This window comes from Fictibacillus barbaricus (assembly GCF_031457135.1).
In the GTDB taxonomy this organism is placed as follows: domain Bacteria; phylum Bacillota; class Bacilli; order Bacillales; family Fictibacillaceae; genus Fictibacillus; species Fictibacillus barbaricus_A.
The window spans coordinates 288,358-346,028 of the sequence record NZ_JAVDWA010000002.1 but is presented as its reverse complement, the minus strand read 5'-3'; the positions used below and the strand labels follow the sequence as shown (position 1 = coordinate 346,028).

54 protein-coding genes, 3 pseudogenes and 5 riboswitches (2 of these 62 only partly in view) are annotated in these 57,671 nt (G+C 37.1%); of the genes and pseudogenes, 34 read left to right on the top strand and 23 right to left on the bottom strand.

The genetic code is table 11. From position 1 onward, the window contains the following. From parC to J2X07_RS07055, 3 genes are all read left to right on the top strand, one after another. A protein-coding gene (gene parC / locus J2X07_RS07065) for a DNA topoisomerase IV subunit A (protein ID WP_310257760.1) crosses the window boundary here: on the top strand, positions 1-1,552 show its 3' portion. 893 nt of this gene lie to the left of the window's left edge; the window shows 1,552 of its 2,445 coding nt (coding positions 894-2,445); its start codon lies beyond the left edge, outside the window; its stop codon occupies positions 1,550-1,552. Between the two features lie 70 nt (positions 1,553-1,622). Next, positions 1,623-2,129, top strand: coding sequence for a metal-dependent hydrolase (locus tag J2X07_RS07060; protein ID WP_310257759.1), 507 nt, complete (start codon positions 1,623-1,625; stop codon positions 2,127-2,129). A gap of 85 nt (positions 2,130-2,214) precedes the next feature. Then, complete coding sequence (locus J2X07_RS07055) at positions 2,215-2,730, top strand: type 1 glutamine amidotransferase domain-containing protein (RefSeq protein WP_310257758.1); 516 nt, start codon at positions 2,215-2,217, stop codon at positions 2,728-2,730. Positions 2,731-2,924: 194 nt separating this feature from the next. Here J2X07_RS07055 and J2X07_RS07050 read toward each other — a convergent pair whose 3' ends face one another. After that, positions 2,925-4,763 carry a prenyltransferase/squalene oxidase repeat-containing protein gene (locus tag J2X07_RS07050; RefSeq protein ID WP_310257757.1) on the bottom strand — a complete coding sequence of 613 codons (1,839 nt, stop codon included), beginning with the start codon at positions 4,761-4,763 and terminating at the stop codon, positions 2,925-2,927. A gap of 155 nt (positions 4,764-4,918) precedes the next feature. Here J2X07_RS07050 and msrA point away from each other — a divergent pair, with 155 nt between their 5' ends. Next, the gene (gene msrA / locus J2X07_RS07045; protein ID WP_396193738.1) at positions 4,919-5,443 is read left to right on the top strand and encodes a peptide-methionine (S)-S-oxide reductase MsrA; all 525 of its coding nucleotides are present in this window, start codon (positions 4,919-4,921) and stop codon (positions 5,441-5,443) included. 138 nt (positions 5,444-5,581) lie between these two features. Here msrA and J2X07_RS07040 read toward each other — a convergent pair whose 3' ends face one another. Next, a complete protein-coding gene (locus J2X07_RS07040) occupies positions 5,582-5,758 on the bottom strand; it encodes a hypothetical protein (protein WP_310257755.1) in 177 nt (58 codons plus the stop codon). Between the two features lie 1,029 nt (positions 5,759-6,787). Here J2X07_RS07040 and J2X07_RS07035 point away from each other — a divergent pair. The 7 genes from J2X07_RS07035 to J2X07_RS07005 all read left to right on the top strand — a co-directional run bounded on the left by J2X07_RS07035 (position 6,788) and on the right by J2X07_RS07005 (position 12,933). Further along, positions 6,788-7,138 (top strand): VOC family protein, encoded by a 351-nt coding sequence (locus J2X07_RS07035; protein WP_310257754.1) that lies wholly within the window; start codon positions 6,788-6,790, stop codon positions 7,136-7,138. Between the two features lie 181 nt (positions 7,139-7,319). Further along, entirely contained in the window at positions 7,320-7,913 is a 594-nt protein-coding gene (locus J2X07_RS07030) for a YdeI/OmpD-associated family protein (protein WP_310257753.1), read from the top strand. A 28-nt stretch (positions 7,914-7,941) separates the two neighbouring features. Further along, positions 7,942-8,343, top strand: coding sequence for a VOC family protein (locus J2X07_RS07025; RefSeq protein ID WP_310257752.1), 402 nt, complete (start codon positions 7,942-7,944; stop codon positions 8,341-8,343). Between the two features lie 261 nt (positions 8,344-8,604). Beyond that, positions 8,605-10,650, top strand: coding sequence for a molybdopterin-containing oxidoreductase family protein (locus tag J2X07_RS07020; RefSeq protein WP_310257751.1), 2,046 nt, complete (start codon positions 8,605-8,607; stop codon positions 10,648-10,650). A gap of 87 nt (positions 10,651-10,737) precedes the next feature. Further along, a complete protein-coding gene (locus J2X07_RS07015; protein ID WP_310257750.1) occupies positions 10,738-11,109 on the top strand; it encodes an iron chaperone in 372 nt (123 codons plus the stop codon). Between the two features lie 220 nt (positions 11,110-11,329). After that, positions 11,330-11,995: an HAD family hydrolase gene (locus J2X07_RS07010; protein ID WP_310257749.1), complete on the top strand. Its 666-nt coding sequence runs from the start codon at positions 11,330-11,332 to the stop codon at positions 11,993-11,995. A gap of 122 nt (positions 11,996-12,117) precedes the next feature. Then, positions 12,118-12,933: a lipid II flippase Amj family protein gene (locus tag J2X07_RS07005; RefSeq protein WP_310257748.1), complete on the top strand. Its 816-nt coding sequence runs from the start codon at positions 12,118-12,120 to the stop codon at positions 12,931-12,933. A gap of 61 nt (positions 12,934-12,994) precedes the next feature. Here J2X07_RS07005 and J2X07_RS07000 read toward each other — a convergent pair whose 3' ends face one another. Next, positions 12,995-13,303, bottom strand: a complete 309-nt coding sequence (locus tag J2X07_RS07000; RefSeq protein WP_310257747.1) for a transposase — start codon at positions 13,301-13,303, stop codon at positions 12,995-12,997. A gap of 190 nt (positions 13,304-13,493) precedes the next feature. Between J2X07_RS07000 and J2X07_RS06995 the strand changes: the two genes are divergently transcribed. From J2X07_RS06995 to J2X07_RS06970, 6 genes and pseudogenes are all read left to right on the top strand, one after another. Beyond that, the gene (locus J2X07_RS06995; protein ID WP_310257746.1) at positions 13,494-14,339 is read left to right on the top strand and encodes an STAS domain-containing protein; all 846 of its coding nucleotides are present in this window, start codon (positions 13,494-13,496) and stop codon (positions 14,337-14,339) included. Positions 14,340-14,815: 476 nt separating this feature from the next. After that, positions 14,816-15,364 carry a GNAT family N-acetyltransferase gene (locus tag J2X07_RS06990; RefSeq protein ID WP_310257745.1) on the top strand — a complete coding sequence of 183 codons (549 nt, stop codon included), beginning with the start codon at positions 14,816-14,818 and terminating at the stop codon, positions 15,362-15,364. 63 nt (positions 15,365-15,427) lie between these two features. Beyond that, entirely contained in the window at positions 15,428-15,889 is a 462-nt protein-coding gene (locus J2X07_RS06985; RefSeq protein ID WP_310257744.1) for a DUF5662 family protein, read from the top strand. Positions 15,890-16,238: 349 nt separating this feature from the next. After that, positions 16,239-16,721: an NUDIX hydrolase gene (locus tag J2X07_RS06980; RefSeq protein ID WP_310257743.1), complete on the top strand. Its 483-nt coding sequence runs from the start codon at positions 16,239-16,241 to the stop codon at positions 16,719-16,721. A gap of 173 nt (positions 16,722-16,894) precedes the next feature. Further along, positions 16,895-17,941 carry an ArsR/SmtB family transcription factor gene (locus tag J2X07_RS06975; RefSeq protein ID WP_310257742.1) on the top strand — a complete coding sequence of 349 codons (1,047 nt, stop codon included), beginning with the start codon at positions 16,895-16,897 and terminating at the stop codon, positions 17,939-17,941. 23 nt (positions 17,942-17,964) lie between these two features. Continuing rightward, a pseudogene (locus tag J2X07_RS06970) lies at positions 17,965-19,191 on the top strand (MFS transporter). Positions 19,192-19,603: 412 nt separating this feature from the next. Here the strand turns inward: J2X07_RS06970 and J2X07_RS06965 are convergent. After that, positions 19,604-20,542, bottom strand: coding sequence for a sigma-70 family RNA polymerase sigma factor (locus tag J2X07_RS06965; RefSeq protein ID WP_310257741.1), 939 nt, complete (start codon positions 20,540-20,542; stop codon positions 19,604-19,606). A gap of 181 nt (positions 20,543-20,723) precedes the next feature. Here J2X07_RS06965 and J2X07_RS06960 point away from each other — a divergent pair, with 181 nt between their 5' ends. Both J2X07_RS06960 and J2X07_RS06955 read left to right on the top strand, forming a co-directional pair. Continuing rightward, positions 20,724-21,548, top strand: coding sequence for an MBL fold metallo-hydrolase (locus J2X07_RS06960; protein ID WP_310257740.1), 825 nt, complete (start codon positions 20,724-20,726; stop codon positions 21,546-21,548). Between the two features lie 21 nt (positions 21,549-21,569). Next, a complete protein-coding gene (locus J2X07_RS06955) occupies positions 21,570-22,175 on the top strand; it encodes a hypothetical protein (RefSeq protein ID WP_310257739.1) in 606 nt (201 codons plus the stop codon). 74 nt (positions 22,176-22,249) lie between these two features. Here the strand turns inward: J2X07_RS06955 and J2X07_RS06950 are convergent, their stop codons facing one another. Continuing rightward, positions 22,250-23,608: a PLP-dependent aminotransferase family protein gene (locus J2X07_RS06950; RefSeq protein WP_310257738.1), complete on the bottom strand. Its 1,359-nt coding sequence runs from the start codon at positions 23,606-23,608 to the stop codon at positions 22,250-22,252. A gap of 142 nt (positions 23,609-23,750) precedes the next feature. On the opposite strand from J2X07_RS06950, the gene blaOXA reads away from it, so the two are divergent. Both blaOXA and J2X07_RS06940 read left to right on the top strand, forming a co-directional pair. Beyond that, positions 23,751-24,539, top strand: coding sequence for a class D beta-lactamase (gene blaOXA, locus J2X07_RS06945; RefSeq protein WP_396193728.1), 789 nt, complete (start codon positions 23,751-23,753; stop codon positions 24,537-24,539). A gap of 494 nt (positions 24,540-25,033) precedes the next feature. Continuing rightward, positions 25,034-25,678 carry a pentapeptide repeat-containing protein gene (locus J2X07_RS06940; RefSeq protein ID WP_310257737.1) on the top strand — a complete coding sequence of 215 codons (645 nt, stop codon included), beginning with the start codon at positions 25,034-25,036 and terminating at the stop codon, positions 25,676-25,678. 100 nt (positions 25,679-25,778) lie between these two features. Here the strand turns inward: J2X07_RS06940 and J2X07_RS06935 are convergent, their stop codons facing one another. Both J2X07_RS06935 and J2X07_RS06930 read right to left on the bottom strand, forming a co-directional pair. Then, positions 25,779-27,083 (bottom strand): homocysteine synthase, encoded by a 1,305-nt coding sequence (locus tag J2X07_RS06935; protein ID WP_310257736.1) that lies wholly within the window; start codon positions 27,081-27,083, stop codon positions 25,779-25,781. A 127-nt stretch (positions 27,084-27,210) separates the two neighbouring features. Further along, positions 27,211-27,314, bottom strand: a riboswitch (SAM riboswitch). 44 nt (positions 27,315-27,358) lie between these two features. After that, positions 27,359-28,273, bottom strand: coding sequence for a sulfite exporter TauE/SafE family protein (locus J2X07_RS06930; protein WP_310257735.1), 915 nt, complete (start codon positions 28,271-28,273; stop codon positions 27,359-27,361). Positions 28,274-28,491: 218 nt separating this feature from the next. After that, positions 28,492-28,598: riboswitch (SAM riboswitch) on the top strand. A gap of 359 nt (positions 28,599-28,957) precedes the next feature. Here J2X07_RS06930 and J2X07_RS06925 point away from each other — a divergent pair. The 11 genes and pseudogenes from J2X07_RS06925 to metH all read left to right on the top strand — a co-directional run bounded on the left by J2X07_RS06925 (position 28,958) and on the right by metH (position 41,276). Continuing rightward, entirely contained in the window at positions 28,958-29,071 is a 114-nt protein-coding gene (locus J2X07_RS06925; protein WP_396136059.1) for a YezD family protein, read from the top strand. A gap of 102 nt (positions 29,072-29,173) precedes the next feature. Continuing rightward, positions 29,174-29,884, top strand: a complete 711-nt coding sequence (locus tag J2X07_RS06920; RefSeq protein WP_310257733.1) for a phosphoadenylyl-sulfate reductase — start codon at positions 29,174-29,176, stop codon at positions 29,882-29,884. A 26-nt stretch (positions 29,885-29,910) separates the two neighbouring features. Continuing rightward, a complete protein-coding gene (gene sat, locus J2X07_RS06915; protein ID WP_310257732.1) occupies positions 29,911-31,116 on the top strand; it encodes a sulfate adenylyltransferase in 1,206 nt (401 codons plus the stop codon). After that, positions 31,091-31,684: an adenylyl-sulfate kinase gene (gene cysC / locus J2X07_RS06910; protein ID WP_310258185.1), complete on the top strand. Its 594-nt coding sequence runs from the start codon at positions 31,091-31,093 to the stop codon at positions 31,682-31,684. Before sat ends, cysC begins: the two co-directional genes overlap by 26 nt. A 14-nt stretch (positions 31,685-31,698) precedes the next feature. After that, positions 31,699-33,327, top strand: coding sequence for a nitrite/sulfite reductase (locus J2X07_RS06905; RefSeq protein WP_310257731.1), 1,629 nt, complete (start codon positions 31,699-31,701; stop codon positions 33,325-33,327). Positions 33,328-33,344: 17 nt separating this feature from the next. Further along, positions 33,345-33,566 (top strand): DUF3906 family protein, encoded by a 222-nt coding sequence (locus tag J2X07_RS06900; protein WP_310257730.1) that lies wholly within the window; start codon positions 33,345-33,347, stop codon positions 33,564-33,566. Positions 33,567-33,577: 11 nt separating this feature from the next. Further along, complete coding sequence (cobA, locus tag J2X07_RS06895; protein ID WP_310257729.1) at positions 33,578-34,360, top strand: uroporphyrinogen-III C-methyltransferase; 783 nt, start codon at positions 33,578-33,580, stop codon at positions 34,358-34,360. Next, positions 34,361-35,167 carry a sirohydrochlorin chelatase gene (locus tag J2X07_RS06890; protein ID WP_310257728.1) on the top strand — a complete coding sequence of 269 codons (807 nt, stop codon included), beginning with the start codon at positions 34,361-34,363 and terminating at the stop codon, positions 35,165-35,167. Further along, positions 35,088-35,675 (top strand): annotated as a pseudogene (locus J2X07_RS19970) (NAD(P)-binding protein); the annotation flags it as partial. The gene J2X07_RS06890 and the pseudogene J2X07_RS19970, both read left to right, overlap by 80 nt. A 62-nt stretch (positions 35,676-35,737) precedes the next feature. After that, a riboswitch (SAM riboswitch) is annotated at positions 35,738-35,852 on the top strand. A 116-nt stretch (positions 35,853-35,968) separates the two neighbouring features. After that, the gene (locus tag J2X07_RS06885) at positions 35,969-37,831 is read left to right on the top strand and encodes a bifunctional homocysteine S-methyltransferase/methylenetetrahydrofolate reductase (RefSeq protein WP_310257727.1); all 1,863 of its coding nucleotides are present in this window, start codon (positions 35,969-35,971) and stop codon (positions 37,829-37,831) included. Beyond that, the gene (metH, locus tag J2X07_RS06880) at positions 37,824-41,276 is read left to right on the top strand and encodes a methionine synthase (RefSeq protein ID WP_310257726.1); all 3,453 of its coding nucleotides are present in this window, start codon (positions 37,824-37,826) and stop codon (positions 41,274-41,276) included. Before J2X07_RS06885 ends, metH begins: the two co-directional genes overlap by 8 nt. A 147-nt stretch (positions 41,277-41,423) precedes the next feature. Here metH and J2X07_RS06875 read toward each other — a convergent pair whose 3' ends face one another. Continuing rightward, entirely contained in the window at positions 41,424-42,602 is a 1,179-nt protein-coding gene (locus J2X07_RS06875) for a styrene monooxygenase/indole monooxygenase family protein (RefSeq protein ID WP_310257725.1), read from the bottom strand. Between the two features lie 159 nt (positions 42,603-42,761). Between J2X07_RS06875 and J2X07_RS06870 the strand changes: the two genes are divergently transcribed. After that, positions 42,762-43,574 (top strand): serine hydrolase, encoded by an 813-nt coding sequence (locus tag J2X07_RS06870; RefSeq protein ID WP_310257724.1) that lies wholly within the window; start codon positions 42,762-42,764, stop codon positions 43,572-43,574. A 20-nt stretch (positions 43,575-43,594) separates the two neighbouring features. On the opposite strand, the gene J2X07_RS06865 is transcribed toward J2X07_RS06870, so the two are convergent. The 6 genes and pseudogenes from J2X07_RS06865 to J2X07_RS06840 form a co-directional block, all read right to left on the bottom strand. Next, a complete protein-coding gene (locus tag J2X07_RS06865; protein WP_310257723.1) occupies positions 43,595-43,960 on the bottom strand; it encodes an STAS domain-containing protein in 366 nt (121 codons plus the stop codon). Between the two features lie 36 nt (positions 43,961-43,996). Then, entirely contained in the window at positions 43,997-44,791 is a 795-nt protein-coding gene (locus J2X07_RS06860; protein WP_310257722.1) for a hypothetical protein, read from the bottom strand. 212 nt (positions 44,792-45,003) lie between these two features. Beyond that, positions 45,004-45,133, bottom strand: a pseudogene (locus J2X07_RS06855) (YeeE/YedE family protein); the annotation flags it as partial. A 339-nt stretch (positions 45,134-45,472) separates the two neighbouring features. Next, a complete protein-coding gene (locus J2X07_RS06850; RefSeq protein ID WP_310257721.1) occupies positions 45,473-45,745 on the bottom strand; it encodes a DUF2277 domain-containing protein in 273 nt (90 codons plus the stop codon). 65 nt (positions 45,746-45,810) lie between these two features. After that, complete coding sequence (locus J2X07_RS06845) at positions 45,811-46,263, bottom strand: VOC family protein (RefSeq protein WP_310257720.1); 453 nt, start codon at positions 46,261-46,263, stop codon at positions 45,811-45,813. 340 nt (positions 46,264-46,603) lie between these two features. Then, positions 46,604-46,936, bottom strand: a complete 333-nt coding sequence (locus J2X07_RS06840; protein WP_310257719.1) for a winged helix-turn-helix transcriptional regulator — start codon at positions 46,934-46,936, stop codon at positions 46,604-46,606. 156 nt (positions 46,937-47,092) lie between these two features. Here J2X07_RS06840 and J2X07_RS06835 point away from each other — a divergent pair, with 156 nt between their 5' ends. Next, complete coding sequence (locus J2X07_RS06835; RefSeq protein WP_310257718.1) at positions 47,093-47,638, top strand: GNAT family N-acetyltransferase; 546 nt, start codon at positions 47,093-47,095, stop codon at positions 47,636-47,638. 76 nt (positions 47,639-47,714) lie between these two features. Here the strand turns inward: J2X07_RS06835 and J2X07_RS06830 are convergent, their stop codons facing one another. The 9 genes from J2X07_RS06830 to J2X07_RS06790 form a co-directional block, all read right to left on the bottom strand. After that, positions 47,715-48,548, bottom strand: coding sequence for a phytanoyl-CoA dioxygenase family protein (locus J2X07_RS06830; protein WP_310257717.1), 834 nt, complete (start codon positions 48,546-48,548; stop codon positions 47,715-47,717). 189 nt (positions 48,549-48,737) lie between these two features. Then, positions 48,738-50,051, bottom strand: coding sequence for a nucleobase:cation symporter-2 family protein (locus tag J2X07_RS06825; protein ID WP_310257716.1), 1,314 nt, complete (start codon positions 50,049-50,051; stop codon positions 48,738-48,740). Then, on the bottom strand, positions 50,048-50,644 hold the full coding sequence (locus J2X07_RS06820; protein WP_310257715.1) for a xanthine phosphoribosyltransferase: 597 nt from the start codon (positions 50,642-50,644) through the stop codon (positions 50,048-50,050). The genes J2X07_RS06825 and J2X07_RS06820 overlap by 4 nt, the downstream gene beginning before the upstream one ends. Positions 50,645-51,008: 364 nt before the next feature. Further along, a riboswitch (purine riboswitch) is annotated at positions 51,009-51,110 on the bottom strand. 60 nt (positions 51,111-51,170) lie between these two features. Then, positions 51,171-52,565: an amino acid permease gene (locus J2X07_RS06815; RefSeq protein WP_310257714.1), complete on the bottom strand. Its 1,395-nt coding sequence runs from the start codon at positions 52,563-52,565 to the stop codon at positions 51,171-51,173. Between the two features lie 81 nt (positions 52,566-52,646). Further along, positions 52,647-52,827, bottom strand: a riboswitch (Lysine riboswitch). Between the two features lie 78 nt (positions 52,828-52,905). After that, the gene (locus J2X07_RS06810) at positions 52,906-53,679 is read right to left on the bottom strand and encodes a GDSL-type esterase/lipase family protein (RefSeq protein WP_310257713.1); all 774 of its coding nucleotides are present in this window, start codon (positions 53,677-53,679) and stop codon (positions 52,906-52,908) included. Positions 53,680-54,286: 607 nt separating this feature from the next. Next, entirely contained in the window at positions 54,287-54,934 is a 648-nt protein-coding gene (locus J2X07_RS06805) for a class D sortase (RefSeq protein WP_310257712.1), read from the bottom strand. A 4-nt stretch (positions 54,935-54,938) separates the two neighbouring features. Beyond that, entirely contained in the window at positions 54,939-56,117 is a 1,179-nt protein-coding gene (locus J2X07_RS06800; protein WP_310257711.1) for a processed acidic surface protein, read from the bottom strand. A gap of 186 nt (positions 56,118-56,303) precedes the next feature. After that, the gene (locus J2X07_RS06795; protein ID WP_310257710.1) at positions 56,304-56,993 is read right to left on the bottom strand and encodes a response regulator; all 690 of its coding nucleotides are present in this window, start codon (positions 56,991-56,993) and stop codon (positions 56,304-56,306) included. A 15-nt stretch (positions 56,994-57,008) separates the two neighbouring features. After that, positions 57,009-57,671: the end of a sensor histidine kinase gene (locus J2X07_RS06790; RefSeq protein ID WP_310257709.1), read on the bottom strand. Its footprint extends 909 nt past the window's final position; only the last 663 of its 1,572 coding nucleotides appear in the window; the start codon falls outside the window, past its right edge — the gene reads right to left on this strand; it ends in the stop codon at positions 57,009-57,011.

Sequence of the window (57,671 nt, the reverse complement as noted above, 5' to 3'; positions counted from 1 at the left end):
CTTGCGAATCGTGATTGAGCTTAGAAAAGACGGAAATGCAGAGGGAATTCTAAACTATTTCTTCAAAAATACCGATCTTCAAGTCTCTTATAACTACAACATGGTTGCGATTCATAATAAGACACCTAAGCTGATGGGCTTAAAAGCGATCTTGCATTCTTATATTGAGCATCAAAAAGAAGTCGTTACTCGCCGTACAGCATATGATCTTAGAAAAGCGGAAGAACGTTCACATATCGTAGAAGGTTTGATTAAAGCGATCTCGATTCTGGACGAAGTAATTGAAACGATCCGTGCTTCCAAGGATAAGCGAAACGCGAAAGATAATATCATTGAAAAGTTTCAGTTTACAGAAATTCAAGCTGAAGCAATCGTAACGTTGCAGCTTTATCGATTAACGAACACCGATATTACGACGCTTCAAAGTGAAGCAGAGGAATTGGAAAAGAAGATTATGTACTTGCGTTCGATTCTAGATAATGAGAAGAAACTGTTTAGTGTGATTAAAAAAGAACTCTCTGAGGTTCAGAAGAAATACGCAGATCCACGCCGTTCACAGATCGAAGCGGAAATCCAAGAAATCAAGATTGATATGGAAGTTATGATTCCTTCTGAAGATGTGATGGTAACGGTAACGGAAGACGGTTATGTGAAGCGTTCAAGCGTTCGCTCTTTTAGTGCATCAAACGGTGAACAGCCAGGCATGAAGGATACCGATTCGCTCCTGTTATCTTCACAGCTGAATACAACGGAAACACTCCTTATGTTCACGAACAAAGGGAATTATATCTATCTTCCAGTCTACGAGATGCCGGAGATCCGCTGGAAGGACATGGGGCAGCATTTAGCGAGTCTAGTTGGTCTTGATAAGGATGAGAAGCTGATTAAAGCTTATCCGATCAAAGAATTTGCGGAGGATCAATACCTCATTTTCTTTACGAAACAGGGCATGGCTAAGAAAACAGAACTTAGCCAATACAAAGCTACGCGGTACAACCGTACATTGATGGCCGTTAAGCTAAAAGCTGATGATGAAGTAGTAGATGTTTCTTTAACGAACGGAAAACAGGATGTGTTCATCGCAACACACTTCGGTTTAGGATTATGGTTCGCAGAAGAAGAAATCAGCATCGTCGGTCAAAGAGCTTCCGGAGTAAAAGGGATAAACCTAAAAGCTGGCGACCATGCAGTAAGCGGATTCGCACTGCCGGATGAACCTGAAAAAGCGCAAGTGATAATCGCGACACAACGCGGGGCCTTGAAAAAAATGAAGATTACCGAGTTTGATAAAACGTCAAGGGCAAAACGAGGATTAGTGATGGTAAGAGAATTAAAATCAAATCCTCACCGCATCGTTGGTATGAAACTTGTTACAGAGGAAGAAACAGATTTTGTTTTAGAGACGGGGTCTGGTAAAGAAGAAATCGTTTCAGCACTTAATTACAAGCCTTCAGATCGATACAACAACGGTTCATTCGTTGTGGATACCGGCGAAACTGGCCCGATTACGAGAATAAAATCATTGATTTCTACAGAACAAACAAAAGAGTAGCATTTGCTGCTCTTTTTCTTCTTTTTATCAGAATGGAATGAAACAACTAGAGAAAAGAGAGATACATAACATGAAAAGCAATACACACCTATTAGGCGGGGTAGCAGCCGCTGCAATCTATAAAGTCGCAACCAATCTTCCGCCTGACACAATACAGCAAGAACTCACCTATTTTGGTGCTGCAGTCTTTGGAAGTCTTCTGCCTGATTTGTGCCATCCAGGTTCGTTTATTGGAAAAAAGACAAGTTTTCTCTCCAAAACGATTTCGAAAACCTTCGGCCACCGTACGATCACACATAGCTGGATCATGATATTGATTGTGATGACGCTGCCAAATTGGATCGATTGGGCTTATGAGGAAAGTTGGAGTGCAGGTCTTGTATTAGGAGTAGTCTCACATATCTTGCTTGATGCAGCCACTTCGAGAGGTGTACAGCTGTTTTATCCGCTTCCAATTCGTTTCCGCCTTCCTTTGTATACAAAAACAGGATCGAAAACAGAAAATTATATGGCAACGATTATCAGTTTGCTGGCAGCAGTTTTGATGGTACATATTTATATTGTTGCGTTATTTTAAAAGAGCTCTTGAAAAATTAAGGGTTTAAATTTCTTCCTCAATGGTAATACAACAAATGTATACACAAATTGAGGAGTGGTTATGAATGGCGAAAATCGCAACGGTATTAGCAAACATGTTCGAAGATGTTGAATATACGGATCCGGCAAATGCGTTTAGAGAAGCAGGCCATGAGGTTACCGTAATTGGAACAGAAAAAGGAGCAACTTTAGAAGGAAAGCAAAAAGAGGCACAAGTAACAACAAACGCTTCTATTTCTGAAGTATCACCAGAAGATTTTGATGCCTTATTTATTCCAGGAGGTTTTTCCCCAGACATCTTAAGAGGTGATGAAAAGTTTGTTGAGTTCACGAAACATTTTGCAGACGAAGGCAAACCCGTTTTTGCAATCTGTCATGGACCACAGCTATTGATCTCTGCAGAAGTGCTAAAAGGCAGACACATCACCGGATACAAATCGATTCACGTTGATCTGAAGAATGCAGGAGCAACAGTAAAGGATGAAGAAGTCGTCGTATGCGGAGGCAACCTAGTTACAAGCCGCGAGCCGGATGATATTCCAGCTTTTATTAGAGAGTCATTAAAAGTGTTAGAACAATAAAAAAGCTAGCGCCTAGGAGAATTTGCTAGGCGTTTTTTTATGATTAAAAAAGGTAATATTCCTGTAAGGGGAAGATAGATTTAAAGGCAGTCATACTAAATTGAGTATCAAATAACTTAATTATATATAATCAGTAAGCAAGAAAGCACCTGTTTACAGAGGACAGGTGCTTTTTATATCAATGCATATATCATTTAGTTTCTATAATATTTTTTATAAAAATGAACAAGTGACAACAACGGCCAAATATGATCATAGCTATGATAACGAATATAAAACGCGTCAGATAGACCTGCCCCTGTAGGATAGGCGTTATTTGTTTGTTCAGACAAGAGATAAGTTACAGCCTTTTTCATTTGTTCAGTTGGCTGCCTGCATATTGATGTAAGAGTGTCCAATGCCCATGCGGTTTGTGTAAGGGTACTATCGGGCATCCTAACAAACTTTCTTACAACATCACTGCGGCATGATTCTCCCCATCCGCCATCATCATTTTGGTTAGCAAGCAGCCACTCCAAAGGGCGTTGTATTCTTCTATCGTTAGGGTTTACTCCACACGCGATTAGTCCAGTAACAGCCGACCAAGTGCCATAAATGTAGCAGATTCCCCAACGGCCATACCAATATCCATCTTTCTCCTGTTGATCCCACATCCAGTTTACCGCTTTTTTTACGATTGGATCTTGAAGTGTGCATCCATGATAATGGCCTAGAAACTCCAGCGTCCTTCCGGTTATATCAGGTGTGGATGGATCGATTAAAGCATCACGTGCATTTATTATAGGAAGACTGCCAAGCAGGTGTTTGTTTGTATTTTTCTCAAAAGCGGCCCAGCCCCCATCATTGTTCTGCATGGATAAAAGCCACGAAACTCCTTTATGATAGCTATTTTGATATACTTCATGCGTTTCATATAAATTTCTGATCGTACGCAAGGCTGCTTGAGTATCGTCATTATCAGAATTTATAGTATCTCCAATAGAAAATCCCCAGCCGCCTGGAGCAACATTAGGATTATGAACAGACCAATCACCGTGTTTTTTTTGCTGCTGTGTTAATAAAAAGTAAGCGCCTTTTGTGATGACGCTTTGGTGAGAAGGAACGCCAGCTTCTTGTAATGTATAAAGAATGAGTGAAGTGTCCCAAGTCGTAGAAGGGGAGTTTTGTAAATGTTTCGTTCTATTCACTTCACAAAACATTTTTGACAGTCCATTTAAAGCATTTTGAATGATAGATGAACTTTTGTCATACCCATAAGCGATCAGTCCGTAAATCATCAGAATAGTTGTCAATGCATAGCTTAGTAAAGTTCCATCTGACTCAATATGATTTAAAATATAGGTAAGAACATTTTGCTTGTTAACGCGCGAATACCTTTCAGAAATATTGAAAAGAGCAAACAAATTATGCCATTCTTCCCATGTTGATTGCTCCGTTTGATCACCTGATAGGTGACTAAGGTCTGGTGTATTTATAGATGTGAGCGACTTCTTTTCATAAGCCATAAGGAAGACTGGAGCGAAGTGAGCTCTCGCATAAGTGCTAATATCATACATATTGATTGGTGCTGTTAATGGCAGGGAAAAGAGAACGGCAGGATCGATCGGTAATGATGGCCAATCATACAATCCATTCATCGCTAAAAAGGCCCTCGTTATTAAATTACTATTTTTTAATCCTCCATTATGCATGATAAACTCTTTTGCACGGTTTAGTCTTGTATCGTTTCCATCTCTTTTTTTTGTATAAAGAAGAGCAATATAAGCTTGTATAGTAGATGAAAGGTTTCCATCTGCTTCATCCGGATAGATCCTCCACAATCCATCATTAGATTGCTGAGAAAAAATTCGATCCCTTAGCTGAAGAACCAGTTTTTCATTTTTTATTTCTAATGTTTGAATCATCATTAACATAAAAGCATCTGTAATAATCGAATTTTCAAAGCAAAACTCCCATCTTCCATCTTGCTTTTGAAGGGAAATTAAGTCATTGCATCGTCTATAGATTTCTTTTTCAAGCCCACGCCAGTCCATTTGTATCACCGCACTTTATTCCATAGTGAATACAATGTATGTGAAAGAATGGTTATCCTATGAATAATAACGCAATAAGATTAAACACTGTCATTTTTCTTCAAATAACGATAAAATCTTTTTAACAATGAAGTTTTGTCATAGGAGGAATGAAAGTGAGCAATAGAGAACTTGCAACCTTTGCCGGCGGCTGTTTCTGGTGTATGGTTAAACCATTCGATGAATTGCCAGGCATTCATGGTATTGTATCTGGTTATACTGGCGGCCAGGCTGAAAACCCGTCATACGAACAAATAAAAACAGGTGGAACAGGTCATTTCGAAGCGGTTCAAATCACATATGATCCTGAGGTTTTTCCATATCAGAAATTATTAGATTTATATTGGCCGCAAATCGACCCAACGGATGATGGCGGTCAGTTTATTGATCGAGGCAGTCAGTACCGGACAGCTATTTTTTATCATACCGATGAACAAAAAGAATTAGCGGAGAACTCCCGAAAGAAGGTAGAAGAGAGCGGACGCTTTCAGAAACCGGTCGTAACGCAGATTTTACCGGCTAGAGAATTTTACGTAGCTGAAGAATATCATCAAGACTTTTATAAAAAGAATCCGAAAGCCTATAAAGAAGAACGTGTGACATCAGGAAGAGATACTTTCATAGAAAAGAATTGGAAGTAAACTAGATAAGATAACCATAATCACATTATGTAAACCAAAAAAGAGATTTGACTTTTCAAATCTCTTTTTTTTCATCTTTGTATAACTTTAACTATGCGAAAACGCCTTAAAAAGACTTCCTTTTTGGAAGCCTCGCTATCATTTGTTTTTTTTATAAGTATTTAAAACGTGAATCATGCCTTCTTCGATTAGTTCGTTTGCTGGACGGTCGAGCTTTTTAGCCAGTTGTTTTATTTCTTGATACAATGAATAGCTTAATGTCGTATTGATATTTTTGCGGTCAGGATTTTTTGGACGAATTTCGCTATTATACACGTGTAGAACCTCCAATTATGTAGTTTGCCAGCTGTTTCACTGCTAGTGTATGGCTGTGACAGGTTGTTGATTGTCTTAGCAGTTTTAGGTGTATCAGCATTAGTTGCAGCAGTAAATTAAGTTTGCCATCCTATTAAGAGTATATCTATTTTTATTGTATAACGGTTGAAATAACTGGTCTAGCAAAACGAAAACAAATGCGCATTTAATGAGGATGTCTACAAAACCACTAATTTGTTTTGCAGCCACTGTTTTCTGTATTAATCCATATGCCAAATCAAACTCATTTAATTTGTAAAAAAGCTTGTGGGTTCTTAGAGAAGGAGATCAGCCCTGTTTTATCGAACATTAGGTCAGTATAGATTTGTAGATGCTGCATGGTGGTGTATTTTATGAAAATAAAAAGGTTTATAATTGGTTTAAGTTCATTCTTATTTACAACAAGTTTACTATATCTAAGTGGACATTTATTTTCTATATCATTACTAATGCTTCATTTTAAATATACAAATAGCTCTAATGGGTTATCTATATCAATAGGTTCTTTGCTTCCATTCATTTTTGGACTGATTGTAAGCTATATCTCTGAAAAGTCTTATGTTAACAAGTATCATCGAAAACTTCATAAATTTAATTAAGCGAATTATTCGTTAATGAAACCTAGCAGTTTAGTGAAAGTAGGAATTCGTAAATAAAATTAGAATGATAATAAAAGGCTTTTTCTAATAGATTGTTGCTACTGAGAGATTTTTGAGTACCCTTCATAGAAAAGTTAATGTAGAGGAAGGGCGAGACTCCTGCATACCAGCTACCTGAATATTCGTCTAGAAAGGTATGCGACGAGGAAGCTAACTTCGGCAGGATTTCATGCAGACGCAGGAGCAGGGTTCATTCTTCTAACGAGGGCTCAACGCACACACAAAGGAAAGCAAGCCGCAAAGAGAAGAGATTAACCTCATTCAAAAGCAACAAACAATACGAAAACTGCCTAATTAAAAAAGAATAGGATAGATAGGAGATTAGATTCTTATGAGGATAAAGGGTTTTGGAGGAATCTTTTGGAGGACTAAAAATCTAGAGGATATAAAAAAATGGTACAGTAACGTTCTAAAAATAGAGATTGAAAATTGGAATGGTACCATTATTACACCACAATCAGACAATAAAACGATTTTTTCCTTCTTTTCTGAAAGTGATAATTATTTTCCAATCGAACAACAAGTGATGTTAAACTTTCAAGTTGAAAATTTGGATGACAGTATCAACCATTTAGAAAAGTTAGGTGTTCCGCTTGTTATGGAAAAGACGATTAATGAATTTGGTAAGTTTATTTGGATTGAAGATCCTGAGGGAAGACGTATAGAGCTTTGGGAGAAATAATAGAATAATCATTTTTTTTGTTGTTGAACGAAAGGGCGCGTTAATCCAAGAAGGATTAACGCCATTTTTATGGAACTTATTGAACTACCTGACACTGAACAAGCTAATTTAGAAAGGATATCATAATATTGGAGAATATGATCTGTCAGCTGATTGGAAAATTGAAGAGGAGTGTTCTTTTGTGACCAAAAGTACAATGAATCCTAAGGTTAATGAATTTTTAAATAAAGCTAAAAAGTGGAAGGAAGAATTTGAGAAGTTAAGAAATATCGTTCTTGACTGTGACCTGGCAGAAGAATTTAAGTGGATGCATCCATGTTATACATTTGAAGGAAAAAATGTCGTATTAATACATGGTTTTAAAGAATATTGTGCGCTTTTGTTTCACAAAGGCGCCTTGTTAAAGGATCCTCAAGGGATTCTAATCCAACAAACAGAGAATGTACAGTCCGCACGGCAGATTCGGTTCACCAATGTAGAGGAAATAATTGAAATGAAAACCTACTTAAAAGCCTACATTTATGAAGCGATTGAAATTGAAAAAGCAGGTTTGGAAGTAGATTTTAAGAAGACGACAGAATATATAATTCCTGAAGAACTTCAAATTAAATTCGATGAAAGCCCTGCCTTGAAAACAGCTTTTGAAGCATTGACACCAGGAAGGCAAAGGGCATACATTCTCTACTTTTCTCAACCTAAACAATCGAAAACTCGAGAGTCAAGGGTTGAAAAATATAAGCAGCAAATCCTCAATGGAAAGGGATTAAATGATTAATATATGCCAGAATAAAGGAGACAAATCAATGATTTATGAAATGACTTATCAAGTTCGTGTATCTAATTTCAATGAAGGGTTAAAGTGGTACAAATCTTTATTAAATAAAGACCCTAATTTTACACCACACGAAGGATTTGCAGAATGGGAACTTATTCCTGGTTGTTGGCTGCAAGTTTCTGAAGGTGCACCATCAGATGGAAGTGGACCACTACGTTTAGGTGTTATATCAATAGAAGATGAAAGAGATAGAATGTTGCAGGAATTAAATGTTAAGTCTTTTGAAATATATTCAAGAGAAGAAGTCCCTGTTAAATGGGCTACATTTAATGACCCATGGGGAAATCGTCTTGGTTTCTTTGAATATATCAATGAGGTTGAAAAAAACAATAGAATTAATAGTATAGTAGGAAGTAGCTTAGAAGTATAATATACCATCCTTTAAAAGTGAAAATACGAAAGGTCTTAGTTCTAAATGAACTAGGATTTTCTTTTTAAATAGTTTTACTTGTGAGGAAGACATTCGAGGCAATTAAATTTAAATATAATTCTTGAAAAAAAATGAATATTTGGTTTTTATGCATGATGTACATAACAGTAACTTGCTATACAGTTTATTCTAACTTATCATATTAAACTAATATGATAACCAACAGGATGGTACATGACACTAATGGAAAGGAGACAGTATATGGCCTCATTTGTGGATAATCCAAATGGAATTTACCCATCCGTGTGTTCACTAGACTGTCCGGATCAATGCGGATTATTACTTCATAAAAAGAACGGAAAAATTATCAAAGTAGAGGGTGATCCTAATCATCCAGTCACTAAGGGGTTTATTTGCAACAAAGTGCGAAATATGACCGAACGAATCTATGATGAAAAACGGCTGAAATATCCTTTGAAGCGTATTGGTGCGAAAGGAGAAGGGGAATTTGCACGAATAAGCTGGGAGGAAGCGATCAATACGATTACCGCACGCTGGAAGGAACTGCAGCAAAGCGATGGCCCAGAAAGTATTCTTCCCTACAGCTTTTATGGAAATATGGGCAACCTTAGTGCGGAAGGCATGGACCGCCGCTTCTTCAATCGTTTAGGAGCCTCTCAGCTCGACAGGAGTATTTGCAACTCAGCCGGTTCAGTTGGTTATCAATACACAATGGGCGGCAGTTATGGAACCGATCCTGAAGAGACCATACACACCAAGCTGTTTATTTTTTGGGGGATTAATGCTGTCAGTACCAATATGCACCAAGCAACGCTTGCCCAGCAAGCCCGGAAAGAAAATAGCGCTAAAATCATTGTTATTGATGTTCATAAAAACAAAACCGCTAGATTAGCAGACTGGTTTATTCCTATTTTGCCAGGAACTGATACGGCTCTCGCTTTAGGGCTGATGCATGTTTTATTTGCTGAGAACATGGTGGATTCTTCGTTTTTGGAGCAATTTACAGTTGGTCATGCTGAGCTGCGTGAACATATTGTGCAGTATGACCCTGCTACTGTATCTGGTATTACCGGAATACCAGTGGAGGATATCGTTCGACTTGCAAAAATGTATGGTGAAACTTCCCCTGCCTTTATTCGGATAGGGAATGGTCCGCAGCACCACGACAATGGCGGTATGTTCGTCAGAGCTGTCTCCTGTCTTCCTGCTTTAACAGGTCAGTGGAAGGTAAAGGGAGGAGGGGCGATCAAAGGAAACTCAGCTTACCTCGCACACAATACTGCTCATTTGCAGCGGCCGGATTTGTTGAAAAATAAAAAAACGCGGGTCATTAATATGAATCTGCTCGGAGAAGCGTTGCTCACTTTAGTGCCTGCAGTAAAATCTCTGTATGTATATGGTACGAATCCAGCTGTGGTCGCACCGGCTGCCAACAAGGTTCAAAGAGGATTGAAACGCGAAGACTTATTTACTGTCGTACATGATTTATTTTTAACAGATACAGCAAAATACGCTGATATTGTTTTACCAGCCACATCTTCCTTTGAAAACACGGATTTCTTTACATCTTATTGGCATCACTATATTCAGCTTCAACAGCCTGTCATCGAACCATTTGAGGAAGCAAAGTCCAACGTTGAGGTATTTCGGCTGCTGGCTAAAGGAATGGGATTCACCGAAACGGCGTTTGAAGAGACAGAAGAAGAATTAATTGATCAATCACTAACTAATCCACTAAATCCATATATAGAAGAAATAACTTTCAAAGACTTAGCCAAACATCAATATATTAAGGCAAAAGCGAAATTTCCTGACAGTTTTCCGACACCGAGCGGAAAAATCGAACTCTTTTCGGAAAAGATGGAACAAGACGGATATCCTCCATTGCCAACCTATGTACCTTTAATAAATGACTCTGATCATCCTTTTCAGTTTATTGCGGCACCTAACCATAACTTCTTAAATTCAACATTTGCGAACCAGGCAAAACATGTTGGACTTGAAAAAGAACCGGAAGTTGTTTTAAATCATTACGATGCTGAAAAATTGGGTGTAAAAAGTGGAGAGCAAGTCCGGATTTGGAATGAGCGAGGGGAATGTATCCTTAAAGCGAGTGTTGGTGATAGCGTTCTTCCAGGTGTAGCCGTGACTCAAGGTCTTTGGGGCGAAGAAACAGGAGCCAAACAGCTGGTCAACACACTGACTCCCGATCGTATCGCAGACATGGGTGGAGGTGCAACCTTTTTTTCAGGAAGAGTCAGCGTTGAAAAATTACCGAATGCTTGACACTTAAAAAAAGTACCGATTCTTTTGCTGATGAAAAAACGACCCTCGTATGAAAAATCCGAAATTTTGGCTATTTAAGGAGGAAATATGGAATTATTTATAGAGTATTTAGACGGTATTGATAACCCCGACCACCGGGCTCGAACAGAGGAAATTTTGGCGTGGGTTGCAAACAAGTTTCCGAATTTGGAGCCGCAAATCAAATGGAATACACCGATGTTTTCCGATCATGGCACATTTATTATCGGCTTTACTACAGCAAAGCATCATATGAGCGTTTCGCCCGAAGAAGCAGGCATTACGCACTTTGCTGATGAAATTTCACAAGCGGGCTACAGCGCTACCAAAGGATTGTTTCGAATACCTTGGAATGAGCCGGTAAATTACGAATTGCTTGAAAAAATGATTGCATTTAATATTCAGGATAAAGCAGAATTAACAAATTTTTGGCGGAAATAATCCATTACACCTTATTAAAAACGCATGGCACGAAAAAGTGTCATGCGTTTTTCTTACTCGATTAAGCGTTAAATAATTAGAGAAAGTACATTTTAATGTTGATAGCTTAGTAAAAAAATTCAAGGAATTAATGTTGAAACTCAATAATCAAGCCGTTAAAGCATTCATGTTCTGTCAGGTAAGATGAGAAAGGAATAACACAAAAGGGGACTGAACTGTTATGAAATCATTCATTTTTGATATGGATGGAACGTTGTTTCAAACAGAAAAAATATTAGAAGGATCGCTCGAAGATACTTTTAACCAATTAAGAGCTATAGAGTTATGGCATGAAGAAACTCCGATTGAGACATATCGACTTATCATGGGAGTTCCTTTACCTGTTGTATGGGAAACCCTATTACCTTATCAATCCTGTGAAATTCGATCGAAGGCGAATGATTTATTTCAGGAGCATTTAATTGCTAATATCCGTAAAGGTAATGGATTGCTGTACCCCCATGTCTTAGAAGTCTTTGAATTTTTTAGAGAAAAGAACATCCCTATTTTTATCGCAAGTAATGGGCTATCTGAATATTTAAGAGCGATAGTAGACTACTATGAGTTGGATCAATGGGTGACCGAAACATTTAGTATCCAGCAAATCTCCACTCAAAATAAAACTGATTTGGTTCGATACATAATTAAAAAACACAACATTACCAATGGTGCTGTAGTTGGTGATCGGTTATCAGATATTATGGCTGCTAAAGAAAATAATCTTTTTGCAGTAGGGTGTAATTTTGATTTTGCTCAGGAAAACGAACTTTCACAAGCTGATATAGTGATTGACGACTTACAAGAATTAAAAACACTTTTTTCTGAACAATTAATAAGAAATAAGTAAAGGGATAGTTTTTGAAACCGTTTAGTTGGTTATTGTAAAATAAGTTTTTTCTAAGTAAGACTTGTGATAAAGAGAGTATTTTGAAATATTTGGTACAATTCTTTGTGAAGGAAGTTTATAACATGGACCTACTGACTGGTAAAGTAATTATTATTTCTATTTTTCTCCTTATAATTACAGTTATTGAAACATTAGCTTATTCAACAAGAATATCCGGTGCTAGAGTAAAGCTAATAGCTACAGCGTTATCATTATTCAGTACAATGGTTATCGTATCGAGATTTTCAACGATGATCCAGCAACCTTTAACCGCAAAGCTTATTGCTGAGGCACCAAATTCAAATAAATTATCCTTTATTGAAGGACAATATCGTTTTCTTATAGGTGTAACATCTATAGGCGTTATCATCGGAATACTGTTATTTCCGACATTTATCACCATCTTCTCAAGAGCTATAGTTCAGCTTTCAAATGAAAGAGGCTCAATAATCAAACTGTTGATTAAGCATTTAAATATATCAGGTTGTAAAAAACTTATTAAATGTTTAAGAGTACCTAAACTTTCTTATTTAGATGGAATTAATTTCAGTACCATACCTAAGCGTTTATTTGTTGTAAATGTTGTGATTTCTGCAGTTTTTACAATCGGAGTATTATCCTCTATTTATGCTTCTATGCTGGTGCCAAAAGATTATGCACAAGCAGCTTTAATGTCATCTGGCATTATTAACGGTATTGCTACCATTCTTTTAACATTGTTTATTGATCCAAAAGCATCAGTTCTAGCTGACAGGGTGGTTAAGGAAGAAAGTAAGTATATTTTTCTAAAAAGTTATTCGTTAACAATGATAAGCTCAAAATTTGTTGGAACATTGGTAGCACAACTTATTTTCATACCCGCTGCATATTATGTTGCGTGGTTTGCTAAATGGATATAAAAGGTAAATCAATAATTTTGAACTTTGATATAATGGTTAATATTAAACGACCCAAGGCTGGCTAATTACTATTTTGTTGATTCAAATCATTTTCAAAAATTAACAGCAACAACCGATAAAGAAAGTACATACCTAAATAAGCACCTGTTAATAAGAAAATGGGGTTTAAAAATAAGCCATGAATGTTGGTCATGAATACTGTTTTGTCTTGGATGATCTTGTAGATTCCAGTAGCTGATAGATTACCAAATATGAGACCGGATAAGAGCGCAGCCCCATTGAATAACAAACGGCTTTTTAACCATTTGTTTTGCACAACATACATACATAACGGAACAAAAATACTGCCGAATATAATCAGGAATTTCATATTAATCACCTCAACAGTAGTATTGACACTATTTCATATGATTAGGCATAGCTGAACTAAAGTAAGTTATGTTGACAATGATTGATTCTTTAAATGAGAAAGTACACTATTTAAAATGTTTATATAGTAAACTTCTATTTTTATAGGATATAATATTAAAAAATTAGTAAAAAGTCCTTGGAGGATCATAATGAAGAAAGAACTGCATCAACTTGGGGAAATAATTATCAAAAAGAGATTTGAAATTGCGGAAAAAGTGCATTCTGAACGAATGTCAGGGGTATTAATGACTGAAGCGGAGAGAAATGAGTTTCAAAAAATTGAACCTAAGATTTTAGAACTACGTGCTGAATTTATAAATTTGTTTGGGGAAGCAATAATTGATAATCATGACCTAAGCAAATCCATCGATAAAGTAAAGCATTGGGGAAAAGAAACAGGAGAGTACTTATATAAGCTAGGTGCACCTCTGGATGAAGCATTAAAAGATACAAGCTTCTATCGAGAATCCATTTGGAAGACCATCAAAGAAGAAGCAACCCTACAAAGTATGTCGGCTGCATCAATCTTTGATGTTATAGAGATTATTGATCCACTCTTGGATCGTGCTGTGTATTGGTTCAGTCTTACATATGTTCAGTCCCATCAGCAAGTACTTGAGCAAGCAAAATCTGCCTTTTTAGAGTTGTCTGTTCCAGTTGTTCCTTTACTTAAAGGAACAGGTATATTGCCTTTAATTGGCAACATAGATACAGAGAGAGCTCAGTTATTAATGGAAGAAACGTTGAGCCAAGCCATTAAATTAAAATTAGAACATTTAATAATTGATATATCTGGGATAATGATTGTCGACACGATGGTGGCTGATCAGTTATTTAGAGTGATTGATGCTTTATCTTTATTAGGAGTTAAGACCATTTTAACCGGTATCCGACCTGAGATGGCACAAACTATGGTGGCATTAGGATTAAACCTTGACAAAATCAATGTAAAAGGAAATTTACACCAAGCATTTATAGAACTACAAACAAATTAACACAAAAGGAGGGAAGCTAATTGCTTTCCTCCTTTTTTAGTAAAGGCTTTTTCTATAAGAATGTTTGTTTTAAGCCTGTTTCAAAGACATCACTGACAAGTTGATTGGAGTGTAAGGTGCGAGACTCCTGAGAGAATAGTGGGACAGACGGAAAGCTGAGGCGGTTTGGTCAGCCCCGACAAGCAAAAGGGGTATGGGCTAAGAAGGCGCTTTTTGTTTTCAGGACCATTAAACTTTTGACCTCGAGGGGTTAACCGATGCAGCTAGACAGGTGGACACTTTAGGTGCAAAGCGCGAGATGGCTCTCCGCACGCCAGCCGGAAAGCGAGCATCCTGAAATGGAAATCAATCACTTCTAAGAAAAAACAATGCATGCAAAAACAGCCATAGTAAATAAGTTCTTGTATTAGGAAATACTTCCTTTTTGAAAACAAGTATTTTATAATTGGAAAAATACTAAAAAGGGGTTATAAAAATTGAATCGTATTATTACCGAGAGATTGTTGTTAAGAGAATGGAAAGAAACAGACAGTAAGGACCTTTTTGAATATGCAAAGAGTAAACTCGTTGGGCCAAATGCAGGATGGCGGCCTCATAAAAGTGAGGAAGAGAGTAAAGAAATTATTCAAATGTTTATAAGTAATGGTGATTCTTATGCAATCGAATTGAGTTCAGAAAAAAAGGTCATTGGGGGAATAGGACTTCATGACAGGAAGCCAGATGAAGCACTTGATCATTTGAAACAAAAAGAAATAGGGTATGTTCTCAATCCTGATTTCTGGGGGAAAGGGTTTGTCCCTGAAGCAGTAAATAGTCTGCTTCGATATGGATTTAAAGAATTAGATTTAGATTTAATCTGGTGCGGTCATTATGACTTCAATCATAATTCAAAAAGAGTAAATGAAAAGTGCGGGTTTAACTATCAATTTGAAAAAGAGGTAAAGCTTGATCGACTGGATGGCAGAGAAGTAAAGAGTCTTTATTATTCTATTTCAAAATCACAATACGAAGAATTAGGTAAATGAAAGAATAATAGAGAAGCTAACAACCATTATCAATAAATAATTATCGGTTGAGGAGTGATATTTTTGTTACTCGCGTGCTGGAGAAATTTTGTTTATATCCTTGACCATAAGCTGAATGTTCTAATTGAATGTTGGAAAGAAGGTTTATATATACAAGGCATCATTCATGATTTATCCAAGTTTTCACCGAAAGAATTTTTTCCTTATGCTAGAAAGTTTTTCTTAAATCAAGAACTTAGTAAAGAGGATGAAATGAAATGGAAATATGCATGGCTTCACCATCAAAATCAAAATAAACACCATTGGGAATATTGGGTTGTTGATCCGATTGACAAACAAGCATTGCCAATGCCGAGAAAATATCTCGTCGAAATGGTTTGTGATTGGCGGTCATTTTCAAGAAAATGGGGAAGGAAAGTAAAGAAATCAAATTTGAACCCTTCAGATAGTATCGTGCTGCATGCTGATACACAAAGAGAACTTGAAATTCTATTGATGAAAAAAATGAAAATCAATACAACGTAAAATAAGAAAAACGGTTTTATCAACGGAGACATTACTTAATAAATATAAAGAAAAATAGAAAAAAGACGCCCAATAGGACGTCTTTTTATGCGTATTGCGGCGAGAGACAGCACTCCACATAGTGCCTTGCCAAAAGGCGTGTCAATCTCGTCTTATGCAAATTAGCTCATCGCTAGACCAGTATACCACTTAACATGATGAAAGAGAAGTGGGACTAATAGAGATTTAATTAAATTGGATACGATTCATCACATCTTATCTACTCTTATTGAATAAATTCATTGAATTCAATGTTATGTTTTGAAATAATTGGTAATAGTGAAATGAAATCTGAAAAGGGGCTATTGTCATGTATGTGAATGCAAGAGCAATTATTGAGAGACAGACTAGATCAGGTTTAGAGATTTTAGTTCAAGTTAGGGATAAACCGAACCAACCTAAAGGTTTAGAATTTCCTGGTGGGAGAGTTGAAGAATTTGAATCAATCAAAGCCGCCTTATATAGAGAAGTGCTTGAGGAGACAGGCTTAAAAATAAAAATAATAAAAGGAGATATAAACCAGAGGGTATACTCTAATAATGATGGTTCTGTTGAAGGGTTAATGCCATTTTTTGTTTATCAAACTATACACGGTCCAGTTGATTCTATTGGTTTTATCTTTAGATGCGAAGTAGAAGAAGGGGAAGCAGCGATTAATGAAGAGTCGTATGGCCACCAATGGATAAGATTAGCAATTCTTGAGGAAATGCTTAAAAACACCCCAGATGCTTTTGATTTCTTAACGCAAGGATTATTGGATTATTATTGTTATTGGGTAAAAGTGAATTGTTAAACAGGAAATAAACGTATAGAGACAGAGTAATTTATTTGAAGCACATTTCTAGGAGAAGGGTGCTTCTTTTTTAATTAATCATTCGAAAAATATCGAATAATTAATTCGAAAAATATTGAACAAAAGATGGAATAAATTTAGAATAGAGATATGGAAAATTACGGAGGTGAAGGATGAACGTACTAAATATTGCAAGCAGAAAAAGAGAATCTTACAACATTAAATTAGATTATTCTTTATTGTGGGAAAGCGCTTTAGGTATTGCTGCGATTACGAATTCTCGTCTATTTGACACTTTAGAAAAAAGAAGTGAGTTTGTGAAATACAAAAAAATTATGTCAAAAGAATTATTAACTGAACTCGATTTTGTGGAAGAAAATAATACATGGAAGTGCTTGCTTCAACTTTTACACAGCAACAAAGCCGCTTCTTATAACTTGAAGGAATTTATTGCTTATGTATACGATCTAACGGAAGAAGAGATGAGGTTTATTTGCTATCCTTACACGGGGATAAATTCTCAAAAAATTAGAAAACGTGCATCTCAAGGCAACGAAGAATCCATACAAGTGTTAAAGGAATTAACAAGTGATAATCTTTTTTTTCCAAGTTACATTGAATTTATTAGTAATGTGGATGTTAGAGAACTGAAAAATCACCTTATTAAATTGATTACAAAATGGAATGAAGTATTGATAAATCCCTATTCTGAGAAACTAGAAAATATTTTAAAAAATGATATTGAAAACAAAGAATTGCAGAAGAACAAGATGAGTGCTGAGGAATTTGTTAATTGGACAACGGGTGGAATCCATTATACTCCAGAGCCTAATGTACAAAACGTATTACTTATTCCACAGTTAACTTATAGACCATGGAATATTGAATCTTATATAGAAGGAACTAAGGTTTTTTATTATCCAGTTTCAAACGAAAGTATTAGTCCTGATGATAAATACTTGCCAAATTATTTTTTAATTCAAAAACATAAAGCCCTTGGAGATGAAGTTAGATTAAAAATGATTAAGCTTTTATATGAACGTGATTTCACCTTGCAGGAAATTACTGAAAAGCTTGAACTGGGAAAGTCAACAGCACATCATCATCTTAAGATATTAAGAGCTGCCACACTGGTTGAAATAAAGTCATCCAAATATAGATTAAGAGACAAATCTATTAACTCACTACCGAAAGAGCTGGAAATCTATTTGAATCAATAATTCATACTATAAAGGGGTAAGGTATGAAAGAGAATATAATGAAAAACCGTGGATTTGTTTCATTGTGGTTAGGCACAGCAATTTCTGAATTAGCAGGTGCTTTCGGAACATTTTGTAATTCTATCTTAATTTATGATATGACTGGCTCAAAATTAGCACTAGGCAGTATGTGGATGCTCTACTTTATTCCTTCGATCCTTCTCCAGCTTTTAAGCGGTCCATTTATTGATAAATGGAGTAGGAAGCGGATCATGATTTTTTCACAATGGACAAGAGCAGTCATATTTTTATTTCCCCTAATCGCATTAACTAATTCAAGTTTAGAGTCATGGCATATTTATGCTGTTCAGATCGTAATCGGATTATTGGCACCTTTTTATGTGCCTGCAAGTCAAGCAATCACTCCTACCGTTATCTCAAAAGAACAATTGAGCTCAGCAAATGCTTTGTTAGATGGAACAGCACGACTCATGATGTTCCTGGCACCAGTTACTGGAGGGATCGTTATTGAATACATCGGAATAAAGTTTACATTGTTATTTGTTATTATTTCGTTAACTTTAAGCGGTTTTTTTCTTTTACAGGTGCAAGAAAAATGTAAGACAAGAAATATTCGCGCTACATGGTTAGAGCAATTTACCGAGGGTATAAAATATTTCTTTAAAGAACGTAGGGTTGTCTGGTTAGGTGTTTTTCTCGGATTTGTCCAATTTGGTGTTGGTGTAACCATGGTTATTAATTTACCTTATATTATTGATATTTTGAATGGTAACTATGGTGACTACGGCATATTTATGGCAGGGTTTCCGTTTGGTTAGGTAATTGGATCATTATTTGTAGGTAAGGTTAAATTTAATAGCAGAAGAGTAATTATGTTAGGATCTCTAGTTATTGGAGGCTTAACTTATGTGTCCTTAGGGGTTATCAAATCAATATATTTGGCTGTCTTTATTGAGGTTATTGCTGGAATTTCAATGGCTTTCTTCAATATACATAATACAACAATTAACCAGCATACCGTTCCTAATTCTTTAATGGGAAAAGTGATGTCCGTTAGATTAGTAATTATTAGAGGAGTAATGCCTCTTGGAGTACTTGTTGGAGGCTTGGTTAGTGAAATTTGGGGAGTACGGCCATTATATATTTTAATTGGTACAATAATATCTTCTGCTGCTATTATTGGCATTGTCTTACCATATTTTAAATTTATCGATGTTCCTGTATCATCTAATAAAAAGGTCGATTTATAATAAATTTACTATCTTTAACAAAGACTGTTTCCTTAAAACTTGTTGCTTTTAGATTGTATTTCTCATTATCTTCATTGACAAGTTGATGGAAGTGGAAGGCGCGAGACTCCTGCGGGACAGGCGGGCAGTCCAGAAAAGCGGAAGCGGTTTGATCGGCCCCGACAAGCAAAAGGGGAATGGACTTAGAAGGCGCTTTTTGCCTTCGGGACCATTGAACTTTTGACCTCGAGGGGCTAACCGCTGCAACTAGACAGGTGAGACACTTATAAGTGAAACGTCTGGAATGTGGCTCACCGCCTGCCCCGCGGAAAGCGAGCATTCTGGAACGGATCAACTATATCCAAAAACAACAAACAATACGAAAAATGTTTAACAAAAGAGAGGGATAACATGATTGTTATCCCTCTAAAACTCAACTCCAGTATACAGGCGGTTTCACTAACTGTGCTTTGATTCCAAGTTCTTCAGCCGCAGCTAATATGAATTCTTTTCTAAAGAAATAACTTTTATGACTTACTATTTTTCCATTCTCTACTACTTGCATTTGTATGTCATGAATTTCCTGTCCATTTACTCCACTAGATAAAATAACAATAACTGGTTTACCCCAAAGAATAAATTCACGTGCTGTATGGCCAGGCAATCCAAATTTTAAGGAGCCTTTCAGCATCTCATCCTTAGAGAATTCTTGGAAACCAAAGAAAGCTTCATTCTGTGCTTGATCACTAAAAAGTTTTAACATACTATCTAAATCTCCATTATTAAATGCCTCTAAATATGCTTGTACTGTTGCATTCTGACTTTGATGATAAGCTTTAGTTTGGGAATTTGAAAAATCCAAAGAAGCTATTTTTTTTCTTGCGCGCTGTACAGAAGAATAGACGCCTCCTGGAGTGCTTTGAACAATCCCGGCTACTTCTTCAGCACTGAATTGGAAAATATCAAGTAAAAGAAATGCTGCAGTTTGTTTAGGAGTCAAATTAGATTCTAATGATGTAAGGATTTCTTCTACTAATAAACGATCTGATAAATCCAGATTTGGCTCATGTGCTTCGTCTAAAGTTCCCACTTCCCGTTTGAGCTTTCTGCATTGGTCAAGCCATGTATTCGTTGCAACTCTGAATAAATAATTCTTTTTATCAGTAATTTCACTCCACCGTTGCGGCAGCAAACCAAAAGATTTTATCATTGTTTCTTGATAAAGATCTTCACCATCCCACGAAGAACCAGTAACGTATTTGCAATAATTCCATAAATCTGTTGAATAAACTGACACAATTTCTTCAAATTCATTTCTTAGTTTTCGAGCAGCACTTACTAAATCCGTGTCCATATACTTCGTTTGTTCCATTCTTATAGCTCCTCCTCAAGTCTTTATTTACATTAAAAAGACGTTTAATCATAAAGAAATTATACGGCTTGGCAGAAAATTTTTACAGGAAATCTATAAAACAAGCAAATAATTTCAATAAATTACCTATTTTATATATGATGATTAGTAGCTAGGTTTTAAAATTTGGGGAGGAAGCGCTTTGTATAACTATATTTGTGAGACTTGTGGAGTTCAATATAAAAGTACAAATAAAGTACCAGAACAATGTTTAATTTGTGAAGAGGAGCGTCAATATGTTAGCTCTAAAGGACAGAATTGGACTACTTTAGAAACATTGCTTGAAAGTGGTAAGTATAAAAACATAGTTAAACTTGAGGAAGAGAACTTATATAGCTTAACTACTGCCCCCGGCTTCGGAATCGGACAAACAGCATATCTGGTGCAGAATAAGAATTTTAATGTGTTATGGGATTGTATTACCTATCTTGATCAAACAACTTCTAAGACGATTAACGATTTAGGAGGTATAGATGCAATAGCGTTATCTCATCCACATTATTACTCTAGTCAAGTAGAATGGGCTGAAACTTTTAATGCTCCCATTTATATTCATGAAGATGATAAAGAATGGGTAACGAGACCAAGTGAGAAAATCATTTTTTGGTCGGGCGAGTCGTTTGAGCTTTGTGAAGGTGTTACACTTCAGAGAATCGGTGGACATTTTAAAGGCGGCACAGTAGTAGAATGGAAAAATGGCAACAATCAGAATGGAGTATTACTATGCGGAGATATTGTTCGAATAGTTGCTGATCGTCAATGGGTAAGTTTTATGTATAGTTATCCAAACTTTATCCCATTGCCAAGTAAAACTGTTGAAAGAATCGCAGCCAGGTTGAATAAAATGAATTTCGCCCGATTGTATGACGCTTTTAATCGTGTTGTTAAAGTAGAAGCTGATCAACGTGTTCAAAGATCAGCAACTCGGTATATTGAGGCACTCAATGGGACGCTATTTCAAACATAAAAGGTAAAATGAGGTGTCAGAATGCTTTTTCACTATCATTTTTGGACTCCTTATTTAGAGGAGACGGAAAAATTTTATAAAGATAACGGCTTTCGCGTATCTCAACGCATAGGAAAATATGAAGGTGAATTCCAAACATTTAACCCTCCATTATCGTGGAATGACTTTCGTGATAAAAATATTTTATTTCGCATAATTGAGACGAGAAAAGGTGCAGTCAATATTACTTTTGGTTATGGAAAGAAAATTAGGTTTGACCACATTGGTTTTTTTGTTTCATTGGAAGAGCATAACAAGATTTGTGAAAATGCGATAACAATGAAATGGCTCGTTAAAAAAGGTGAGAAAAGAACTTTTATCACAACTCCTTATGGTTTTAGAATTGAGCTTCAAATTAATGCGGATGTTGTGGATGCTGCAACTGATATTGCAGAGATTGAAGAACTTACAATAGTAACAAAAGTAAGAGGATTACAAAACGATCTTTCCACTTTGTTTAATACGCCAGTAAAAAATATAAGTTCAATAGCAGGAGAAGAAGTTACTATTAAACAAGGAATAATAAAAGGGATCTTATCAACGGACGTTGTGGATCCTAATGGAGTAAGGATTTTTAATGGTGTTTAATGAAATCAAATTAAATTGATAATTTATTTCAAGAAATGGCGCAGTTTAATAAAGCGCCTTTTTTTTTTGAGTATTTATATGAAATGAATTGTTTTTGCCATTAAATCGCGTATGCCTTCCCCAATTTTTTTTACGCCTAAACAGATTTGCTGATCTTCTACCTGTGACACACTAAGCCGAATTCTGTCTACCTTTCGATAAGGAGGCAGGTACATATTTGTAGCATCTTGGACTAGTACTTGCTTTTCCTTAAGATAACGGACAAGATGTTCAGCTTGCATACGTCCAGGCAGTTTAATCGTCGAGTAGAATCCGGATTGACCTCCTGAAAATAATGTTCCTTCAGGTAAATGATCCAGGAAGGCTTGCTTTAAGATCGACCCTTTCTTTTTGTATTGTTGTCTTAGTTTTTGAATATGAGCGTAGTACATCCCGCTTTCTAAATAGATTTCCAAAGCGCCTTGGGTAAGAACCGGTGTATGAACATCAGCTGCAAACTTTGCTCTCGTGAAGTCTTGAATCATCATATCCGGCAAGACGGCAACTCCGAGCCTTAACCCGGGAAGAAGAACTTTTGAGAAACTTTTTGTATAGATGACCCTGCCAAAGGGATCGTAAGCAAACATCGGGTCTGCTTTTTTTCGAGTATCCAGGTCTCCCATATAATCGTCTTCAATGATATAAACGTTATATTTTTGTGCCAGCTCTACAATTCTCTTTTTTTCATAATTAGAATAGCTGTATCCTGTCGGGTTCTGGAACCTGGAAACCATGTAAAAGACTTTAATAGATCTGTTTCGAAAAATCTCTTCTAATAAATCAAGATCGATGCCGCGATCTGTCAATTCAATACCAACATATTTTAAGCCTCTGGACATTATCGAATCAATAAAACTAAAATGGGTAGGTTGTTCAACACAAATTTCTTCTTTTTGATTTGGAAAGGGAAGAGAAACAAGAAGGTCTAGTGCTTGTTGAGAGCCAGTTACAACAGCTATTCTTTCTGGAGGAGCAAACACTTGAAGATGTTGCAGCTGTTTGGAAAGCTGATGGCGTAATGTGAGTAATCCAAGTGGATCGGAGTATTGAAACATTTCTTCTTTATAAAGATCAATTGCCTGATTCATACAATGCTGATAATATCGGTATGGCATTTTGCTTCGGTCGGGACCAGCAGATGAAAAATCAATAAGCTCAGCAGAACCCCCTTCAAATTTAGACGTTGTCCCAACAAGAAAGTAGCCGCTCTTTGGAACCGCATAGATTTTATGTTCTTTTTCTAGCTCGGCATAAGCTTTAATAATTGAATTAATACTGCACTGAAATTCTTTTGACATTGCTCGTACAGAAGGGAGTTTTTCACCAGGTGAAATACGTCCCTCCTCAATTCTCATTTCGATTTCTTTAATAATCTCTCCATATTTCGTCAGCATTTTGTTTTCTCTCCTTTCATTCTGTATGGGTACAGGCGGGATAATCATCTCTTTTTGTACTCAATTAGGTTGCTTATAGTATAGAGTAACAATAGCGCGTATTACATCATGAGATTTTCCTATTAAAAAAGGAGGATGAAAGATGAAATTAATACGATTAGCAATACTTCTGTTAAGTATGTTTGTTTTAGTTTTTACAGGAACAGGTATATCAAATGCGGAGCAGCAGACAAAGAAATTGAAGATTCATGAGCTTTTTAACGGAAAAGAAGGCACGATGGTACTTAAGAACCTTAACAACAACAAGATTTACGTTTACAACGAAAACAGAGCCTCAGAAAGGTTCACTCCAGAATCAACGTTCAAAGTACCGAATGCATTAATAGGTTTGCAAACAAAGGCAGTGAGAGACGAGTATGAGGTAAAACGCTGGGATGGAGTGTTAATGCAATTCGAAACATGGAACAGGGATCATTCATTAGCGTCTGCCATGAGAGAATCTGCAATTTGGTATTATCAAGATATGGCGAGGGATATCGGGGAAACAAACATGCAGGAACATGTTAATAAGTTTGAATATGGAAATAAAGACATATCAGGTGGGATTGATTCATTTTGGCTGGACAGCACGCTAAAGATATCAGCTATAGAACAAGCAGACTTTATAGAAAAGCTTGTTAAGGAAAAGCTACCAATTGAAAAGAAACATCAAAAAACAGTGAAGAGGATGATGATTCAAAACGATGAAGACAACTATCTTCTCCATGGTAAAACGGGGACAAGACTATCAGATTATGGGCTAGGCTGGTATGTTGGCTATGTAGTAACGAGTAAAAAAACATGGGTCTTTGCTGTAAATATTGATGGAAGCGGGACTGAAGCCAAAAATATTGCAATTGAAACTTTAAAAAAACAAAAAATTATTAAGTGAAAAAATGAAACTCGTAATAGATTTATCATTTTTATATATTAGAACTGAACGACTGCTTATTGTGGTCGTTTTTTTGGGGAGAGGATACAAGCTAAGTATGTCGAATACGTTCTTAATGATTGCTGTAAACGTTGCATCTATTACTATATTGAAACGTTCTTTTCTAAAAAGTTAATTGGAGTGGAAGGGCGAGACTCCTACAGGATGAGTGGGACAGTCCGAAAAGCGGTAGCGGATTGTTCAGCCCCGACAAGCAAAAGGGAGATGGGCTAGGAAGGCGCTTTTTGCCTTCAAGACTATATAACTTTTGACCTCGAGGGGCTATTCGCTGGAGCTGGACAGGTGAGTCCATTCAATGTCGCAAGGCGACGAATGGGCTCTCCGCACACCCTGAGGAAAGCGAGCCACTGCAGAGGAGATTAACATCATTCAAAAGCAACAAAGTTTACGAAAACAGCCGATTGAAAACTTCATTTCGAAAAGGATGAATGGAATTGAAAAAGAAAACAAGAACCATTAACAAACCAGATCTCCCTGAAAACTTGGAAATCCTAGAAATTGATGAAGTTGTAAATGGGTCTTCGTACGAAATGGGGAGGCTTGAATCAGCCATAGGTACTGCGAATGCCAAAAATGTTCGGTTTAGTGAAGTCTATGTCAAAGGTGTTAATTTTGAACAAACACAATTGCCCTTTTCGACATGGATTGATGTCATCTTTGAAAAATGTGATCTATCGAATGTAAAATTAAACGGTGCGCGATTTAACCGTGTTGAGTTTAGAGAGTGTAAAATGGCAGGTACGGATTTTGATGATTCGGTTATGCATGATGTTCAATTTATTGATTGTCAGGCTCCTTATTCCTTGTTTAATCTCACAGAGCTTCGAGATGTTAAATTTGATCATTGTCTATTAAAAGAGGCAAATTTCATTGAGTCAACTTTGGAAAATGTTCAACTTGGAAATTCAACCATTCAAGAGGTGCAGTTTTCAGACACCGCATTAAAAAATGTAGATCTAAGCAGTTGCCAATTTACATTTATTCATGTGAAAGAAGATGATTTGAGAGGCGCTATTATTTCACCAGAACAGGCAATTACCCTTATTGAAGTGTTTGGCTTAGAGGTAAATCATGATTAAACAGCAGCAACGTGATAAAGTTTGTATGGGAATGTCATAATACAAGATTAACTAAAAAGAGCGGACTCGAATCTATACGAGTCCGCTCTCAATATTTTATTTACACTCCGCTCGGAGAAGGCTGAATCACTTTTAATGCGTTTTCTAGATCGTAAATCAGATCATCTACTGTTTCAATACCGATTGATAGTCTGATAAGCTCGGGAACAACTCCTGATTTTCGTTGTTCTTCTTCAGTTAATTGCTGATGTGTTGTGCTTGCAGGATGGATGATCAATGATTTGGAATCTCCTACATTAGCAAGGTGAGAGAAAATACTAACACTCTCTATAAGTTTTCTGCCTTCTTCAACACCGCCTTTTACACCGAATGTTAGAATAGCGCCTGCACCTTTTGGCAAATACTTTTTGGCAAGCTCATTATAAGGGCTGTCTTCTAATCCCGGATAGTTCACCCAGTCAACAGCAGGATGATCTTTTAAGAATTTAGCTACTTTTAATGTATTTTCAACATGTCTTTCCATGCGAAGTGCCAATGTTTCCAACCCTTGAATAAACAAGAATGAATTAAATGGTGAAATCGCAGAACCGAGATCACGGAGCAGCTGAACGCGGGCTTTCAAGATATAAGCGAGCGGGCCAAATGCTTCTGTATACACGATTCCTTGATAACTAGGGTCAGGCTCTGTAAGACCCGGAAACTTTTCATTATTCCAGTCAAACTTACCTGAATCTATAATAACACCGCCAATTGATGTTCCGTGCCCTCCTATAAATTTAGTAGCAGAATGAACAACAACATCAGCACCATGTTCAATAGGGCGGCACAGGTAAGGGGTTGCAAATGTGTTGTCTACAATAAGCGGAAGTCCTGCTTCATGTGCAATATCAGCAATCGCTTGAATATCAGCTACATCAATCTTGGGATTACCAATCGTTTCAATGTAAACCGCTTTTGTTTTGTCGGTAATGGCATCTCGGAAGGATTGTATATTTTCGATATCAGCAAATTTTGTTTGAACTCCCAGCTTTGGAAGAGTAATTGCAAAAAGATTATAAGTTCCTCCATATAGGGAAGTAGATGATACAATTTCATCACCTGCTCCAGCAATATTTAAAATAGAATACGTAATCGCTGCCTGACCGGAAGAAACAGCAAGTGCTCCAATTCCACCCTCTAATTTGGCGATTGTTTGCTCAAAAGCATCTTGTGTCGGGTTCATCAGGCGTGTATAAATATTGCCGAATTCTTTTAATCCAAATAAATTAGCAGCATGTTCTGTATTATCAAATTGATAAGATGCTGTTTGATAGATCGGCACTGCCCTCGAATTCGTTGATGGATCTACTTTTTGTCCCTCATGTAATGAAACCGTCTCGAAACCATACTCTCTTTTCTCGCTCATACCAAATCTCTCCTTCTCCATTTGTTTTTTTATCATGAAATAACATGATTTCAATTTTCAACTTGCTTAATGCCTAACAAAAAGGACCTCTTCCAAAAGAAGAGGTCCGTGATACATAAGAATCGGGCTCTCATCTTTCAGAACGTTTTCGCTCTGCTGAAATTAGCACCATGCATGTCTGCTGGTTGCCGGGCTTCATAGGGTCAGTCCCTCCACCTCTCTAGATAAGAAAAAATATGAAAATTGATTTAAGTTACATACTACATACCTCATGATTAATAGTCAACAGAATTTTTTAAAAAATTTGTTTTTTTGTTTGAAGTGTTTTTTTCTTCCTTACCCTTTTTGATTGTAAGTGCTATTCCTGCTATCCAAAGTATGATTAGAATAGCATAAATGGAATAGCTGGACTCAGAGGTAAAGTTAAACGTATGCAGCAGCACTTTTAAGTTTGTTAAAATAATGAAGCCTCCAACAAAAACACCAAGTATGTGTGAAGGGATGATTTTCACAAGCCATGCTGCAATAGGAGCTGCAATTAATCCCCCGATCATAAGTGATACAACCCAAATCCATTGTACTTGAGCCCATCCTAATGAAATGAAGAAGCCAATAGAGGCAGAAACAGCTACGGCAAATTCACTTGTATCTACTGAACCGATCACTTTCCGAGTTGTCATCCCATCTTTTGTCATCAGTACAGGGGTTGTAACAGGGCCCCAGCCACCGCCACCAGTTGCGTCCAAAAATCCTGCAAGCAGTCCTAACGGAACCAACTGTTTCTTTGTAAACGTTTTGTTTTCAGATTGAGATTGTTTCTTATATTGCTTGAAAAGAAATCTGTAAAGAATATAAACACCTAATGAGATAAGGAAAATGGATATATAGGGTTTAATTACTTCACCAGGAATGCTGCTTAAGAAACAAGCTCCGAAAAATGCACCAATGGAACCCGGAATAATGAGACGGTAAACGATTTGACGATCCACATTTCCGAATTTAATATGAGAAACACCTGATGCAGCAGTCGTCACTACTTCTGCCAAGTGGACAGAAGCCGATGCTGCTGCAGGAGCAATCCCAAACACTAATAATAGTGTGGTGGAAGTAACGCCATAAGCCATTCCTAAGGCTCCATCAATTAATTGTGCAATAAGTCCAATAAGCGCTAAAACAATTAACTTTTTCATGATCTCCTCCTTGAAAAACAAAAAAGGCTCTCAACGATTTCGTTAAGAGCCTTCGGTTTTCCGATCAGCATTGTTATTATTTTTAAAATTAATTAATACTATATGATTTATCGGGATAAAAAGTCAACGACTCATTTTTAAATATTTTCGAAAAGAATGAATAATTAAAAAAAGGGGTTGATATCATGTGAATATGTTGTTATCATTTTAAAAAAATAAACTTATCAAGAGTGGTGAAGGGATCTGGCCCGATGAAACCCGGCAACCTGCTATGCAGCAAGGTGCTAACTCCAGCAGAATGTTTACACATTTTGGAAGATAAGGTAATACGCTTACCTCCACTATCTTTCCGAAATGGAAAGGTTTTTTATTTTTTATAAGGCTCTACTCTAAAAAAATGTTGTTTCAGGGGCATTTTTATCATTTCACTTCAATGACAGTTTGGTTGGAGTGTAAGGTGTGAGACTCCTGCGGGACAGGCGGGCAGGTGAGACACTTATAAGTAAAACGTACGAATGTGGCTCATCGGCTTGCCCCGCGGAAAGCGAGCAACCTAAAACGGAAATCAACTACTTTCAAAAGCAACATTGAAAATGGAAAAAGCCTTTTATAAAAAATCTTTGCAGAAAAATTTATGGAAAGGGTGGTCTATAAGTGGCAAACGAGCAAGATGAAAATGATTTTATTCCACAGTTAAAAAAAATGCTGAGCAACATCCAGTTTGGTTCGATTACTTTAGTCGTTCAAGACGGAAAAGTGATTCAACTGGAAAAGAATGAAAAACTTCGAATTAAATAATTCGCTGACTAGAAAACTAGAGGCGGTTTTAACAAAAGGTGAAGAACATTGTGTTCATCTATGTTAAAGCCGTTTTTTTGTTCCACAAAAGGAGGGAGTTCGTTGATAACATTTGATACTTGGAATGATCACGAACATGTTTATGATTTTGAAATTCAGAATGAAACAAAAGGTGCGCTGGACGTTTTAAAGTGGGCGTATCAACAATATGGAGACGAATTGGTGTATGCATGCAGTTTTGGAATCGAAGGGAGTGTTTTGATCGATCTTGTGCATCAAATAAACCCGAATGCGAAGATAACGTTTTTAGATACTCATCTTCATTTTCAGGAAACGTATCAAGTAATTGAAGCTGTAAAAGAAAAGTATCCAACGCTTCAGATTAAAATAAAGCAGCCATCATTATCAGTTGAAGAACAAGTTGGACAATATGGAGAAAATTTATGGAATACTGATCCAAATCAATGCTGCAAGTTAAGAAAAGTAATCCCGCTTGAGGAGGAGTTAAACGGAGTGAAAGCATGGCTCTCAGGACTTCGCCGCGAGCAATCACCGACTAGAAAACATATTCAGTTTGTTAATAAAGATGAGAGATTCCATAGTGTGAAAATTTGTCCATTAATTCATTGGACATGGAAAGAGATTTGGAGATATGCCCATAAGAATAATCTGCCCTATAACAAACTCCATGATAATGGTTATCCAAGTATCGGATGTGCACCTTGTACAAAAGCAGTATTAGATATAAACGATCTGCGCTCAGGACGCTGGTCTGGCCACGGAAAACTAGAATGCGGCCTGCACCAAGCATAATATTTTACCACTGGAGGAGAGATACAATGTCTACTATTACTACCATTGAACCACATGGCGGAACACTGATTAACAAATTTGATCCAAACTTATCGATTGATCATATTCAGAAGGAAATCCCGCTTGATGCGACGGCATTAAGTGATCTGGAACTAATAGCGATTGGTGCCTATAGCCCATTAACTGGTTTTCTGAATAAAGAAGATTATTTATCAGTAGTAAATCAAATACGTTTAGCGGATGGAACGGTATGGAGCCTCCCAATTACACTACCAATAAATCCTGAAACAGCAGAATCTTTATCAACAGGAGAAGATGTGAGATTAGTATTTGAAGGTGAAACATACGGGGTACTGAAGGTAGGAGATATTTTTCAGCCTGATAAACAAAAAGAAGCTGAAAAAGTCTACAAAACTACTAATGAATCACATCCTGGAGTTAAAAAATTATTAGACCGTCCATCCGTTTATGCAGGAGGCGAAATTACGCTTGTAAAACGTATTCAAAAAAAATCGTTCTCTGAATTTCATTTAGATCCTTCTGAAAGCAGAAAAACGTTCCAGCAGCTTGGATGGAAGAAAATCGTTGGTTTCCAAACGAGGAACCCAGTCCATCGTGCACATGAATATATTCAAAAAACAGCATTAGAAACAGTTGACGGACTATTTTTAAATCCACTAGTCGGTGAAACAAAATCAGATGATATTCCCGCAGATGTCCGGATGGAAAGCTATCAAAAATTACTAGAAAACTATTATCCGAAAGACCGTGTGTTTTTAGCAGTTTTCCCTGCAGCGATGCGCTATGCAGGGCCTCGTGAAGCGATTTTCCATGCGTTAGTCAGAAAAAACTTTGGCTGTACTCATTTTATTGTTGGACGTGATCATGCGGGAGTCGGCAACTATTATGGAACGTATGAAGCACAGGAGATTTTCACACAGTTTTCATCTGAAGAGCTTGGCATTACGCCAATGTTTTTTGAACATAGTTTTTATTGTACGAAATGTGAAGGTATGGCCTCTTCAAAAACATGTCCGCACGATCAAGAAGACCGAGTCATTCTGTCCGGTACTAAAGTAAGAGAGCTTTTAAGAAAAGGCGAACTTCCTCCAAGTACGTTTAGTCGTAAAGAGGTAGTAGAGATTTTAATCAACGGTCTAAAGCGTCATGAAGAAGAATCCAAATTAAAAGGAGATCAGCATGAGCATACAGCAAAATATCATTTGGCATGATTCAGCGATTACGAAAGAAGATAGAAGAAGACAGAACGGACATCATAGCTTTGTTCTTTGGTTCACCGGTTTATCGGGTTCAGGGAAGTCAACCATTTCGAATGCTTTGGCAAAGGAACTGTATGACCGAAGAATAGGAAACTATGTTCTTGATGGAGATAATATTCGAAATGGGTTAAATAAAGATCTCGGTTTTTCTGATAAAGATCGGACTGAAAACATACGCCGCATTTCTGAGGTATCTAAGCTTTTTGTGGATAACGGTACGGTCGTTTTAACGGCATTCATTTCTCCTTTCTTAGAAGACAGAAAGAAAGCGAAAGAGATTGTTGGCGAAGATGAATTCATCGAAGTGTTTGTAAACTGTCCATTGGAAGAGTGTGAAAAACGCGATCCAAAAGGGCTTTATATCAAAGCAAGAAATGGTGAGATTCCTGATTTCACAGGAATCGGCTCACCATACGAAGAACCAGATCAACCTGATTTAACGATTGAAACGAGCGAACAATCCATCCCAGCATGTGTGGACACGATTATTGAGTATCTCGAACGTAGACAGCTTATTTAAGGGGAGATGTGAAAATGGCATATGAAAAAATCTGGTCCGAAAATCCAAAACTGAATAAGACAGAACAGAAAAAACTTGTAAAAGATGGTCTCAAAATCTTTGAAGATATTCCTTACTATGCTGAGAACGGATTCTCTTCCATTCCAAAAGAAGAATGGGACAGTTTTAAATGGGCAGGTCTCTACTTGCAGCGACCAAAAGAAGATGGCTACTTTATGATGAGAATCAATGTTCCATCAGGTATTTTAAATTATGAGCAAGTTAAGACCTTAGCGGGAATTTGTAAGGATTATGGAAGAAGTGTCTTCGATATAACAACTCGTCAGGCTATTCAGTTTCATTGGCTTACGATTGAGGAGATTCCTGATATTTTTGAGCGATTAAGTGCAGTTGGATTGTCCAGTGCAGGTGCATGCGGTGATATCACGAGAAACATCATGGGGAATCCTTTGGCTGGAATCGATCCCAATGAACTTTTTGACACATCAGGGATTGTAAAGGAAGTGTATGAGTTTTTTCAGCATAATGAAGATTTTTCAAACCTTCCGAGAAAATACAAATTGTCGATTAGTACGAATGTAAAAAATAGTGCACATGCAGAAATTAATTGTGTAGCGTTTACTCCCGCTACGAAGATTATAAATGGCGAAAAGGTTGCAGGGTTTCATTTAAAGGTAGGCGGCGGGTTATCGGCAAGACCTCATTTAGCAAAACCATTAGATTTGTTTATTGAACCTCATCAAGTAAAAGAGGTTGCTGTAGCAATTACTACCATTTTCCGGGATTTTGGATACCGGGAGAAACGTCATCTCGCAAGACTAAAGTTTCTCATGGCGGATTGGGGACCTGAGAAATTTAAAGATAAAGTCCTTGAATATACAGGAACGCTTCCAAACAAAGGCGAAGATGCTCTTACTGGATGGAATGCAGGATATTTCTATGGTGTTCATCCTCAAAAACAAGACGGATTAAGCTACATTGGATTTAATGTACCAGTTGGCAGGCTGGATGCAGATGAAGTACTAGAAATTGCGGAAATATCTAAAAAATATGGCGATGGTGAAATAAGAACATGCAACTCACAAAACCTGATTATTCCAAACATCCCGCATGAGAATGTCGATGAACTGCTGAAAGAGGATGTCTTTAAGCGGATTTCAATCGAACCGAGATCCTTTATTGCCTATTCCGTTTCTTGTACGGGGACAGAATACTGCAACTTAGCACTAGTTGAAACAAAAAAGAGAATGCACCGCCTTGCGGAAAGTTTGGATGAACAAATTGCACTAGATGTCCCTGTTCGAATCCACATGGTTGGCTGCCCAAATTCATGCGGGCAGAGACAAATTGCAGATATCGGATTGCAAGGAGTATTAATGAGAACGAAAGACAAAAAGATGGTTGAAGCTTTTGAAATCTATGTTGGCGGAACGTTAAATGAAGGTGGTAAATTCAATGAAAAGCTGAAAGGGAAATTCGATACGAATCAGTTAGATGAGGTTTTGTTTAACTTGATTTCCTACTTTAAAGAAACGAAGCTGCCATCAGAAACTTTCTTTGACTATGTGAATCGGACTGGTCTTGAACAGCTGCAGATACAACTTGATGAAATCTCAGGACGTTTAACTGAACAAGTTTCATAATCAGGGAGGCAAATCAAATGTATTTATACCGTTTTGAAGTGACTTCAAACTCTGAAGTGATCGATGTCGTTGTTGCCGCTTCCCGTGATGAACAGGCGTTTCAACTCGTGGAGGTAGAGCTTGAAAAGTATTTTTTAAAGGAACCTGAAGTCGATGATATATCTCTTTATGAGAAGAAAAAAATAAGAACTGGAAATGCCTTTGTTTTATATGAACGGGAAACGATTGTAAACAATTAAGGGGTGATTTGATGGGAAAAGTTTATCTTGTTGGAGCGGGTCCAGGAGATCCGGATTTGATAACAGTAAAAGGGCTGCGATGTATAAAGGAAGCGGATGTTATTTTATATGATCGTCTAGTAAATAAAGAACTCCTGTCTTACGCGAAGCCTGATTGTGATTTGATTTATTGCGGAAAACTTCCTAACTATCATTCAATGAAACAGGAAACAATCAACAGTTTCTTAGTCAAACATGCACAGAAAGGAAAAACCGTGACACGATTAAAAGGCGGAGACCCTTTTGTATTCGGGAGAGGCGGTGAAGAAGCAGAGGCACTAGCAAAGAACCGTCTATACTTTGAAGTTGTTCCAGGTATTACTTCTGGCGTTGCAGCTCCTGCTTATGCAGGCATTCCAGTAACTCATAGAGGAATTAGCTCCAGTTTTGCTTTCGTAACGGGACACCGGAAAAACGGAGAAAGTGAAGAGCTGAAATGGGATAGCCTCGCAAAAGGCATTGATACGTTGGCAATTTATATGGGTGTAGGAAATCTGCCGTATATATGCTCCAAACTCATTGAAAACGGCAAGAGTGAGACAACACCAGTAGCATTAATACATTGGGGCTCATTAGAAGAGCAGCGAACAGTTACAGGGACCCTCTCGACAATTGTAGAGATTGTGAATAAAGAAAAAATTGAGAATCCAAGTATGATAGTGGTCGGTGAAGTTGTTCGTTTGAGGAAAGAATTAAGCTGGTTTGAACAATTGCAAGGAAGTCAGCAGGCACTTTCCGTGAGCGGAGCATTATAGATGCAAGCCCTGCTTTTAATCTGTCATGGAAGCCGGTTAAAAGAAGGAAGCGAACAAGCAAAATCCTTCGTACAACAATGCATTGAAAGTATAGACACTCCTATAAAAGAAATCTGTTTTCTTGAACTTGCAGAGCCGTCGATTAAAGAAGGATTTGAAACATGCATCAAAAAAGGAGCAACCAAGATTGCGGTAGTACCTGTCTTGCTATTGTCTGCAAATCATTCTAAAAGAGATATTCCTGATGAACTAATCAAGCTACGGAATCAGTACCCTGCTGTAGAAATCACATATGGCCGTCCATTTGGAGTGCATGAATCCATTTCTGATTTGCTTTGGGAAAAGATAAACAACAAAGTTAGTAGTTTAAAAGATACATCTCATGTACTCCTGATTGGACGCGGAAGTTCTGACCCTGACGTTAAAAGGGATCTCGAATTGATTGCAAAGCAATTACGAGAGCGATACCGTGTTCCGCAAATTCAAGCTTGCTTTCTCACTGGTTCTAAACCGAGATTTGAAGATGCGCTGACAAAGATTCAGGAAGCTTGTGATCAAGTTGTGATTGTGCCGTATTTATTATTTACAGGTCTCCTGTTAAAGGGAATAAACAAGACGATTAATGAATACAAAGGACATAACGAAAAAGAAATTATGATTTGTGAAGCGCTTGGATATCACCCTATTTTAAGAAAGGTATTAGAGACTCGAATAAACGAGACTCTCAATGATAAGGAGAGGAATGCATTTGTACCCCGTTCACTTAAATCTTACAAACAAATTAGTGGTGATAGCAGGTGGAGGTAATGTTGCTCTGCGTAAAATCCAAGGGCTATTGAAAACTGAGGCAGATATTACAGTTGTAAGCCCTGATGCAGTTTTAGAGATTAAGCAGCTTCAAGCTCAAAATAAACTTCGATGGATATCAAGGAAAATCGAAGCAAATGATTATACAGAGGCATTTTTGATTGTTGCTGCAACAAATGATCATGCAGTAAATGCATGGATTGCGACACAAGCGGCAGATAAGCAGCTTATTAATGTTGCTGATCAACCGGAGTTAGGTAATTTTATCGTTCCTTCGCTTGTAAGAAGAGGAAGACTCGTATTCTCGGTTTCAACGAGCGGATCAAGTCCAGCGCTTACTAAAAAAATAAAAAGAAAACTTGAAGAAACATATAACGAAGACTATGAATCGTATGTGGATTTTCTCTACGAGTGCCGTGTTCTTATAAAAAAATTCTATAATGGACAAGAAAAGCGTAATATCCTCGAAGAACTAACTAACGAACAATTCTTACATTTTAAAAAATTTAGAGAAAAGTTTAAAACAAAGCTTGTAAATGATGCGTTAAAAAAACATAAATTGAATAAGGAATCTTATCCAGAGAGGTGGAGGGAATGGCCCTGTGAAACCTCAGCAACCAGCAGCTTTCCTAAGCTGAAAAGGTGCTAATTCCTTCAAGTTTACTAAAACTTGTAGAGATAAGAAGACCCATACTCACAAAAAGTAAAGTCTTCTTATTAGAAGGCTTTTTTTATATTTTCATGTAAAGCTGATGCAAACCGTTTTGCATCAGCTAAGTTTTCTTTATGAGGGGGCATAAGATGGGTATTTTAACAGATTTAAAACAAAACAAAATATTAATCGGTGACGGCGCAATGGGTACGCTATTGTATTCCTATGGAACAGACTTCTGTTATGAAGAACTCAACCTCTCACAGTCTGATCAAATTCTTAATATCCATCGTGCTTATATTGATGCCGGCGCAAATATCATTCAAACGAACACGTATGCAGCGAACTACTCGAAACTCGAACGTTACGGACTGCAAGACTCCGTAAAAGAAATAAACAGTGCAGCTGTCAGGTTAGCTAGAAAGGCTACAAAAAATAATGAATATGTCGTGGGAACCATAGGCGGGATCCGCGGTATTAAACCAAATAGAATACCAATAGAGGAAGTGAAACGCAGCTTCAGGGAACAGTTATATTGTCTCTTAATGGAGGATGTAGATGGTATTTTACTAGAAACATACTACGATCTAGAAGAATTGAAAACGGTTTTAGAAATAGCTAGAAAAGAAACAAATTTACCGATCATCTCCCAGGTATCTCTGCAGGAAGTAGGAATTATGCAGGATCGTACTCCTATCACAGAAGCCCTTGCGAAATTAGAAGCAACTGGAGCTGATATTGTAGGTCTTAACTGCCGGCTCGGTCCTTATCATATGCTGAAAACACTTGAAGAGGTACCGATCCCCGAAAACGCATACTTGTCTGCCTACCCAAATGCAAGTCTTCCTTCTTATAATGATGGGAAACTGCAATATGAAAGCGATGCTGAATATTTTAAAGAATGTGCCCGTTCTTTCAGGGATCAAGGTATTCGATTACTTGGCGGATGCTGTGGTACGACTCCTGCTCACATACGGGCTTTCTCTGAAGAACTGAAGAATGCTGAACCGATCAATGAAAAGGAAATATTGAAAAAACATAAAAAAATCGTCGTTCAACCTTCGTCATCACCTGCAAGACCAAAAATTACTCCGCTGCATGAACAGGTGAAAAAACGGCAATCAATCATTGTTGAGTTAGATCCACCTAGAAAATTAAATACAACTCGTTTTTTAGAAGGGGCGAATGCACTTAAAAATGCAGGTATTGATGCACTTACGCTTGCGGATAACTCACTTGCTTCACCAAGAATATGTAATTCAGCGCTCGGGTCGATTGTTCAATCACAGGTAAACCTGCGGCCGCTCGTTCATGTTACATGCAGAGACAGGAATTTAATCGGATTACAGTCACATTTGATGGGGCTTCACACACAAGGAATTAATGAAATTCTTGCAGTGACAGGTGATCCTACAAAAGTTGGTGATTTTCCGGGTGCATCATCTGTTTATGATGTAACATCATTTGATTTGATTAAGCTCATCAAACAATTTAATGAAGGTGTCTCGTTATCAGGGAAAGAGCTAGGTGAAAAGACTGCATTCTCAGTCGGAGCGGCTTTTAATCCCAATGTAAGGCATATTGATAAAGCAGTTGAAAGGTTAGAGAAAAAAATAGAATGTGGAGCAGATTATTTTATTAGCCAGCCCGTCTTTTCAGAAGAGCAGCTCATCAACGTATATGAAGCCGTTAAGCATATTGATAAGCCTATATATATGGGGATTATGCCGCTAATCAGCAGTCAGAATGCCGAGTTCCTTCACCATGAAGTACCTGGCATCAAACTTTCCGATTCAGTAAGAGAGCGTATGGCTAAATTCAAGAATGATCCTAAAAATGCGTCAGAGGAAGGTTTATTGATTGCCAAATCTTTATTGGATACCGCTATGGAATTGTTTAACGGGATTTATCTAATTACCCCATTCATCCGTTATGAATTAACAGTCGAACTAGCAAATTATGCACGAACTCACAGTCCTTATCAACTCGTCAGGAGGTCTCAGAATGCCTAATGAATTATTTGAACAACAGCTAAAAAAGAAAATCTTAATCATGGATGGCGCGATGGGAACGATGCTTCAGCAAGCCGAGCTGACAGTCGATGACTTTGGCGGTGAAGAATATGACGGGTGTAATGAATTTTTAAATATCACATCACCTTCAGTAATTGAATCTATCCATTTAACGTATTTAAAAGCCGGAGCAGATATCATTGAGACCAACACATTCGGCGGGACGAATCTCGTACTAGATGAATATGATTTAGGTACTAGTGCCTATGAAATCAATAAAATTGGAGCAGAACTCGCTAAAAAAGCAGCGGATCAAGTGTCAACTGAGGAATGGCCTCGGTTTGTTGCAGGCTCTTTAGGCCCAACTACTAAAACTTTAAGTGTAACGGGTGGAACAACTTTTGATATTTTAAGAGATGCGTATGCTGAACAAGCGCTTGGACTAATCGATGGAGGAGCTGATCTTCTATTATTAGAAACGAGCCAAGATATGCTTAATGTAAAAGCGGGTTTTCTTGGTATCGAACAAGCGTTCTCAACCCGTAAAAAACGGCTCCCATTAATGATTTCCGGTACGATTGAACCGATGGGAACTACTCTTGCTGGTCAAAATATAGAGGCATTTTATATTTCTCTTAAACATATGAATCCAATTGCAGTTGGCTTGAATTGTGCGACAGGACCGGAATTCATGCAAGACCATATCCGCTCCCTTTCCGATCTGGCAACGACAGCGGTAAGCTGTTATCCAAATGCAGGGCTGCCAGACGAAGAAGGGAATTATCACGAGACGGCTGAAACTTTGGCAAAGAAATTATCCGGTTTTGCTGAAAAAGGCTGGCTGAACATCGTTGGCGGCTGCTGCGGTACGACACCCGCACATATAGAAGCTTTATCAAAAGCAATGAAACAGTACGCACCGCGTGAAAGACAAATCAATGAAACACACATGGTGTCCGGCATCGAACCTTTTATTTATGATGATCCTACGCTGCGTCCCATAATGGTTGGAGAGCGTACTAATGTAATTGGTTCACGAAAGTTTAAACGATTAATCGCAGAGCAGAAGTTTGAGGAAGCCGCAGAAGTAGCAAGAGCTCAAGTAAAAGGCGGTGCTCATGTATTAGATGTTTGTTTAGCTGATCCCGATCGTGATGAAAAAGAAGATATGGAAAAATTCATGAAGGAAGTGGTGAAAAAAGTAAAGATTCCTTTTGTCATAGACTCAACAGATGAAGAAGTATTGGAAATCGCATTAAAATACTCTCAAGGGAAGGCAATCATCAATTCAATAAACTTAGAAGACGGAGAAGAACGCTTGGAAAAAGTGATCCCGCTACTTCATAAGTACGGGGCAGCTGTGGTTGTTGGGACCATTGATGAAAAAGGAATGGGTGTTTCAGCAGAGCGTAAATTGGAAATTGCAGAACGATCTTATGATTTGTTAGTAAACAAATATCACGTTTCCCCATCAGATATTATTTTTGATCCACTCGTATTTCCAGTGGGAACAGGTGATGAACAATACATCGGGTCGGCAAATGCAACAGTAGAAGGCATCCGAATCATCAAAGAAAAGTTTCCTAAGTCCTTAACGATATTAGGAGTTAGTAACGTGTCATTTGGACTCCCGCCTGTTGGACGTGAAATTTTAAATGCCGTCTATTTATACCACTGTACACAAGCCGGCTTAGATTATGCGATCGTGAACACCGAAAAATTAGAACGTTATGCTTCCATTTCAAAAGATGAAATTTCGATGGCTGAGGAACTGCTTTTCAATACAACAGAAGAATCACTTGCTATTTTTACAGAATTTTATCGCGGCAAAAAGAAGGAAACCAAGTCACAGCTTCCTAACATGACACTGGAAGAAAGACTTCAATATTATATTTTAGAAGGAACGAAGGAAGGATTAATCCCTGATTTAGAAATGGCGTTAAAGCAGTACGAGACACCGCTTAAGATCATTAACGGACCACTTATGGATGGTATGAAAGAAGTTGGCCGATTATTTAATGATAATCAGCTTATTGTTGCAGAAGTGCTTCAAAGTGCAGAAGTCATGAAAGCATCGGTAGCTCATTTAGAACCTCATATGGAGATTAATGACGCATCCTCCTCAAAAGGAAAGGTGTTGCTTGCTACGGTAAAAGGGGACGTCCATGATATCGGTAAAAACTTAGTGGATATCATATTAAGCAACAACGGATTTCAAGTGGTCGATTTAGGTATTAAAGTTACTCCTTTGGAACTGATTGAAGCAGTTAAAAAGAACAAACCAGATATCATTGGATTGTCAGGACTACTCGTGAAATCTGCTCAGCAAATGGTATTAACGGCAAATGATATGCGGGAGGCAGACATCTCAACTCCTATATTAGTAGGAGGAGCTGCATTATCCAGAAAATTTACAGATACTAAGATTTCAAAGGAATACGAAGGAATGGTCTTATACGCAAAAGATGCAATGGAAGGACTTTCGCTTGCCAATCAATTACAAACACCTGAAGATTGTGAAAGACTAACGATTGAACAAAACGAAAAGAAAATGTCAATCGCCTTAGATACCGGTGTTTCTGCAAGCAGCACAGCTACCGCAACTGCTGTTAAAGTCCGATCAAAAGTATCACAAACGGCACCTGTATACATTCCACAGGATACGAAAAGGCACATTTTACGAAACTATTCATTATCCCATATACAGCCTTATATCAATTTACAGATGCTGTTAGGACATCATCTGGGGATTAAAGGCAAAATTTCACGTTTACTAGACGAAAAAGATGAAAAAACATGGGAGATTAAGTCACTAGTCGATAACCTTTTAAAAGAAGCGAAAGAAAAAGACTTAATCAATCCATCTGCTATGTATCAGTTTTTTCCGGCGCAATCAGATGATGAGAGTGTCATCATCTATGACCCAGCAGATCAAAAAACGATAATTGAACGATTTGATTTTCCCCGTCAAACGAAAGAACCGTATTTATGTATAGCTGACTATCTGAAGTCAAAGGATAGCGGGGAAATGGATTATGTAGGGTTCTTTTCTGTAACGGCAGGTACTGGGATACGTGAACTTGCACAAGAATTAAAGCAAGAAGGACGTTTCTTAGAAAGTCATGCGCTCCAAGCATTAGCACTTGAAACAGCAGAAGGGTTTGCTGAACTTGTTCATCAGCAAATGAGAGATCGATGGGGATTCCCGGATTCCGTTGATTTTACAATGAGAGAGCGTTTTTCTGCACGATATCAAGGACAGCGTTTTTCTTTTGGTTATCCAGCTTGTCCAGAACTAGAAGATCAGCAAAAGCTATTTAAGTTAATTCAGCCAGAGCACATCGGAATACAGCTCACAGATGGCTGTATGATGGAACCAGAAGCATCCGTTTCTGCTATCGTATTCTCACATCCAGAAGCTCGATATTTCAATGTATTGAGTTAATAAGAGGGAAAAGAGGCTTACCCTTAGGGAGAAGCCTCTTTTTGTGTCTAATATAAAGGATGGAAAATGTTGATTCCACATTTTTATGTGATATAACCACGAACCATCAACCAATCGACTATACCGATACCATTGATTAGTGATAAGCTAAATGCTGCTTTTCTCGAAAAAAGCTTCATGGGCCATTTGAGGATCAGCAAACCATTCTGCTATTTGATCTGCCTTTGTTTGATCCTCTGCTCCGGCCAATAAGGTTTGAATTACATGCTGTGGAAGAGGCTGAGTCATCGCGTTTGTCCATTCAGTAACTTCTTTTACATGAGGCTTAATCCGATTCCAGTAGCTTCTACCTAATTTCTCATCCCATTTCAAATGCTTGAATTCAATTAATGTTTCATAGAGCTGTTCTGCACAATAAGAAGCGAGATTGCAGCCTTGACCAGTAATTGGGTCGTTTAGAAAAACACTATCACCGCAGCCTACTACAAGTTTCTCATTAAACATTTCAAACGGCTTTCGAATCTCAGGCTTTATTGCAACTTGAAGAAAGGCATTTTCATCAGATAGAGAAAAATTTTGAGCGTCGATTCGTTCGTGGATAGCAGGGAAATAGTTTTTCGCGGTGCTTTTCATCTTGGTCGTAAATTCGTCCGCATCTTTAATCCCTTTAAAGAGATCTAATTCTTTGTCAGGTACGGCCATAATAAACAAAATAGTTACTGGACCTTGTTCTGTTACTGCAGGAATTTCGAACATTTCACCGATTTCAGGAAGAACAGTTACACTAACCCCTAAAGGATGATTTGGCTGAATTCCTAAAAAATAACCAACGATACATTTTCTCTGAGGTACTCTAAAGGGAGTAAATTCTTCTTCAATTGGAAAAGAGAAGAGAGGACCAGATTTACCGGTGCAATCTATCACCAAATCATACTCTTTAACTAAAGCTTCTAAAAGTCCCTTTTCAATTTTCTCTTCATGAAAAGAAACATTTTTGCTCTTTAAATCTTCCGTACATTGTGAAAAATAAAATCGCTGATCAACAGATAATGCATCTTCTTTTAACATACCAGTAAAAAGCTTTTGGTCACCAATTGTCACATGAATACTTTTAATAGGGTCGTGATCATCCCATTTTGGCATTTGAAAGCGATTTTCCCGTGTTCTCGTAGAGCCAAAATGAACTTGAGTAGACTTGATCCGCCCGCTGCGCATTTTTTCTGATGAATTAGCGTGAAAAACGGTGACTTCAAAATCCTCTTTAAGTGCATAAGCAAGCTGCAATCCTGCTGTACCACTGCCAACAATACATATCTGCTTTTTCAAGATTCTCGCTCCTTTTTGTTTAAGTCTTCCATCTCACTTAACCTCTAACGCTCTCAGTCTATTTTTTTAATACGATATTGTAAATGCGACTATTTATTTAAATTGATTTAAACTATAGGTATAAATGACAAGTATATAAAGAAAGAAGGGGAGCGGGTAATGCTCAAAGAAAACAAGCAAGCACTATTGGATTTAATTGCTGCCGGAAGCGGGGTGTACGGTGTATCCATCTACCATTTTGAATCAGAAGAAGAATTTGTTCATCTTCCAAATGAAGAGTTTTATGCCGCGAGCATCATTAAAATTCCAATAATGGCAGCAGTTTTCGCTCAAGTAGCTGAAGGAAAACGTTCTTTATCTGAAAAGATTACAGTACGTGAAGAAGACATCGTTTTAGGTGACGGAATCTTAAAAAACCTTGTTCCAGGTAAAGAATGGTCTGTTCATGATCTGATTGTTTTAATGATAATCGAAAGTGATAATACGGCAACGAATCTATTAATCGATTTAGTCGGCTTGGAAAATGTTCAAATGTATATGAACGGATGGGGATTTAAACAAAGCAAGCTTTGTCATAAACTTCAGGTTTTGCCATCCATAACTAGAAGGCTTGATGAATCAAATAGTATAACCCCAAAAGAAATCAATCAATTTTTAAAAGAAATCGCACACGGCAAAATTATTTCTATAAATGCATGCCGAAAAATGATTGAAATCATGAAACAACAGAAAATGAATGATTTATTGCCGAGACTGCTTCCCGAGTCAAATGGATTAATCGGAACGATTCCGATTTGGGAACTGGCACATAAAACAGGATATGTGCCAGGAATCGAACACAATGCTGGTTTGTTTTATATGCCTGACTGTACTTTCACGGTTACAGTTCTTAGCAAAAACGTACCAAACCGAGATGAGCCAAAAGACATAATAGGTAAGATTGGGGCATTTCTGTATAAAATCAGCAAATAATGATTAACTTAGATTTACTATTAATGGTGGATTCTTCCGTTAATCCATTTCAATGAATCCAACCTTTGTTCCATATCTGGCGATGAAGAAAAGTTTCCCATGGAAATTCCTAATTCGTTAAGCGAAATAACAACTGAAGGCTGAACCCTAGTTAGAATTACTTCAGCTCCCATAAGATATGACATATAAATGATGTCTATTAGAACTTTAGCAATTAAAGAATTTAATAAATGTATGAAAGATAAATCAATAACCACCTCTGTGGTGTTATCTGACTGAATTTTATGGAGTAAGTCTTCTTGAAGCTTAATGGCTGACGGATCATCCAATGTTTCTTGAAGAGATACCAGCAGATAACCATTCACTTTTAAAATAGGTATGTTCATGAGAAAGCCTCCAAAAAATGAATTTAACGAAGTAGTTTAATTCAATAAAATTGAGTTTTTGGGCGGATAATATTCATGATCAATTTGAATAATTTCATCCAGGTTTCGCATAAAGTAGGTGTTTTGGTTGAGGTTCTTATTTTTTAAATAGAAAGCATGCTCTGCTTTTAGCCCAATAACATAACAGGTAACTCCAATTAGACTAAGACTATGGATAAGTTGTGAGAAAGCATTTATTCCATCCTCAGAAAGTTTATCAACACTGCAAAAATCAAAAAACATTACAGAAATCCTGCCTTCATGTGCAATATTAGTAAGTGTGATATGGTTTTCTTCAAATAAATCTGGATGGAGTTCTCCGGTTAAAGGGACTAGACCTACAGATTCAGATAATTTAATAAAGTTGGCAGACAACTCGAGTATTCTTTTCAATGATTGTTCAAGGTGTTCTTTTTGGGTAAGAAGTTCGTAATTGGTCTCAGCTAAACGGTTGCACTGTTTTTCAATTCTGTCTTCAAGCTCCTTTATTTTTTCGGTCTGTTCTACACATAATAGGTATCCAATACCTTCATTCCAGCAAATTGAGCAGCTAAATAACGAATAGGGAGAATGAGCAGTTGTAAGAACTAATTCGATTTCTTTACCGTATGGTTTAGAAAGGAATTTTACCGCTTTTTCTCTGCTTTCTAAATCAACGATATCCAAGAAGTTATTTATTTGATTAAATAGTTCCACAGACTTGTCCGAACGCGCTAATACATTTAATTTTTCATCAACCTCAAAATAAGGCAGTGGCATATGTTTAACATTCGTTTGATAATTATTATCCATCTTGCACCTCCTGACACACGTCTAAATATATCAGTTTAGTAAAAGAGCGAGGAATAAGAGTTATTCCTCGCTGAAGCCAAGTTACAATAATTTACATTTTAATAATTTTAATATATCACAATGTTTAAATATTAACAATAAAAACAAAGGATCTGGATACAATCAAAACGCTAATGAAGGGATCGGGTTTAATCATTCCATTAGCGATTTTTTTAGCAAATCGAATCATTTTTATTTGGATTTTTTAGTCCGAACAACGACCATATATAAAATGCCAGATATGTACATAGCCATAATAGCCCATACCCAGCCATGAAGACTGAAAGAGGCAATACCACCAAATATAATTAAAATTTTTCATACTAAATCAGCGGAGTTTAAAAAAGTTGAATTTAACAAGAATTTTTAGTGGAGAAAAATGATGTAAGAAACATTAAATTTCAATGAAATAGAAATTTTTTCATTTCGTCTCACTATCTTAAGTAATCTTTTATTATGAGACAACTTTCATCTTATTTCACATAGCTGCCGAGAATAAATATTATGTTAACAAAGATGAGGGATTTTCTTTTGCTACTATTCAAATCAACTACCCTTCTTCCATAATAATAAAGAGTGCTATTTCTTTTTAAAGAAATGCACTCGATTGTTGAATAACTCGTTATTAAATGTTATTCCTCGCTAACTTGTACCAAACCTTTTTGCTGATCTGACACGAGCACGCTCAGCTTCGACTTCTCGATTGCGAGGATCTGCACTGGTTTCCATTGTGTCAAATAAATTCTTAGTAATCCTTGCTACTTCATTGACTGCGAGATTAAACGCATCCTCGTTTGTCTTTGAGGGTTTGTTATAGCCCGTTATCTTTCTAATGTACTGAATAGCTGCTGCATGAATCTCTTCATCGGTAGCTGGGGGGTCGAAATTAAATAATGTTCTAATGTTTCGACACATACTATTTTCTCCTTTTTTTTCTTATTTTAAAATCCATTCCACAAGGGATCCTTACAATCCTTTACTTATTTGTTACCTAGTTGTTCCGCCAAACCGATTAGAAGTCCTTCGGTTCCACGAATGTAGCAGAGCCGATACGAGTCCTCGTACTGAACCACTTCACCAACTAGCTGAGCACCATGCTTAGTGAGTCTGGATAACATTTCGTCAATGTCTTCAACGGTGAACATGACACGCAAATAACCGAGGGCATTTACCGGTGCAGTACGGTGATCAGCTATAGCAGGTGGGGTGAGAAATCGAGAAAGTTCAAGTCGGCTGTGGCCATCTGGGGTTACCATCATAGCAATCTCTACGCACTGAGAACCCAATCCGGTAACACGACCTGCCCATTCACCTTCAACAGTGGCTCGCCCTTCGAGTTTCAAGCCAATCTCCTCGAAAAAAGAGATTGCGTTGTCAAGGGATTCTACAACGATGCTGACATTGTCCATTCTTAGTAAATTATTTTTTTCCATAGTTTTATCTCCTTAAGTGTAATCGAATTAACGAAGTTTCAAATTCCTGATTAACAAAAAAACCGTAGTTGCTATTCGATAAAAACATCTTCGACTTCACCGCAAATATTCCTGCCCTGTACTCCATTAAATGGCCCAATTGTTGAATAAGTACTTTACATACATAACTATCAGTTTGATCAATACTCATAAAGACAACTTTTACTTGTCAATAACTTAAAAAGACCATACATTTTTATCAATTATTAATGACAAAATTGTATGGACTTAGGTTCTAAATCTTGTTTTTCCAGGTTTTAAGACATCACTTTTATGTCATTCGTTTTGGTCTTAAGTAATGTTATTTATTTTGCATAGCCTTTCCCCATTTTGCCAGTGATTCTAAGGAAGGAACTAAGTCTTTTCCTGCTTCTGTTAATGAGTATTCCACTCTTGGCGGAATCTCCATGTATTGTTTACGAACTACAAGTCCGTAACTTTCCATTTCTTTTAATGTATGAGATAGAACCATATTTGTAATTCCGTCCACACTGCGTTTTAATTCGTTATAGCGCAGTTTTTCATTTTTCCATAAAGCCCATATAATAGGCAGCCTCCACTTGCCTCCTATTAACGCAAAAGCATAAGTTAATGGACAATCTTCTTTCCTTTTATATCTCGGTTCTTCATTCATATTCAAAATACTCCTTTAATCAGTTTTTCCTGACTTACTCATAAAAAACTGCATACTTGTGTTACTTCCAATATGTATTAAAATTATATCGTAGTTATCTGAACATTTGTAACATGAACAAATGCTTATATTCCCACTTAAAAAGGAGTGAAAGGAATGGAATTGAAATACGAAATGATACCTGAAGACAAAATTGAATTGTGCAGAGATGCATGTAATGAACTAATGTCATTCCAAAAGTCTAAAGCATACATAACACCGGAACTGTTTGATAGCATGAATTTTGACACAAGGATGGTCCCTTCAGTAAACAAAGCGATAGAGAACTATATTGTGGTAGTTAAAGATAATGATAAAATTGTAGGCTATGTTTATTCCAACATCTCTCCTAAAGAAACCTATTCAAATGAATTTGCTGTCTTCTTTGATTTATCGTCTGTGAGTAAAAATAACGTAGGCTGTCTTTCTCAATTTTATATAAAGGAAGAGTACAGAAAATATGGGGTTGGTTCTACCCTTTTCAACATGTCTATGGAGTGGCTGAAACAATTTGATGACGTTGAAGATTATTTTATCTTTGTCTCAAATGGCAATGACAACGCGTTAGAGTTTTATCAGCGCAAAGGATTTGCTGTTAGTCATGATATATTGGATGGTTTTATTACTGTTCTAAGAAGCGAAAAGAAATTAGCGAACAAATAGAAAGTATAAATAAATATAATTAAGGCGTACCAAATCTTCAACCTGGTGCGCCTTTTTTATTAACACAATTCCTGTTTTATTCCCAAGGCATTTTTGGGGGAAATCCTATTTTCTCCATACGATATAATTCTTTTGCTTTTGCAGGCAATTCATCATATGTTTCTTTCGGGATTTGAATGCTCGATCCTGCTCCATACCAGCTTCTGTTGAAAATCATCGCGAGATTCGTTCGTCTATAATCAGATCGATTAGGAGTACCTCTATGCCACATCCGTATATCACGAATTAAGATTGAACCTGCTGACATGAATACTTTTTCCGAATGCATATGTTCTGCTGCTCTAACAATATGCATATGTGGATTAACGGAATTGTCCAAAGTATCATGATTAGACTGATCCGGATTATGGTGTGTCCCTCCTGGCCATATTTCAAGTGGTCCATTTGCTTCCGTTACATCGACTAAAGGTATATTCATTACAAGACTGAAAACCGGCAATGGTACGGCTAATTCTGGGAAAAGTGGCATGATATCGCAATGTGCATTCTGATAATCCGCCCCGGGCATTGGAGTGTCAGATGCAAAGTAATTACAGTGATTGCCAGGACCAAGGAGTTTATCAATAACAGCTGTAGCAATTGGATGACATATTACATCTTCGTCAATAAACGGATCTGTAAATGGCAAAAACATTTGGGCACGATTTGTTCCAGTGTTATATCCATTTTTCTTAATATATTCATCAAACAACGGGTCAAATTCATTTCGAATATGAGTGATTTTTTCCTCTGTAATAACTTTATCAAAAATGATATATCCATTCGCTTTAACTTGCTCTACAGCGATTTCTAGCGTTTCAGGATTTAATTGTTTTGTCTTTCTTTCTTTTTCAGTTAACTGTATATTCACCGTATGTCCTCCCTTATTAATACTTGGTAATCTCTTATACCCAATTCGTAGAAACGTTTCGATTATCTAGCAAAAAAATACGAGTTATGTAGATTTCGATATAATCCGAATATAATGAAAACGCTTTAAAGAGTCAATAAAAAAGAACGCACCCAAGAAGGCTATTAGGCGGCGTTCGATTTGTACTCTTTAATTAGTCTTTACGGGTTCATTACCTTTTCTTGAATAAGCGGGTAATTTTAGAGATATTCCTTTTCCGTTGAATAACAAGTTCAAAATGATAGCCATTAAGCTCCCTGAAACAATACCGTTCTCTGTTAGGATCTGGATACCATCTGGGAGTTTGCTGAAAAGCTCAGGTTCTACTGTTACCCCAAGTCCCATTCCTACTGAACAAGCAATGATGAGAAGGTTTTCTTGTTTTGCTAAGTTCACTTCGCTCAGCATTTTGATGCCTGATGCAAACACCATTCCAAACATGGCTACCATAGCACCGCCCATGACTGGTGTTGGAATGAGAGTTGTTAAAGCAGCAACTTTTGGCATTAATCCGAGGAATACCAGCATTCCACCGGCTACATAGATGACTTGTTTTGTTTTCACTCCAGAAAGCTGAACAAGTCCAACATTTTGTGAATACGTCGTATAAGGGAAAGCATTAAAGATTCCTCCAAGTATAATGGCAATACCCTCACCGCGATACCCTTTTGTTAAATCTTTAGGCGTTAGATCCCGATCACAAATTTTACCAAGTGCCATAAATACACCTGTAGATTCAATAAGACTAACAATGGCTACAAGAATCATCGTTAAAATAGCGCTAAATTCAAAGGTCGGCATTCCGAAATAAAATGGTTTTGGCATATGGACCCATGAAGCTTCCTTTACCGATGCAAAGTCAATTAACCCTATAAATGAGGCTACTATTGTACCTGCGATTAAGCCTAGTAAGATAGAAACAGAACGAATAAAACCTTTAGAAAAGCGATAAGTAATTAATATAAAAGTTAAAACTCCGAATGAAAGAAAGAGATTTTGTGCTGATCCGAAATCTGAACTTCCCGCACCGCCTGCCATGTCTTTAATAGCCACAGGAATTAATGTGATACCTATTATTGTGACGACAGAACCTGTAACGATTGGCGGAAACAGCTTTAAGATTTTACCGAAAGCACCAGCGAATACGACAACAAACAATCCCGCTGCAATAATTGATCCATAAATAGCACTGATTCCATACTGGCCGCCGATTGCGATCATTGGTCCGACAGCTGTAAATGTACATCCGAGAACGACAGGAAGTCCAACTCCGAAAAATTGATTCTTCCAAACTTGCAGCAAGGTAGCTATTCCGCACGTTAAAAGATCGATCGCAACTAAATAGGCAAGTTGATCAGGTGATAGTTTTAAGGCTCCTCCTACGATTAAAGGAACGATGACTGCTCCAGCATACATAGCAAGAACATGCTGTATGCCAAGTGAAAATGTTTTTGTTTTTTTCATGACGACTTTACCTCACTTTCTTCTTTCCAGAATGAAATGCCTTTCGGACTCATCTCTCGTATTCTTGCGATTGATTCTACACGGTATCCTTGATTTTCCAGCTTTTGACGACCCGCTTGAAATGACTTTTCGATGACGATTCCAAAGCCGCAAACATGGGCTTCTGCCTTTTGTACTAGCTGTGCGAGCCCTAAAGCCGCTTCCCCATGAGCTAAAAAGTCATCAATAATGAGAATACGTTCACCGGGATTCAGCCATTTCGTAGATACCGAGATTTCATTTTGTTCTTGTTTTGTATAGGAATAAACACTTGCTGTGATTAAGCCTTCATTAAGTGTCAGTGACTTTCTTTTTCTTGCAAACAAAACAGGTACATCCATGTCTAACCCAGCAAATACAGCGGGAGCAATACCAGAAGATTCAATCGTTAATATTTTATCGATATTGGAAGACTTAAATCGATCAGCAAATTCACTTCCTATTTCTTTCATGAATCTTGGATCAATTTGATGATTTAAAAAGGAATCCACTTTTAGTACAGTTGAAGATAATACAATTCCTTCTTCACATATCTTCTTTTCTAAAAAGTTCATGGGTACCACCTCTTATTGATTTTTATAAGGCTTTTTGGTAAACTTTGTTGCTTTTGAATGGGGTTAATTTACGCTCTATGGACTCGCTTTCCGCAGGGTGTGCGGTGAGCCCATTCGTCGCCTTGCGACATGGAATGGTCTCACCTGTCCCACTCATCCTGCAGGAGTCTCGCCCTTTCGCTCCAATTAACTGTTCAATGAAGAACTTTTCAATATATCTCTGTAGCAACAATCTTTTAGAAAAGAGCCTTTAGTAAACAAAAAACCGGAGGAAGCTTCTCTCTTTAGAGTGAAGCAATCCTCCGGTTAACATAAACGGAATGAAAAATAGTCTAATACACCCTACTATTAAAGGTGATCAGAAATGAAAATTTGCGTCACTCGTAGTCAGACCCTTAACGGGGGTCTGGTAGAAACTTGCAGGCCATATCCCTGCGATTATACGAGCTTATGAAGTTATGTCACATTATACTGTATAAGGAAAAAAAAGAAAACCTCATATTGATGAGGCTTTCTTCCAGTAAGATTATTTAGCTGTAAAACGATTAAATAACGGATAAACAATAAATCCGAATAAAAATAAACCCATTCCTAAAGAGAACGTTTTAATATCAGCAGTTCCTGAAATGATTACCCAAACCGAATAAATCATGGCAAACATCGCAATAAGTCCATCTCTGACTCTCGATCCTTGCATCAAATCGTATGTTTCTCCTTTTATTACTAGCTTTAAGAAGTAAATAGCCGAGATCAAATATGGAATAAGATAAGCCAATGTAGCAGAAGTCGTTAAGAACATATAGGCTTCACTGATTGTTCCTGATATCGTTGAGAATATAAAGATCTGTGACATGATGTTTGTAACAGATAACGCATTGACAGGACTGCCGTTTTTATTCGCTTTTCCAAAGAAAGCAGGAAAAACACCTGACTTAGCTGCTTGATAAGGTACTTCTGAGCTTAGTAAAATCCATCCGATCGTTGAGCCGAACAGTGAGATTACAGCGAGAAGACCCATTAACGATGCACCTGTATGTCCAATTAAAGCTGATAATACATCAACAAACGGTTTATCTGATGCCATAAGCACTTCTCTAGGAAGTACATTCATCGTTAAAATCGTTGTAATCATGTAAATACTTAGTGCAATAAGAAGCCCGACGATTGTAGCCTTCTTAACATCCCTTTGTGAAGCCGCTCTCCCTGATAATACTACCGCCGATTCAATACCTACAAAAGCCCAAAGAGTGGCGATGGCACCCATTTTAACCTGGCTACCCAATCCATGTGCAACCCCCTGGCTATCCACCACTTCAAAGTAACCATTTGCGAGCAATGTTGATTCAATAGCAAAGAGAGCGGCTGCAATAAAGAGCATAAATCCTATTACTTTTGAAGCTGTAGCAATAAAGTTAAGTTTACCTGCCACATTCATGCTTTTTACAAGAATGAAATGAGTAAACCAAAGTAATGCTGTACAAACAATGAAAGTAACTAGTTTACCGAGTTCGATCGGCTGAGTTAATACATTTGCGACGATTTTATTGCTTTTCATAATTGGGAAAAATGTTGATAAATACCCTGCAAAGCTTGTGATTATGGCAACGTTGCTTATCCAGTTTGCAACCCAATAACCCCATACCATGCTGAATCCCGCTACATTCCCTGCTTTTGGATTCGAAAATAATGCTCTTGCATAACTTTGAGGTCCTGCTGTTAAATCAGGACGTCTAATAGACAATGATCCAAAGACAAGGGCAATCATCAAAACGCCAAATCCTGTAACTAACCAAGCTGCTGTTACTCCTAAAGGGCTGGCTGTTTGAGCCAATGTGCTTGGAAGCATAAATATCCCAGAACCAACCATATTTCCTACGACAAAAGCCGTTAGTAACCAAAAACTCCATCCTGTGTTCTTCATGATGTAAAATCTCTCCCCCTAAACATACAAAAAAACACCTATGGAAAAGACCATAAGTGTTTTATAAATAGCCTCTTATTAATCCCTGATAGCTCAACGCAAGAATTATCCTGCGACAGTTCTGCATTTATTCAATGCAGCCCCAATGATTTATAATAGTGGATCATAAATCATTTCGGCACTAATTCCTTTCAGCCTGTTATCAATGGCACCACTTGCCTCCAACAGTCTACTCTTAATTAGCGCAACCTCTACCTCACCGAGATTAATGTGAGGATTTGTATCAAATTTTTCACAACGATAAGTAGAATAACAATAAATGAAATAAGAGTCAATGGAATTATTTGCTTTTTTGATTTACCGTGTTAAATACTCGTTTCCCAATTAGTGCATACCCTTTTTTATTCGGATGAAGTTTATCTGAAAAGTATTTTTGTTTGTCTTTATGAATGAAGAGATCATCGGTTCTAATATAAGCTGTATTTTTATGCGATTTCGTCACACGAATAGTAGATTGATTCCAACTGTTTATCGTTTGATTTACTTTGCCCATATCAGCCCATTTTACTTTAGGATTGTAAATTCCTAAAATATAGATGGTTTTTGGATTCTTCTGATCCTGCAATATCTTCAGGATTTCATTTAAATTTTTCATATAAATTTTCTGATTTACTTTTAATTCTTTTTCATTAAATTTTGTCATGTGGTTCGTGCTTTTTAAAAAGTCATTTGTTCCAATATTAATGAAGATGATATCTGAACTTATTGCGGAGCTTCTGATTTGTTCGTTGTTTAACTTTTGTAGTAAGTCAGTACTTGTAGCATTTGGTACACCATAATCTTTTACGACCATCGTTGTTTTTGCAGATGATTCGTATCTTTGTTTGACATCCCCTATGTAACCATGATCTTCTTCATCACCCAATCCATACGCTAAAGAGTCTCCAAGTGCAGCTGCTTCAACATCCTTCTCGTTCATTGATGTGATTTTTGACCAGCCGATGTCAATTACAGTTGCAAATGCTGAGGGAATATTGAGCGTTTTAGACCAAGCAAATATTCCTAATAATAGGATACATACACTAACAAGTATGACCACTAGACCCTTTTTCATTGCTGCATCTCCTGCTTTCTAGTTGATTATTCTAAGTTTGTTTACATTGAATACGATTTAAACGTTCCAACATTATTTTGTACACATTCCTTTTTTGAAAGAGTTTTAAACTAATTAAGCAAAATTCTCTTTACTAAAGGCTTTTTTCGTGTTCAATGATGCATTTTGAAAGGAGCTGATTTCCGTTTCAGGTTGCTCGCTTTCCGCGGGGCAGACGGTGAGCCACATTCGTACGTTTCACATATAAGTGTCTCACCCGCCAGCCTTGTCAATGAAGTCTCTTAGAAAAGTCTTTTTCCGTATTCATTGATGCGTTTTGAAAGGGGCTGATTTCCGTTTCAGGTTGCTCGTTTTCTACGGTGCAGATGGTTTGCCACATTAGACGTTTCACTTAAAAGTGTACCTTCCCGCTTTTGAAAAAGTTCCTCTTTGAACATTGAATTAGAGCGATGATGGCGTTTTCTTGTGACGCAGAGCTCATCCCATATCCTGCGGAAAGCGAGTCCAAAGAGCGGACATTAACTATATTCAATAGCAACAAAGTTTACTAAAAAAACAAAGCAAAAAAACAGCTGAATGTTCATCAGCTGCTTTACTTTATCACATATTACTTTGTCAATTCCTGTGAAACTAAATTAGCTACAAGAATATATCTTTGCGGTGCAGCACCAATAAAATGAAAAGGATAGCAAGTTGATACGGTTAATGTTGCGCGAGGCTTAGGCACAATCACAGTTCGATCATCCTTGTCCACTATTCGTACATTTCTTACTTTATAAGTAAACTTGCCTGCACTCGTTTCAACGACTAACAGATCTCCCTTGCCAACGTCTCCTAACCTTCTGAAAACAGAATCCCTATGACCTGATAATACGGAATTGTCCTTTTCTCCTGGCAATACACTTCTTGAGAAATGACCTACCCCTTTATCCAGCTCTTCTTCGTCCGTTCCGTGAAAAATTGGCAGTTTAGCCTCTAATTTTGGTATGAAAAGATTACCAATGTTTTCACCTTGTTTCGGCCGTATAGGATAAAATGGTTCGTTCGTCTTTTTTGAAGTCGATTTATGATCCCTTTCAACGAATGCTTTTTCATGATTATCGGCATAAGCCTCACTTGTTTTGAAAAGTAAATAGCCTTTAATGAATTTATAGGCATTCGTCCCGCTGAACCATACGCCAGAAAGAATGAGAAGTACAGAAAACGTAAGAAGAGTAACTTGTGTTTTGCTTCTTTTTTTGTCTGTATGCTTCATTAATTTAAATTCCTTTTACACGAAAGCGTCTAAACATTAAAATTCCCGCAAGCAGTAATGAAAGCCCGATTAATGTGTATGCAGCGTGATTCGTTGCCGTTGTAGGAAGCTTACCACCCTTTACTGTTTTTACAGGAGGTTTTGCTTTTATTGCAGCAACTGGTGCAGTAGTAATGATTTTCTCTGCTTTCTCTAAATCTTTACCAGTATCTTGAATAACTTCAGAACCAAGCATTGCAGCTGTCACTTTTAAATCAGCAAGCAGCTCACCTTTGTTATTGTAGATCTCCATTACTAAATCTTTGCCGTTTGTTGAGTCCATTTTCATTAAAGCTTCAATGGAAAGCGACTCTTTTTGACCTTTACCATCTACAAGGTAAAACTTTGTCTCGATTTGAAAAAGCTGATGCATTTCATTAAGGATACTAAATAAATCAGCTACTTGTTCCGATGAAAGCTCATCTGCCGTTTCAAAATCTTCAAATGACATCATCTTGTCACTAAGCGACACCACATTGTCAACAAAAGCAGGATCTTCCCAATTCAATGTTTCAAAATGAGCAAATAGTTTTTCAAGTTCATCATCGGTTAATCCGATATCAGTGAATAGATTTGTTAGTTCATCTTCATAATCTGCACCGTTTTTATAATAATCAACTGTTAAATCCAGGTCTTCAATAAATTCATAATTATCAATGGAATCATCATTATCATTTAAAAACTTTTCAAGTGCTTCTTTTGACTGAAAATCATAGTCTTCAAGCAACTGCTGAAGATTTTCAGCATTAATAGGCGTACCTTCCATGTCATTCAAATAAAAATCAACTGAAGAATCAAGTTCTTCAGAAAACGTATACCAAGAATCTAGCACGTCTTGTCCTTTTTCAATATCACCATTTTCAACAAGTAGTGCATTTAGTTCTGCTCGAGTTAACTCATACTTTGCTAATACTGGCAGAATAGATTCTTCGGTTAATGGAGTACCTAACTCATCGACAGATTCAAAATCGTCCAGCGTCCATTCTTTACTAGTTAAATAATCAATATAATCTTGCTTTTCCCAACCTATTTTCTTTACAAATGCTTCAAACTTTTGATCGTTTGGTTCAATAGCAAACGCAGACATTGGCAGTGCACCAAAGCTCAAGCTTATAACCAAAATGAGTGTTAATAAGTATTTCATCCCTGACCCCCAAAAAAATATTAATATAATTCCTAGAAGATTATAATCCTAATTTTTATTTTTGGATACAGGATTTATTTTACAAATTTTAAATGGAATAGAAGATTGTACCTTTAAGCATTTGCTGGTGAATTTAATTTCATTAAAATGCAAAAAAAAAACCGAAAAATCTTTTCGGTTCAACAGTTATTTATTATATTGATAAATTCTTTCCGGTCGTCCTACCCCTCCATATGAAGTGTCTGCAGAAACTTTATTTTCTGTAACTAAAAATTCTAGATAGCGTCTTGCTGTAGTTCGGCTAACACCAACCAGTTGACCAAGATCCTCAGCAGTATAGCCATCTATTTCATTTGTTAAAATCGTTAAAATTTTATCAAGAGTTATTCGGTCTATTCCTTTGGGAAGTACGGGACTATCGATATCTGTTTTATCTTTTTTAATAACTGAATCTATAATGCTTTGATTAATCTCTTTCGTTCCCGACAATTGATAAATAGAAGATTTATATTTTTTAAAGTCCATCAGTGTCTGTTTAAATCTTTGGAAGACAACTGGTTTAACTATATAATCGAATACCCCATCATTTAATGCGTAAGTTAACGTTTCTGCTTCAGTAGCGGCTGTCACCATAATAACTTCAATACCTCTGAATTCGCTTCTTATCCACCGTAAAAGATCTAAACCGTTCATATCTGGAAAATAGATATCCAATATTATTAAATCTGGATGTAGAATAGATATTTGTTCTTTTGCATCTTCTTGATTTAAAGCTATTCCACAGACAGTAAAGCCATCTAGTTTCTCAACAAATCTCCGGTTAATTTCAGCTATTCTAATATCATCTTCAACAATAAAAACTTCGTATGAATGCATGGTTTATTCAAGCCTCTATTCATTAGGAATAATAACAGTAAATAAAGTTGTATGGGCTTTAGTTCGTTCGTAGTATATTTCACCATCTAACTGTTCTACCGCTTGTTTTACTAAATAAAGTCCGTAGCCGCGATTTACACCTTTTGAAGAGAATCCCTTTTTATATAAGTCATTTACTATTTGCGGCGGAATTCCTGCTGCAGAGTCTTCCACTTCAATTAATAATTGTGCTCCTAGATTCGAGAGACTTATTATTATGGTTTTATCTACATCCATATTTTGAACGACAGCTTCCATGGCATTATCGACTAAATTTCCAATTATCGTCACAAGTAATTGCCTATCTATTTCTGCTGAAAGCCCATCAAGATGTGTGGAAGTGTCGATGATTAAATTTACATTCAGTTCTTTGGAACGATTAAATTTACCGATTAATAATCCAGCGATGTAGGGATCAGGAATTCTCTTCATAATTAATTGAGCAAAATTTTGATGCATATCGGATTCTTTTGTAATTACATCTAGTGCTTCTTGATAAGATCCTAATTGTATGAGACCAGAGATTAAATACAATTTATTAGAAAATTCATGTGTTTGCGCGCGAAGACCTTCACTATAACTTTTTACTTGTGTAAGTTCTTCATTCAGCCGAAATAGCTCGCTTTTATTACGAAAGGT

Excerpts from the sequence above, each read along its gene's own strand:
- J2X07_RS06905 (WP_310257731.1), top strand. The coding sequence starts at position 31,699 with ATGGCATATGAAAAAATCTGGTCCGAAAATCCAAAACTGAATAAGACA.
- J2X07_RS06950 (WP_310257738.1), bottom strand. The coding sequence starts at position 23,608 with ATGCTGACGAAATATGGAGAGATTATTAAAGAAATCGAAATGAGAATT.
- J2X07_RS06900 (WP_310257730.1), top strand. The coding sequence starts at position 33,345 with ATGTATTTATACCGTTTTGAAGTGACTTCAAACTCTGAAGTGATCGAT.
- J2X07_RS06800 (WP_310257711.1), bottom strand. The coding sequence starts at position 56,117 with ATGAAATACTTATTAACACTCATTTTGGTTATAAGCTTGAGCTTTGGT.
- J2X07_RS07025 (WP_310257752.1), top strand. The coding sequence starts at position 7,942 with ATGATTTATGAAATGACTTATCAAGTTCGTGTATCTAATTTCAATGAA.
- J2X07_RS06955 (WP_310257739.1), top strand. The coding sequence starts at position 21,570 with ATGCTTTTTCACTATCATTTTTGGACTCCTTATTTAGAGGAGACGGAA.
- J2X07_RS06885 (WP_310257727.1), top strand. The coding sequence starts at position 35,969 with ATGGGTATTTTAACAGATTTAAAACAAAACAAAATATTAATCGGTGAC.
- J2X07_RS06815 (WP_310257714.1), bottom strand. The coding sequence starts at position 52,565 with ATGAAGAACACAGGATGGAGTTTTTGGTTACTAACGGCTTTTGTCGTA.
- J2X07_RS06850 (WP_310257721.1), bottom strand. The coding sequence starts at position 45,745 with ATGTGTCGAAACATTAGAACATTATTTAATTTCGACCCCCCAGCTACC.
- J2X07_RS07020 (WP_310257751.1), top strand. The coding sequence starts at position 8,605 with ATGGCCTCATTTGTGGATAATCCAAATGGAATTTACCCATCCGTGTGT.
- J2X07_RS07050 (WP_310257757.1), bottom strand. The coding sequence starts at position 4,763 with ATGGACTGGCGTGGGCTTGAAAAAGAAATCTATAGACGATGCAATGAC.
- J2X07_RS06810 (WP_310257713.1), bottom strand. The coding sequence starts at position 53,679 with ATGAAAAAGGGTCTAGTGGTCATACTTGTTAGTGTATGTATCCTATTA.
- J2X07_RS07060 (WP_310257759.1), top strand. The coding sequence starts at position 1,623 with ATGAAAAGCAATACACACCTATTAGGCGGGGTAGCAGCCGCTGCAATC.
- J2X07_RS07055 (WP_310257758.1), top strand. The coding sequence starts at position 2,215 with ATGGCGAAAATCGCAACGGTATTAGCAAACATGTTCGAAGATGTTGAA.
- J2X07_RS06930 (WP_310257735.1), bottom strand. The coding sequence starts at position 28,273 with ATGAAAAAGTTAATTGTTTTAGCGCTTATTGGACTTATTGCACAATTA.
- blaOXA (WP_396193728.1), top strand. The coding sequence starts at position 23,751 with ATGAAATTAATACGATTAGCAATACTTCTGTTAAGTATGTTTGTTTTA.
- J2X07_RS06995 (WP_310257746.1), top strand. The coding sequence starts at position 13,494 with ATGAAGAAAGAACTGCATCAACTTGGGGAAATAATTATCAAAAAGAGA.
- J2X07_RS07015 (WP_310257750.1), top strand. The coding sequence starts at position 10,738 with ATGGAATTATTTATAGAGTATTTAGACGGTATTGATAACCCCGACCAC.
- J2X07_RS06795 (WP_310257710.1), bottom strand. The coding sequence starts at position 56,993 with ATGCATTCATACGAAGTTTTTATTGTTGAAGATGATATTAGAATAGCT.
- J2X07_RS06840 (WP_310257719.1), bottom strand. The coding sequence starts at position 46,936 with ATGAATGAAGAACCGAGATATAAAAGGAAAGAAGATTGTCCATTAACT.
- J2X07_RS06825 (WP_310257716.1), bottom strand. The coding sequence starts at position 50,051 with ATGAAAAAAACAAAAACATTTTCACTTGGCATACAGCATGTTCTTGCT.
- cobA (WP_310257729.1), top strand. The coding sequence starts at position 33,578 with ATGGGAAAAGTTTATCTTGTTGGAGCGGGTCCAGGAGATCCGGATTTG.
- J2X07_RS06870 (WP_310257724.1), top strand. The coding sequence starts at position 42,762 with ATGCTCAAAGAAAACAAGCAAGCACTATTGGATTTAATTGCTGCCGGA.
- J2X07_RS06975 (WP_310257742.1), top strand. The coding sequence starts at position 16,895 with ATGAACGTACTAAATATTGCAAGCAGAAAAAGAGAATCTTACAACATT.
- metH (WP_310257726.1), top strand. The coding sequence starts at position 37,824 with ATGCCTAATGAATTATTTGAACAACAGCTAAAAAAGAAAATCTTAATC.
- J2X07_RS07035 (WP_310257754.1), top strand. The coding sequence starts at position 6,788 with ATGAGGATAAAGGGTTTTGGAGGAATCTTTTGGAGGACTAAAAATCTA.
- J2X07_RS07005 (WP_310257748.1), top strand. The coding sequence starts at position 12,118 with ATGGACCTACTGACTGGTAAAGTAATTATTATTTCTATTTTTCTCCTT.
- J2X07_RS07000 (WP_310257747.1), bottom strand. The coding sequence starts at position 13,303 with ATGAAATTCCTGATTATATTCGGCAGTATTTTTGTTCCGTTATGTATG.
- J2X07_RS06820 (WP_310257715.1), bottom strand. The coding sequence starts at position 50,644 with ATGAACTTTTTAGAAAAGAAGATATGTGAAGAAGGAATTGTATTATCT.
- J2X07_RS07010 (WP_310257749.1), top strand. The coding sequence starts at position 11,330 with ATGAAATCATTCATTTTTGATATGGATGGAACGTTGTTTCAAACAGAA.
- J2X07_RS06845 (WP_310257720.1), bottom strand. The coding sequence starts at position 46,263 with ATGGAAAAAAATAATTTACTAAGAATGGACAATGTCAGCATCGTTGTA.
- J2X07_RS06805 (WP_310257712.1), bottom strand. The coding sequence starts at position 54,934 with ATGAAGCATACAGACAAAAAAAGAAGCAAAACACAAGTTACTCTTCTT.
- sat (WP_310257732.1), top strand. The coding sequence starts at position 29,911 with ATGTCTACTATTACTACCATTGAACCACATGGCGGAACACTGATTAAC.
- J2X07_RS06860 (WP_310257722.1), bottom strand. The coding sequence starts at position 44,791 with ATGGATAATAATTATCAAACGAATGTTAAACATATGCCACTGCCTTAT.
- J2X07_RS06835 (WP_310257718.1), top strand. The coding sequence starts at position 47,093 with ATGGAATTGAAATACGAAATGATACCTGAAGACAAAATTGAATTGTGC.
- J2X07_RS06980 (WP_310257743.1), top strand. The coding sequence starts at position 16,239 with ATGTATGTGAATGCAAGAGCAATTATTGAGAGACAGACTAGATCAGGT.
- J2X07_RS06965 (WP_310257741.1), bottom strand. The coding sequence starts at position 20,542 with ATGGAACAAACGAAGTATATGGACACGGATTTAGTAAGTGCTGCTCGA.
- J2X07_RS06865 (WP_310257723.1), bottom strand. The coding sequence starts at position 43,960 with ATGAACATACCTATTTTAAAAGTGAATGGTTATCTGCTGGTATCTCTT.
- J2X07_RS06890 (WP_310257728.1), top strand. The coding sequence starts at position 34,361 with ATGCAAGCCCTGCTTTTAATCTGTCATGGAAGCCGGTTAAAAGAAGGA.
- J2X07_RS06935 (WP_310257736.1), bottom strand. The coding sequence starts at position 27,083 with ATGAGCGAGAAAAGAGAGTATGGTTTCGAGACGGTTTCATTACATGAG.